This is a genomic window from Methylocystis sp. MJC1 (assembly GCF_026427715.1).
Classification (GTDB): domain Bacteria; phylum Pseudomonadota; class Alphaproteobacteria; order Rhizobiales; family Beijerinckiaceae; genus Methylocystis.
On sequence record NZ_CP107558.1, the window covers coordinates 3,055,692 to 3,113,362 of the forward strand.

Genomic DNA, 57,671 nt, shown 5'->3' on the forward strand with positions numbered 1-57,671 from the left:
AATGCGACCGGGAATCGACGATGATGGTGCCGACCGGCTCATTCGTCTTGTAATCCACGAGATAGCGATCGAACTCGGCGCTGATTTCGGCCTTGGGCGCGAGCGCCATGAATTCAGCATCTCGGCCGGAAAGCTTGGGCTCGGGCAGCCGCGTCCCGCTGTAACAGCCGGCGAGCGCGAGCGCGGAAAGCGCCGTCGCAACCAAAAGCCTCGAATTCATGCCAACACTCCTTTCCGCCGCCAATGGTTGAAAGCCTTAGCACGAACTTGCCCGAGACAATCCGCCTCACCGCCATACTAGGGCCAATATTCCCCCGGTGTTGCCAGGGCGCCACGTTGCAATGCGAAGAAATTGCCCCAAGCGACGCCCCCAGAGGGGTTGACGTCTTTCATTTTTCACAGACATGGGCCAAAAACGTAGGAATCCGGGCGCGAATCGTCCGCCCCGATAGCGGCGATCTTGTGAAAACGCTTCTCGTCACGCATGCGAGCGGTCTCGATCACGAAATGGGTCCGGGGCATCCCGAGCGCCCTGACCGGTTGCGCGCCATCGAGCGGGAGCTGGATGCGGAGCGCTTCCAATCGCTTGCGCGCGTGAACGCGCCGCGCGCGCCGCTCGAGGCCGTTCTGCGCGTGCATCCGCAAAGCTATCTCTCGGCGCTGGAAGAGGCGGAGCCACGCGAAGGCTATGCGGCGCTGGACAGCGACACGCTGATGTGCGCCAAGACGATCGAGGCGGTGTGGCATTCCGCGGGCGGCGCCGTGGCCGCAGTGGACGCCGTGATGAGCGGCGCGGCGGATACTGCTTTCGTCGCCACGCGCCCGCCCGGCCATCACGCCGGCGCACAGACTCCCATGGGCTTCTGCTTCGTGAACAATATTGCGATCGCGGCGCGCCACGCCCAGGCGGCGCATGGCGCGGAGCGAGTCGCTATCGTCGATTTCGACGTGCACCACGGTAATGGCACGCAGGATATTTTCTGGGCCGACGGCAGCGTGCTTTACTGTTCGCTTCATCAGGCGCCGTTTTATCCCGGCACAGGCGGGCGCAACGAAACCGGCGAGCGCGGCACCATCGTCAATGCGCCGCTGTTCGCCGCCTCCTCTGGCCACGCCTTCGAGGAGGCGCTGGTCGACCGCGTCCTGCCGCGGCTGCGAGACTTTGGCCCGGACATACTGCTCATCTCGGCCGGCTTCGACGCCCATGAGCGGGACCCGCTCGGCGGGCTTCTCCTTACCGAGCGGGATTTCAGCGAGACGACGAAGCGCCTGATGGACGTTGCCGACAAGAAATGCGGCGGACGGGTGGTGTCTCTTCTCGAAGGCGGCTACGACCTCGAAGGCTTGAGCCGCAGCGTCGCCGCCCATGTTCAGGCTTTGATGGGCGCCTGAGCGGCGGCTTCCGCCTCGAGATGGGCTCTTTCCGCCCGCGCCAGAATATCGGCGAGGATCAGATCGTCGCGCGACGGCTCCTCCTCGCGGGATTGCTGCAAACGTTGCTGCCGCGCGGCCTCCAGGGCGCCCGCCGTCACCTTGCCCGAGGCGCGCTCCCTTTCGAGCTGCTCGACGAGGTCGCGGTTGGCCTGTTCGAGATGCGCCGTCTGATCGGCGAATCGGCTGCGTTCCGCATTCAGCCGCTCGCCGGAAAGCGCCGCTTTCTGCTCGGATTTTTCAAGCCGGGCGGAAAGGTCGCGCATCGCCCGGATCAGCGAGCGGGCGCGTCTGCTGAGCCGCGCATGCGCACGCTCGCGCGCGTCCAGCTTTTCCTTGAGCGCCAACATATCGGCGGCGGCGGCTTCGGAGTGCTCGGAAAGACGCAGGAGCTTCTGCTCCAGGTCCTGAACCAGACGCTCGCCGACGCGGCACTGGTCGCTTTTCTCCTGCAGCTCGGACCGCGCCTCGACAAGGAGCCGCTCGGCCGCCTGTGCGCGGGAGATCTGCTCATCCAGCTTGGCTTCGAGCTCCGCGATCTGGCGGCGATGCTCTTCGAGCTCCAGGCGCGACGCGGCCTGCGCCCTTTGATGCTCCATATGGGTCGAGGCGATCAGCTCCTCGAGCTTGCCGATCTGGCGCCGCTCGGTTTCGAGGGCGATCTCCAATTCGCGGATGCGCTCGACGAGGCCCCCGGCGTAGACCTTCCCCTCCGCCAGCTCGTTCTGCAGCGCGCCGGCGTGCGTCTGAACTTCGACGAGATTCGCTTGCAGGACGTCGGCGTGCTGGCGTGCGAAGGCGGCTTCGTCCCGCGCCGCGGAAAGATCGAGCTGCAGCTGGGTGATGAGCCTGTCGTTCTTGGCCACGGCGTCCTGCAGATCGTCGAGGTCGCCCTTGAGATGATAGACCTCGGCGCGCTCGGCTTCGTAGGCCTCCTGATACTGCGCGCCGACGCCCTGCGCCTGGCGCAGATCGGCCTCCAGCGTCTCGATCCGCGCTTCATGGGCTTGCGTCGCCTCGCGCAGCCGCTGAGCTTCCAAGGATAGCAAGCTGTTCTCGGTCCGCGCCTCGTCCCTCTCCTCATAGAGCGCGCGGTTTTCTTCTTTCATGTCGGCGAGCGCGCCCTCGGTCAGGGCGATCATCATGCCGCGCTCGACCAGCGCGGCGTTGGTCTCCTCGCGCGCCGCGAGGATATGGCCGATCCAATTCGAGATCTCGACGAAGTGGGCCTTGACCGCGCAAAGCTCCTCGACCTTCTGAACGAGGTCGATGCAGCGGTTCTTGATCTCCTCATCCTCCGCGCCAATTTGATCCAGCGTCCACTCCGGAAAGGATGACGGGTTTTGGGCGCTAGCATCCGCATGGGCGGCGCCTGCGTCCGGAATGGCGTATTGCGCAGGGATATGGAGAAGATCGTTCATGTCGAGCCTTCCTGTTGTGCCTTATGCGCCGCCAGGAGGGACGCATTCAGCCGACCTCAAGGATTTGTCTCGAGCTGAAGATATTCAGGAAAGCATAGCCTGCGAAATTCGGCCTTTTGGTCACGGCCGATACTGGGAAACTACTTAGGCCTTTAGGAATAAGCAAAAGCCGCGAGCCTGTCGGCGTCGCGGCTTTTAAAAAAGGCGTTATTTGCGGGGAAAGCCCCGGACGCTCAGCCCTGGCGGGCCTTGTAGCGCTTCTGCACCTTGTTGATAACGTAAACGCGGCCCTTGCGGCGCACGATCTGGTTGGCGCGATGACGCGAACGCAGGGATTTCAGAGAGTTGCGGACTTTCATCGGTCTATCCTCGGCAATACAACACTGGCCGGGATAACGCCCAGCGCCTCGTTACGGCCGGATATGCCAAATTTTACGCCGTCGATCAAGTCGAAACTGCCAAATTGGTCGTGCGATCGGGAGAATTACGATCTGGCGTCGTTAGCCCAATACCTCTCCTTTACGGGGAGGTCGGCGGCCAAAGGGCGCCGGGTGGGGCTCACGCCGCAGCGATGCATTTGGAACCCGAGCGGTTCCCTCACAGCGTCGCAGCAAATTTCTCCCAGCCCGCCGCGCGCAGCTTGCAGGAGGGACACTCTCCGCAGCCATAGCCCCACTCGAAGCGCTTGCCGCGTTCGCCCAGATAGCAGGTGTGCGATTCCTCCACGATGAGCTCGACGAGCCCCTCGCCGCCGAGGTCGTGCGCCATGCGCCAGGTCGCCGCCTTGTCGATCCACATCAAAGGCGTATGGATTTCGACATCGGTGGCCATGCCGAGGCTCAGTGCCCGGTTCACGGCGCGAATCGTATCGTAGCGGCAGTCCGGATAGCCGGAGTAATCGGTCTCGCACATGCCGCCGACAAGGTCGGCGACGGAGCGCCGGTAGGCGAGCGCGGCCGCGAAAGTCAGAAAGATAATATTGCGGCCGGGAACGAAGGTATTCGGCAGGCCGCCTTCCCCGAGCGAGATTTCCGCTTCTCGCGTCAGCGCCGTTTCGGAGACGGCCCCGAGCGCCTCGAGCGAAATCGTATGATCCTCGCCGAGCCGCGAGCGCCATAGCGGCGAGAGCGCGGCGAGGCCCTCACGCAAGACCGCGCGCTGCGCAAGCTCGATGCGATGGCGTTGGCCGTAATCGAAGCCCACAGTCTCGACGCGGGCGAAATGCGCCAGCGCCCAGGCGAGGCAGGTGGTCGAATCCTGTCCGCCAGAAAAAAGCACCAGCGCGGCGGTGTCGGCGGCGGGATTTGCGTCATGGGTGGTCATGCGACGAAACTAGCGCGCTTTCCACGCCCATGGAATTGCCGATGGAGCGCTCTTGGCCATGATGGTCATTCCCGACGGGCCGAAGGCCCGATCGAAAATCCAGAGCAAAAGCCGCTGATGCTGATTAGGCCGTCACGCCGCTGAACGGCGCTCGGCGCTCTGGGCCGCCGGAGTCTCGAATTTCGGCAGAGCGTTCATCACGCGCTGCGGCGGAAAGATCACGATCGCCTCCGTGCCCTCGCGCGCTTTGGACTTTAGCATGAATTGGCCGCCATGCAGCTCGACGAGCCCCTTGACGATCGGCAGGCCGAGTCCGGTGCCCTCGTCGGCGTTCTTTTGCGCGAGGGTGCCGCGCCCGAAGGACGACATGACGACGGCGATTTCCGCCTCCGGGATGCCGGGTCCGGTGTCTTTGATGGCGACATATTGCCCGCCGGCGCTGGTCCAGCCCACCTTCAGCGTCACCTGCCCGCCCTGCGGCGTGAATTTGATGGCGTTGGTGAGAAGGTTGAGAACAACCTGGCGCACCGCGCGTTCATCCGCCCAGATCCGCGGCAGGCTCGGCTCCAGCGCCTCGATCAATTTGATGTCGCGCTTCTGGGCGCGGATCGTCAACAAATAGCGGCACTCCTGCGCGAGGTTTACCAGCGAGACGCTCTCCTCCTTCAACTCGTAGCGACCCGCCTCCACGCGCGAGAGATCCAGAATTTCATTGATCAGCATCAGAAGATGCTGGCCGCTCGAATGAATATCGCTGGAATATTCCTTATAGGCAGGATTGGAATGCGGGCCGAAAAGCTCGTTTTTGAGCACCTCGGAAAAGCCCAGGATCGCGTTGAGCGGCGTGCGCAGCTCATGGCTCATGGTCGCCAGGAAACGCGATTTCGCTAGATTGGCCTCTTCCGCCCGGCGGCGCGCTTCGTCGGAATTTGCCTTGGCCTGTTCCAGCTCGGCGATGAGCTCGTTCTTTTCGGCGCGGAAGAACAAGCTTTCGGAGGCGAGCTGGTGAAAGCGTTTGGCCAGAACATAGAAAAAGACCTGGCTCGCAGCCACCATTGCGACAAGAGGAGCGATGGTCTGGGCGCCGCGCGCGGCAATGGCGATATAGACGACGCTCGCCAACGAGGCCGGCAGAATCGCCGCGTAAACGGCCGCCGGAATCGTCGCCGTCACCATTGTGTTGAAGGCGGAGGAGAGCAGCATCATGCAGATGACGAGCGTGCGGGCGTTGGGGTCGCCTACGCTCAGGAGGGTCGCCGCGACGCCGGCCCAGACGAAGCCATGAACTAGCTCCGTGACGACGAATTTGGTGCGCCACTCCTTGACCGTGATCTTGGAATCCTCCCGGCCGAGCAAGCTCTTGGCCGTGCCGTAGCAGAGGATGAGGCTCGAAAAGGCGAGAACGAGCCAGATGATGATCCGTTGGCTCGGGACCCAATAAAGGGCCAGAAAGGACATCATCAGAATGAGCGCCACCGCCGACACGGCGGAACTGACGCGCGTTTCGGCATAGGCCCGCAGCAGCTCGAGATCGGCCCCGCGATATCCGGTGTCGGAGGTCGTGAGACGTTCTCTCGCCTGGCGCACGCGGGCGCCGAGCCGACGCTTTTGCGTCGCAGTTTGTGGATCGAGCCCGCGGCCGCGCTCGATCATTTCCGCGGTGACTTCACTCATTTTACACACGCACGAAGTTACTGCGTCGGAAGCCGACGAATGTGATAATCCCCAGTAAATGTTAACAGCCTCCTCACAAGCCGCCACGCTTTCGACGAAATTCTGAATTGCAGGTAAACAAAGAGGTCCGCGATGCTTCTTTACGATACGGCGCTCGCCCCCAACTCCAAGAGGGTTCGGATTTTCCTCGCGGAGAAGGGGATTTCCATACCCATGCGCAGCGTCGATCTGCTCGCGCTCGAACAAAAAGGCGAGGATTTCAGGCGCATCAACCCGATGGGCGCCGTCCCGGCCCTCGCCCTCGACGACGGGGAAGTCCTTACTGAATCCGTCGCCATCTGCCGCTACATCGAGTGGCTCCATCCTGAGCCGCCGCTCCTCGGGCGCGACGGGCGCGAGCAGGCTTTCGTGGAGATGTGGCAAAGGCGCATGGAGTTTTCCCTCTTCCTGCCGGTGGCCATGGTTTTCCGCCATACCCACCCGAAGCTCGCGGCGATGCAGCAGCCCCAGCTCCCGGACTACGCCGCGTCACTGCGGCCGCGTGCGATCGAGGTCATGCGCTTCCTCGACGGCGAGCTGTCGGGGCGCCCCTATGTCGCAGGAGACGCGTTTACCGTCGCCGACATCACCGCCTTCGTCGCGATGGGGCTTACGAAGCTTGCGGGAATCGAGGTCCCGGACGACCTGCTCCACCTCGCCCGCTGGCGGCAAGACGTCTCGGCGCGTCCGAGCGCAGCGGCCTGATGGCCTCAGGCAAGCGACAGCGGCTGGAGGCGCTTGCCGAGCGGATTCGCGCCTGCCGCCATTGCGCCGAGGCGCCGGCCCCCCTGCCCCATGCGCCCCGACCGGTCCTGCGGGTTTCGCCCACCGCGCGCCTGCTCGTCGCAAGCCAGGCGCCCGGCAATCTGGTCAATCAGACCGGCATTCCTTTCAACGACCCGTCCGGCGAGCGGCTGCGCGATTGGATGGGCGTCGACCGCGACGCTTTCTACGACGTCTCGCGCATCGCCATCGTCCCCATGGGGTTCTGCTTTCCCGGCAATGACGCCGCCGGCGGCGATCTGCCGCCGCGCCCCGAATGCCGCAAGCTGTGGCACGACGCGCTTTTCGAGGTGATGCCGCAGATCGAAACGGTGCTCGCCATCGGCCGCTATGCGCAGACCTACCACTTCGCCCGGCTCGGCCATGTGCTGCCGAAATCGGCCGGCGTCTCTCAGACCGTCGCCGGTTGGCGCGCGTTTCAGGGCGGAAAGCCGCTGATCTTCCCCCTGCCCCACCCCTCCTGGCGCAACACCGGCTGGCTCAAGAAAAATCCATGGTTCGAGGCGGAGGTCCTGCCGGCTCTGCGCGCCGAGGTCGCGCGGCTGGTCGGCATACCGGGAAAAGAGCCATGAGCATCGTTGCTGTGGGAGAGGGCGCGCGCCAAGTCTCGTTCGGCAACGACCGGCCCTTGGCGCTGATCGCCGGGCCCTGCGCGCTGGAGAGCCGGGAAATGGCGCTCGAGGTCGCGGCGGAATTGGCGCTTCTGTCGGACCGGCTCGGGATCGGCGTGGTCTTCAAGGCCTCCTTCGACAAGGCCAATCGCACCAGCTCAGACGCCCCGCGCGGCCTGGGTCTCGAGGCCTCTCTGCCGATCCTCGCAGAGGTGAAGGAAAAGACCGGCCTTCCCGTCACCACCGACGTGCATGAAAGCTGGCAATGCGCCCGCGTCGCCGAGGTCGTCGATCTCCTGCAGATTCCGGCCTTCCTGTGCCGGCAGACCGATCTCATCGTCGCGGCGGCGCGGACCGGGCGACCGGTGAATATCAAGAAGGGCCAGTTTCTCGCGCCCTGGGATATGGAATATCCCGCGGAAAAGGCCCGCGCGGCGGGCGCCGCCGGCGTTCTCCTCACCGAGCGCGGAACGAGCTTCGGCTATAACGCGCTCGTCGCCGACATGCGCGCCCTTCCGATCATGCAGGAGACCGGCGCGCAGGTGATTTTCGACGCGACGCATAGCGTCCAGCAGCCTGGCGGGCGCGGCGGCTCCTCGGGGGGAGACAGGCGCTTCGTGGCCGCGCTGGCGCGGGCGGCGGTCGCCGTGGGCGTCGCAGGGCTGTTCGTGGAAACCCATCCAAATCCCGACGCCGCCCTCTCCGACAGCGCCACGCAGCTTCCGCTGCGCGACCTTGGGCCCTTGGTCGAAACGCTCATGGGCTTCGACCGCCTGGCCAAATCGTTCACGGCAAGTTCATGAGATATCGGCGACAATCTTCGCCGGTTCTTGAAAGCGCTTTGGAGAACGACATTTCCCAAGCGTCCCCGCCCGAAAGGAAACGCACGATGGACAAAAAGACAGCCGGCCTCGTCGGCGCCATATCGGCTCTGACCCCCCTGGCGGCGACGGCCGCCCCGGCGGTCAAGACGCTGGCGGAAGTCATGACGCCGACCTCATACGCCGAACTCCTCCAGCCGATTCCCAATGCGGCCGAACTCCTGAAGGAAGCCGCCGCCGCGGCGCCCCAGTCCGAGGCCAGGGTTGAGCAGGCTCAATATTACTACCCGAACTACAATTATTATTATCCGCCGCGCCGGCGCTATTATCACCATCACCATCATCACCATCATCATAACAACTATTGGGGCGGCTACGGCGGTTGGGGGCCCTATTACCACCATCACCATCACCACCACCATCATCACAATAGTTACTGGGGCGGCTACTGAAGAACTCGCTTTGGGGCTTTGCCATTTCCGGCGGGCTGACAGCCTGGCCGGGAATCCAGAGCTACAAGAGCGTTGGTTTTGCGCCGGATTCCCGATCGCTCGCTTCGCGAGCGTCGGGAATGACAATGAAAAGGCTTCAGCCTTCCGACAATTTCCGCGCCGCCCCATGCATGCGGCGATAGGTCCCGTCGAACACCGTGTCGGTCGTCGAGAGCCATTGCGAATCGGCGCCGAGCGTCTGGCGGCTTGCATAGATGCGCCGCGACTGTAGCTCCCGCTCCGCCGCCTCTTCCTCGCTCATCGCAACCAGCTCGATGTCGCATTCGGCCGGGACCATGGTGAATTGCGCCATGGGCGCATTCGGCCGGAAGATGTGCGTCTGCCCCTCTGGCGGCGACTTGAAGACGATGAAATAGAGCATCGGCCACCATTCGCGGATCAGCGCCGGCACGGCGATCGGCGCCGTTCCCGTGGTGTCCGTATAGAAGCTTGGATGCGTCTCGACCTTCATCGCATAACCCGGCTCGGCCTTGAGATCGAGCAGGATCTGATAGGTGTAAAAGGACTCACCGAAGTTCCTGAAAGGCGGCCAGTTGCGGCCGGGCGTCGGCGGCGGGCCGAAATCGCCCTCCATTAAAAGCTTGCCGCCTCTGGTCGAGACGTGAAGCTCATTGTCATAGGGGTAGAAGACCTCCACCCCATATTTCGCGGCCTCGGTGAAAGGCACGCAGTGCCAGGCGTATTCATGCGATCCGTCGGTCCGCCGCTCCGGCTCGCCCGCCCAGCCCGGAATTTCGAGCTTGGTGCGCCGCGGGCGTAAATCCTCGCCGCTCATCCGGTATTTGATCTTTTGCATCTTGCGCCTCCGGGCGGTGGAACGCGTTCAAGCGCTCTCCAAAAGCGGCAAATTTGGGAGCCGGTCGGCTAGCGCGCTTTCCGTTCGCATGGAATCATGCGAGCGATGAGAAAGCGCGCAGACACAAAAAGCTAGAGCCCATTCTTTCCGCAAAAGTCTATTAACTTTTGCGAATGCGCTCTAGCCGCGCCCGCGATAGGGCGGCACGCCCTGATCCGGCAGCCACAGCCCCTCCGGGGGCGCGCCGGTCTGCCAGAAGACGTCGATCGGAATGCCGCCACGCGGATACCAATAGCCGCCGATGCGCAGCCATTTTGGCGTCATCGCCCCGACGAGATCGCGCGCGATGCGCAGCGTGCAATCCTCGTGAAACGCGCCGTGATTACGGAAGCTCCCAAGATAGAGCTTAAGCGACTTCGATTCGACCAGCCAGTCGCCCGGAACATAATCGATCACGACATGGGCGAAGTCGGGCTGGCCAGTCACCGGGCAGAGGGAGGTGAACTCCGGCGCGGTGAAGCGCACGAGATAGGCCGCGTCCTTGTGCGGATTGGGCACGAGGTCGAGCTCGGCCTCATCGGGCGAAGCGGGCAGCGGCGCTTTCTCACCGAGGAGGAGCGCACCTTCATGGGTCTTGGTCATGGGGGTTAAAGATAACGCGGGGCCGGCCCCGTCAAGCGATCTCTATCCTTGCACAGGGGAAGGCCGTCAAAAGACGCTAAACCTAATTCCCCCTGAAATATAGTTCGAAGACTGGTCTTTTATGATGACTCCGTAGATCCCCGAGCGATGATGCACGCGAATGAAGACCTCGAAAGGCGAATCCTTGCTCGGCGAAAAAGTAAACTCGGGAACAAGGAAGCTCAAAAAGCGACTCGTCCTGCCATTCTGACCGACCTGACGTTTTTCCCATTCGGGTATCGACGTATCGTAGCTGACCCCGAAGAGTCCAAGACGAAAATTGGTGTAGACATAGTCATTCCAGGGAAAATACTTCCAACGTACCATAGGCTCAAGATTAAATTCGGTTTGATGCGACCAGCCGAAGTGCTTCGCGATCCCTCCTTCTATTTCGAGGTCGATAGGGATGCTCTCGAAGCGGTATGCGGTGTAAATGGCGTGGACATCGACAAGTGAGTCCGACTGGATTTTCGGCTGCCAGGGCCGGAGAACGGTGACGCCAATCAGGGATTGTTCACTGAGCGCGCCAACATAGGCCCCGATTCGGAGCGTCGGCTGAGGGTTGGGGGCTAGAAATTGCCCGCTCACGGGCGATTGTCGCCAAAACGATGGGAGGACCCCGAGTTCCTCCGCCCTTGATGCGACTGACCCGACGCCAAAATACATAATTGAAACAGCTACGATAAAGATATAACTGGAGCTATGCCATAAGCGCATAAGGCAAAGCTGACGTTGTTTAAAACAGAGGATATCGTTCATTTTCCCTCGCACGAAAAAATAGACTAATGGCTACGCTTTTCGTGCGGAAGAATGACTTGATTGCGGTTTTAATACAAGACCTAATCAAGGATCTCTGTCATCGGCGCACTCGCCTGTGCGCAACGTGATGGGATGCGCAGTCATCCAGCCGGAAAGAAAGCGATTTCCGTCGCCCTTGAGCGCCGCCTGCATCTCGGCGCGGATGATTTCCAGCCATTTCTGGCGCCGGTCGGGCGTGTTCATCTCGGCCGGCACGCCAAGATCGATGGCCTTGATGGCGAATTGAAACGGCATCGCGTGCCAGAAGGCGACCGCGCCCCCGCCCTGCATGGCCTCGACGGCCGACTCGGGCGTCTTTGCGAGCTTTTCCTGCTCGGCGAGCGGCACGGGGTCGCTTTTGCCGTTTGCGGCCGCGGCGATGACGACGCCATTGCGGTAGAACATATTGGTCACGGCGCCCTTGCGCTCGGCCGCAAGATTGCCGCCGATGACGAAAGTGGCCTTGGACTTCTCGACCGCGCATTTCGCCATGCGGTCGAAACAAGCCGCCACGCCGGACATATGAGCGGCGCATCCGGTCTCGATCCATTTCGCCATTTTTTCAGGCGTCACATCGAGGATGTAGGCGACGTTCCCGCCATAGTCGCAGCGCTGCACCAGCGCCGCCGGCCAGCCCTGGAAATCCTCCGAGACGGGGGCGCATGTCCCCGCGCGAACGGGAGATTTGTCGAAAATGGCCTTGATGGCGGCGACATGCTCCGCCGTCTGCGCAACCGCGCCTTGCGCGCCAGATATCATCGCGACCGCCGCGAGAGCGATTTGTCTTTTGCCGAAAGCCATTTCCGATTTCCTCCCAACCAATTCTTTGCTTTTCAGGCGTTCTGAACGCCCGCCTTTATTTGATAAAACTCACGGTAATGGCCGCCCCACGCCAGTCAACCGGCTTGATGATCAGGCGGGCGGGTGGCCTTTTGGCTTGGCAGGGGCAGTCATTCGCGGCGGGCCGCAGGCCTGACCGAGAACCCAGGGGCAAAAATCCGAGTAATTTGCAGCCGCTCTCGGTTCCCGATCCCCCGCTTGCGCGAGCGTGGGGGAATGGCAGCTCGTCGAGGCGGGGTCCTTTACCCAATCACCCCGGCGCGCCCAATACTCACGCTTGCCATGCTAATCCGCCCAGCTAGGCTTCCCCGCGCCGACTAATGGGGCTAAAAGGCGGCGGCTCGCTTTGCGGCGCATCGAACAGAGGCCCATATATGACCGAAATCATCGACATCCACGCCCGTGAAATTCTCGACTCGCGCGGGAATCCGACCGTTGAGGTCGATGTGACGCTGGAAGATGGGTCTTCCGGCCGCGCCGCCGTGCCCTCGGGCGCCTCCACCGGCGCCCATGAGGCCGTAGAAAAGCGCGACGGCGACAAGTCGCGCTACCTCGGCAAGGGCGTGCTGCAGGCGGTCGATAATGTGAACGACGAGATCGCCGGCGCGCTCCTTGGCCTCGAGGCCGAGGATCAGATCGCCATCGACCAGGCGATGATCAAGCTCGACGGCACGCCGAACAAGAGCCGCCTCGGCGCCAACGCCATTCTCGGCGTCTCGCTCGCCGTCGCCAAGGCCGCCGCCGAGGCCACCGCTTTGCCGCTCTACCGCTATATCGGCGGCACGCAGGCGCGCGTTCTGCCGACGCCGATGATGAACATCGTCAATGGCGGCGTCCACGCCGACAACCCCATCGACTTCCAGGAATTCATGATCATGCCGACGGGCGCGGACAGCGTGCGCGAAGGCATCCGCTGGGGCGCCGAGATTTTCCACACGCTTAAAGCTGCGTTGAAGAAGGCCGGCCTCAGCACCTCGGTGGGCGACGAAGGCGGCTTCGCGCCGAACCTCCCCTCCGCCGAGGCGGCGCTCGATTTCATCATGAAGGCCATCGAGGACGCGGGCTTCAAGCCCGGCGTCGACGTGCATCTTGCCTCGGACTGCGCGGCGACCGAGTTCTTCAAGGACGGCAAATATGTCTATGAAGGCGAGGGCGTGACCCGCACGATCGACGAGCAGGTCGCCTATCTCAAGAAGCTCGCCGAAAGCTATCCCATCGTCTCCATCGAGGACGGCATGGCCGAGGACGATTGGGAGGGCTGGAAGAAGCTTACCGACGCCATCGGAAGCAAGGTACAGCTCGTCGGAGACGATCTCTTCGTGACCAACGTCACCCGCCTCTCGAAGGGCATCAAGAGCGGCACGGCCAATTCGATCCTGGTGAAGGTCAATCAGATCGGCTCGCTCACCGAGACGATCGCGGCCGTCGATATGGCGCATCGCGCCGGCTACACCAGCGTGATGTCGCATCGCTCGGGCGAGACCGAGGATTCGACGATCGCCGATCTCGCCGTCGCGCTGAACTGCGGCCAGATCAAAACCGGCTCGCTCGCCCGCTCCGACCGCACCGCCAAATACAACCAGCTCATCCGCATCGAGGAGGAGCTGGGCGAGGCGGCGATCTACGCCGGCAAGAGCGCGATCAAGCAGCTGGCCTGATCGCGCGCCGCGATCTCGGGGCTCCATCCCTCCCCTTTACGGGGAGGGTGGCGAGCGCAGCGAGCCGGGCGGGGTCCGGCCTTGCTGTCCGCATCGTCATTGCGAGCGAAGCGAAGCAATCCAGAGCCCGCGTGACGCCGCTGGATTGCTTCGGAGCTTCGCTCCTCGCAATGACGGAGGCGCTCGACGCTACCCCACCCGACCCCGCTTCGCGGGGCCACCCTCCCCGTACAAGGGGAGGGATTTTTGTAACAAACGCCCGGCTTACCCGATGACCATGGAAAAAACCTTCGATCCCCGCTCCATCGAGAGCCGCATCCGCACCACCTGGGAAGACGCGCAGGTCTTCCGCGCCGGGCGGCCCGAGCGCGCCGCCGCCAAGCCCTATTCCATCGTCATTCCGCCGCCCAACGTCACCGGCAGCCTGCATATGGGCCATGCGCTCAACAATACGCTGCAGGACATTCTCGTGCGCTATCACCGCATGAAGGGCCTCGACGTGCTGTGGCAGCCGGGCACGGATCACGCCGGCATCGCCACGCAAATGGTGGTCGAGCGCCAGCTCATGGAGCGCCAGGAGCCCGGCCGCCGCGAGATGGGCCGCGAGAAATTCCTCGAGCGCGTCTGGGAGTGGAAGGCGGAATCCGGCGGCAAGATCGTCGAGCAGTTGAAGCGCATTGGCGCCTCCTGCGACTGGTCGCGCGAGCGCTTCACGCTCGATGAGGGCCTATCGCGCGCGGTGGCGAAGGTTTTCGTGCAGCTCTTTCGCGACGGGCTGCTTTATAAGGACAAGCGCCTCGTCAATTGGGACCCGGTGCTGCACACCGCGATCTCCGATCTCGAAGTGTTGCAGCAGGAAGTGAAGGGTCACCTGTGGCGCTTCAAATATCCGGTCGTGGACGACGCCGGCAAAGAGACCGGCGATTACATCGTCGTCGCGACGACGCGCCCTGAGACCATGCTCGGCGACACGGCGGTGGCCGTGCATCCAGAGGACGAACGCTACAAGGCGCTCGTCGGCAAGAGGTTGCGCCTGCCGCTCGTCGGCCGCTTCATCCCGGTTGTTGCGGACGAATATTCCGACCCCGAAAAGGGCACGGGCGCGGTGAAGATCACCCCTGCGCATGACTTCAACGACTTCGAAGTCGGCAAGCGGCATGGGCTGCGGCTCATCAATGTGCTCGATGCGCAAGCGCGCATGACGCTCGCCGCCAACGCCGAATTCCACGAAGGCGTCGAACCCTCCGAGGAACTCGCGGCGACCGTCGCCGCGCTCGACGGCCATGACCGTTTCGATGCGCGCAAGCGCGTCGTGGAGATGATAGAGGAGCGCGGCCTTCTCGACGGCATCGACGACCACAAGCATATGGTTCCGCATGGCGACCGCTCCAACGCCGTGCTGGAGCCGCGCCTCACCGACCAATGGTACGTCGACGCGAAAACGCTGGCGCAGCCGGCGCTCGCCGCCGTGCGCGACGGCCGCACGAGCTTCGTACCGAAGAATTGGGAAAAGACCTATTTCGATTGGCTCGAAAACATCCAGCCATGGTGCGTGTCGCGCCAGCTCTGGTGGGGCCATCGCATCCCCGCGTGGTACGACGCCGACGGCAATGTCTATGTCGAGGAGAGCGAAGAAGCGGCCCATGCCGCCGCCCGCGCGCGCACCGGCGAGAATGTGGCCCTCACGCGCGACGAGGACGTGCTCGACACCTGGTTCTCCTCCGCGCTCTGGCCCTTCTCGACGCTCGGCTGGCCGGATGAGACGCCGGAGCTCGCCCGCTTTTATCCGACGAATGTGCTGGTCACGGGCTTCGACATCATCTTCTTCTGGGTCGCCCGCATGATGATGATGGGCCTGCACTTCAAAAAGGAGATTCCCTTCCACGACGTCTATATCCACGCCCTCGTCCGCGACGAGAAGGGCGCGAAGATGTCGAAATCGAAGGGCAATGTCATCGATCCGCTGCAGCTCATCGACGAATATGGCGCCGACGCCTTGCGCTTCACGCTCGCCGCCATGGCGGCGCAGGGGCGCGACATCAAGCTCTCGACGCAGCGCGTCGAAGGCTACCGCAATTTCGCGACCAAGCTCTGGAACGCCTCGCGCTTCGCCGAGATGAACGGCTGCGCGCGCGTCTCGGGCTATGACCCGCGCGCCAATAAGGTGACGCTCAACCGCTGGATCGTCACGGAAGCGGCGCGCACGGTGCGCGATGTCTCGGCCGCGATCGACGCCTATCGCTTCAACGACGCGGCGGGCGCGGCCTATCGCTTTGTCTGGAACGTCTTCTGCGACTGGTATGTGGAGCTGACGAAGCCGCTCCTCACCGGCCCCGACGGCGCCGAGAAAGATGAAACGCGGGCGACCACCGCCTTCGTGCTCGACCAGATTTACGCCCTGCTGCATCCCTTCATGCCCTTCATCACCGAGGAGCTGTGGGCGATCAAGGGCGCGGAAGGCCCCGCGCGCGACAGCCTGCTCGTTCTCGCGCAATGGCCGTCGCTCGAAGGCCTGGAGGACGCCGAGGCCGAGAGCGAAATCGGCTGGGTGGTGGACCTGATCTCGGAAGTCCGCTCGCTGCGCGCCGAGATGAACCTGAACGTTGAAACCGAGCTTCTGCTCATCGGCGCCGACGCCGGCCTTCAGGCGCGCGCGACGCGTTGGGAGGAGACGATCCGCAAGCTGGCGCGCCAGTCGAAGATCGGCTTTGCCGACGCCGCGCCGAAGTCGTCGGCGCAGATCATCGTGCGCGGGGGCGTCGTCGCCATTCCGCTCGAAGGCGTGATCGACCTCGGCGCGGAGAAGGCGCGCCTCGCCAAGGAAATCGGCAAGCTCGAAGGCGAGGTGAAGAAGGTCGACGCCAAGCTCGCCAACCCGGGCTTCCTCGCCAAGGCGGACGAAGACGTGATCGAGGAGCACAAGGAGCGCCGCGACGAGGCGCAGGCGCGCATCGAGAAGCTGTCGGCGGCGATGGGGCGGTTGGGGTAAGGGCCCCCTCCCCGGCCCTCCCCCGCCAAAGCCCGTCGAAAGACGGGCGTCTTTCGACGCCCTATGGCGGGAGAGGGAGCAGATTGGCGCCTTCATCAGACACCACAACCGTCATTGCGAGCGCAGCGAAGCAATCCAGAGCCGCAATGACCGCCTTTGGCGCTCACCTCGCAATGACGGGAGACGGCAGGGAAAGTCGGCGCTAAAATGCCCCCATGACTCTCACGCACAAGCCCGTCGGCCCAGGCTCTCACGTCTTCCTCGTCGACGGCTCCTCCTTCGTCTTTCGCGCCTATTTCCAGTCGATCCGGCAGGACGCGAAATACAACTACCGCTCCGACCGGCTGCCGACCGGCGCGGTGCGGCTCTTTTGCACCAAGCTCCTGCAATTCGTGCGCGAGGGAGCGGCGGGCGCGACACCCACCCATCTCGCCATCATCTTCGACAAGAGCGAGAACAGCTTCCGCAAGGAAATCTATCCAGAATACAAAGCGCATCGCAGCGAGCCGCCGGAAGACCTCGTCCCACAGTTTCCCCTGATGCGCGCAGCCGTGCGCGCTTTCGGCCTCACGCCGATCGAGCAGGACGTCTACGAGGCCGACGATCTCATCGCCACCTACGCCGCGCAGGCGCGCAAAAAGGGCGCGGATGTGCTCATCGTCTCCGCCGACAAGGACCTCATGCAGCTCATCGGGCCGGGCGTGACCATGTACGACCCGGCCTCCGGGGCGGCGGGGGCCAAAGGCTCGCGTGAAGAACGGCTGATCAATGAGGCGGAGGTCATCGACTATTTTGGCGTGACGCCGGACAAGGTGGTCGACGTGCAGGCGCTCGCCGGCGATTCGACGGATAATGTGCCCGGCGCCAAGGGCATCGGCATCAAAACCGCCGCCCAGCTCATCAATGAATATGGCGATCTCGACACGCTGCTGGAAAATGCGCCGGGCATCAAGCAGCCCAAGCGCCGCGAGGCGCTGACCGACCCCGATGCGGTCAATCTCATCCGTCTGTCCAAGAAGCTCGTCGAGCTCGTGCGCGACGCGCCGGTGGAAACGAAGCTCGACGATCTGGGTCTGCACCAACCCGATCCAAAGAAGCTCGTGGCCTTCCTGCAGGCGATGGAGTTCACGACCATTACGCGTCGGGTCGGCGAACTCTATGGCGTCGATATTCACGAGGTCGAACCCGATCCGCATTTTGTCGGCCCCGCGGGCTGGCGCGCCCGCAATGGCGAAGTCGATCATGCCGCGGCGCCGGCGGCGCCAAAGCCGAAGGAGGCGCGCACGCCCGCAGCTGAGAAAGGCACGGAAGGTTTTTCGCCTGCAACGCTCGTCGGCGCCCGCAAAGCGGCGGCGCTCGCCGAGAAGATCGACCGCTCGACCTATGAGACGGTGATGTCCGTCGAGCGGCTCGAACAATGGGTCACAGACGCCTTCGAGGCGGGGATCGTCGCGCTCGACACGGAGACCACCTCGCTCGATCCGTTGAGCTGCGACCTCGTGGGCGTGTCGCTCGCGCTCGGGCCGGGTCGCGCCTGCTATATTCCGCTGCAGCACCGCGAGGGCGGAAATGGCGATCTCTTTGGCGGCGCCGACCTCGTCGCCGGCCAGATTCCGCTTGAGACCGCAATCGAAAAACTCAAGCCGCTCTTTGAGGACGACGCCGTGCTCAAAGTCGCGCAGAATATGAAATATGATCTGCTCGTGCTCTCGCGCTACGGCATCGACGTCGCGCCGATGGACGACACGATGCTGATCTCCTACGCGCTGGATACGGGCCGCAACAATCACGGGCTCGATGAGCTCGCGCAAAAACATCTTGGACACGAGAACATCACTTTCGCACAGGTTGCGGGCTCAGGCCGTAATTTCATCGGCTTCGCGCGCGTTCCCCTCGATAAAGCGATGGAATATGCAGCCGAGGACGCCGATGTCTCGCTGCGCCTGTGGCGCGCGCTGAAACCGCGTCTCGCCGCCGAAGGAAAGGCCGCCGTCTATGAGACGCTGGAGCGCCCCATGGTCACGACGCTGGCGCATATGGAGCGGCGCGGCATCACCATCGACCGGCATATGCTCTCGCGCCTCTCGGGCGAATTTGCGCAGGACATGGCGCGGCTGGAGGCGGATATTTTCGATCTCGCCGGCGAGAGCTTCAATCTCGGCTCTCCCAAGCAATTGGGGGACATTCTCTTCGGCAAGATGGGCCTGCCCGGCGCCAAGAAGACAGCGACGGGCGCCTGGTCGACCTCCGCCAGCGTGCTCGAAGATCTCGCAGTGGAAGGCAACGAATTCTGCCGCCGCATTCTCGACTGGCGCCAGCTCTCCAAGCTCAAAAGCACTTACGCCGACGCGCTGCCGGGCTTCGTGAACAAGGAAACCGGCCGCGTCCATACTTGCTATTCGCTCGCCTCGACGACGACGGGGCGGCTTTCGTCGTCCGAGCCCAATCTGCAAAACATTCCCGTGCGCAACGAGGCCGGCCGCAAGATCCGCAAAGCCTTCGTCGCCTCGCCGGGCCATGTGCTGATTTCGGCCGACTATTCGCAGATCGAGCTGAGGCTGCTCGCGCATATCGCCGACATTCCCCAACTGAAAAAGGCCTTCGCCGACGGCGTCGACATCCACGCCATGACGGCCTCGGAAATGTTCGGCGTGCCGGTGAAGGATATGCCGCCGGAAGTGCGCCGCCGCGCCAAGGCGATCAATTTCGGCATCATCTACGGCATTTCGGCCTTCGGCCTGGCCAATCAGCTCTCCATCCCGCGCGAGGAAGCGGGGGCCTATATCAAGCGCTATTTCGAACGCTTCCCCGGCATCCGCGACTATATGGACGCCACCAAAAAGACCGTGCGCGAGAAGATGTGCGTGACGACCATTTTCGGCCGCGCGCTGCATTTCCCCCGCATTGCTTCGGCCAATGCGTCCGACCGCGCCTTTTACGAACGCGCCGCGATCAACGCGCCGATACAGGGCGCCGCCGCCGACATTATCCGCCGCGCCATGGTGCGCATGGACGCCGCGCTGGTCGAAGCGGATTTGTCGGCGCAGATGCTGTTGCAGGTGCACGACGAGCTCGTCTTCGAGGCGCCGCAGGCCGAGGCTGAGGCGACAATCGCACTCGCCCGTCGCGTGATGGAGGAAGCGCCCCTCCCTGCCGTCGCGCTTACCGTTCCGCTACAGGTCGACGCTCGTGCGGCCAAGAACTGGGACGAGGCCCATTAGGCTTCCTCATCCTTCCTGAAAGGCTGGATCGGCGCGCAAGAGATGCGCGAGGCCGCCCCGCGCCTCTCAAGGAGCTGCTGCGGCGCCTATCTCCTCCAGGCTCTCAAGGAGGCGGAAGGCAGGCTGGGCGAAAGCCAGACGAGCGCAGGGGCCCGTCTGCGCCCCCCGCCATCGTAATGGCGCAAACGTCGGTTTTTCATGGGCTACGCTGAAGGCGCCGCCTCGCCCGAGGCGAATCATTCGCAATCCAAAAAAGGTCTTCCAATGCAAAACATCGCTCTTCGCCGCCCAGCCAAGAAGGCATTTATCGTCGCCGCCGTCCTCATGGGCGCCCTGCCGCTCTATGGCTGCTATACGCCTGGCGAACGCGCCCTCGGCGGCGGCCTGATCGGCGGCCTGGGCGGCGCGGGCATTGGCGCGCTCGCGTCAGGCGGCATGGCGGGCCCGACGCTCGCAGGCGCGGCCATCGGCGCCGCTGGCGGCGCGCTCGTCGGCGCCGCTACGGCCCCGCAGCCGCGTTACTACCGCCGTCGCCACTACTACTGAGCCCAACTCGCGGCCCGGCCTGATCGCCGGGCCGCATCAAAAGCCCCCCAGCCTATCGGTAGCTTGCCGCTGCCGCCAGCTTAAGCTCAGCAAAGAGGCGCGCGCCCTCGGCGGTGGCCCCGCCCAAGCAGTCATAACGCCTCGTCCGACGAGAGTTATCCCGCCCCAGCGCCGGGCGCTGCGCCGAAGAGACTGGCGTCCACATGTCTTATCGCTCTGTCTCATATTGAAATCAGCGCAGGCTTGCTCAGGTACCTTCTGTTGGAACGCGCACGATCCCGCGTTCATGTGGAGGGGCCCCACCTATGGCGAACACCGACGTCTTCGCAGATTTCGTTCACTTCTATAAAGAGCGGCAGGCGGCAGAGATGTCGCTCGAGTCATATCTGCAACTTTGCCGAGAGAATCCAAAAACCTACGCCAGCGCTGCAGAGCGTATCCTCGCCGCGATCGGCGAGCCCGAGCTTCTCGATACGTCGAAAGACACGCGGCTCGGCCGCATTTTCATGAACCGCACGATCCGCGTCTATCCGGCCTTCGCCGAATTCTACGGCATGGAAGAGACGATCGAACGCATCGTGAGCTTCTTCCGCCATGCGGCGCAAGGACTGGAGGAGCGCAAGCAGATCCTCTATCTGCTCGGACCGGTCGGCGGCGGCAAGTCGTCGCTCGCCGAACGCCTCAAGGCGCTGATGGAAGCCAATCCCATCTATGTGCTGAAGGCCGGCTCCGAGCTCAGCCCCGTGTTCGAAAGCCCGCTGTCGCTATTCGATCCAGCGGAAGCGGGACCTATCCTTGAAGAGCGTTACGGCATTCCGCGGCGCCGGCTCGGCACGATCATGAGCCCCTGGTGCCTGAAGCGGCTCGATGAATTCAAGGGCGACATCTCCCGCTTTACGGTCGCCAAGATCTCGCCCTCGCGCCTGCGCCAGATCGCCATTGCAAAGACAGAGCCCGGCGATGAAAACAATCAGGATATCTCCTCCCTCGTCGGCAAGGTCGATATTCGCAAGCTCGAGGCGCATGCGCAGGCCGATCCGGACGCCTATAATTATTCCGGCGGCCTGAACCGCGCCAATCAGGGCCTTCTCGAATTTGTCGAGATGTTCAAGGCGCCCATCAAGATGCTGCACCCCCTGCTCACCGCAACGCAGGAGGGCAATTACATCGGGACGGAGAATATCGGCGCCATTCCCTTCTCGGGGATCGTTCTTGCCCATTCGAACGAGGCCGAGTGGCAAAGCTTCAAGTCCAACCGCAACAATGAAGCGTTCATCGACCGCATCTATGTGATCAAGGTGCCCTATTGCCTCCGCGTGACGGAGGAGCAGCGCATCTACGAAAAACTGCTGCGCGAATCCGAACTGGCGAACGCCTCCTGCGCGCCCAACACGCTGGAAATGCTTGCGCGCTTCATCGTCCTGTCTCGCCTGAGCCCGCACGAGAACTCGAACCTCTTCTCGAAGATGCGCGTCTACGACGGCGAAAGCCTGCGCGAGGTGGACCCCCGCGCGCGCAGCATTCTCGAATATCGGGAGGCGGCCGGCGTCGACGAAGGCATGACCGGTCTTTCGACGCGCTTCGCCTTCAAAGTACTCGCCGCGACGTTCAATCATGATACTGTCGAGGTCGCGGCTGACCCCGTCCATCTCATCTATGTGCTCGAGCAGGCGCTGCGGCGCGAACAGCTTCCCGCGGAGACGGAGAAGCGATATATTGAGTTCATCAAAGGGGAACTTGCCCCGCGCTACGCGGAATTTATCGGCAAGGAAATTCAAAAAGCCTATCTTGAGTCTTATCAGGACTATGGCCAGAATCTTTTCGACCGCTACATCGATTATGCAGACGCATGGATTGAGGACCTGGATTTCAAGGATCCCGACACCGGACAGATGCTCGACCGCGAGCTGCTGAATCAGGAACTAACAAAAATCGAAAAGCCGGCCGGCATCGCCAATCCCAAGGACTTCCGCAACGAGGTGGTCAAATTCGCGCTGCGTTGGCGCGCCTCGAACAAGGGGCGCAACCCTTCCTGGGCAAGCTACGAAAAGATCCGGGACGTGATCGAAAAGAGAATGTTCTCGCAGGTGGAAGACCTTTTACCGGTCATCAGTTTCGGAACGAAGAAAGACAACGAAACAGAAAGCAAGCATACGGAGTTCGTTAACCGCATGGTCGCTCGCGGCTACACGGAGCGGCAGGTGCGGCGCCTGGTCGAATGGTACATGCGCGTGAAGCAGGCGGGCTGATAAGGTTTCGCCGGCGACGCGCTTGCAAGGATCGTGAAGGAAGAGATGCGCATCGTCGATCGCCGGCTCAATCCAGGGGGCAAAAGCTTCTCCAATCGTCAGCGTTTTCTCCGCCGTGTCCGAGACACGGTGGAGCGCGCCGTTCGTGAAGCGAGCCGCGAGCGCGCCATCGAAGATCTGGAGAACGCCCAGGAAGTCACCGTGCCCGCAGACGGCGCGCGCGAGCCCATGTTTCGGCATACGCGCGGCGAACGTCGGGACTATATCCTGCCAGGGAATCGCGATTACATCGAAGGCGATCTGATCGACCGGCCGACGGACGAGAGCGGCGGCGGCGGGACGGAGCCGGGGCGCGGCAACGGCCAGGAAGACGCCTTCAGATTCGTTCTTACGCGCGAGGAATTCCTCAGCATCTTTCTCGACGATCTGGAGCTGCCCGATTTCGCCAAGCGCGGTCTTGTCGACGCTCAGAAGCTCGGCTCGCGCCGCGCCGGCTATTCGACGAGCGGCACGCCGGCCAATCTCGCGCTTGGCCGCACCATGCGAATGTCGCTCGCAAGGCGCATCGCCATGGGCCGGCCCCCGCGCGCGGCAGTCGAGCAGCTCGAAGAGGAGATTGCCGGCGCAAAGGAAAGCGACTCGCTCGAGATCATCGACGAAAGACTGCGCGCCGCGCGGGCGCGACGGATGCGGATTCCCTTTCTCGACCCCGTCGATCTGCGCTACCGCCATTTTGAGCGCTTCCCCAAGCCCGTGGCGCAGGCGGTGATGTTCTGCCTCATGGACGTCTCCGGCTCGATGACGGAACATATGAAGGATCTCGCCAAGCGCTTCTTCATGCTGCTGCATGTGTTTCTCACGCGCCGCTATGAGCGCGTCGAGATCGTCTTCATCAGACATACCGACGAAGCGCAGGAGGTCGACGAGGAGACCTTCTTCCGATCGGCGGAAACCGGCGGCACGATCGTCTCGTCGGCGCTTGCCGAGATGGATCGCATTATCGTCGATCGCTTCGATCCGGCGAATTGGAACATTTACGGTGCCCAGGCGTCCGACGGCGACAATATGATGAGCGACAATCAGCGCACGCGGGAGCTGCTGCAGGACAAGATTTTACCGCTCTGCCAATATTTCGCCTATCTCGAAGTCGCGAACTCACATGAGGGCTCTCCCCTCTCCTATGTGGGCGGCAGCTCGCTGTGGAACGCCTATGCGCCGCTTGCGGCGAGCGAGCGAAATTTCCAGATGCGACGCGTCTCACGCCGCGAGCATATCTACCCCGTGTTTCGCGAGCTGTTTCAGCGCCGCGAAGGCGCGCGCGCGGAGCCCGCGACATGAGCGATGCGCTTCTCTTCACAGGCAAGGACTGGAGCTTCGAGACGCTCCAGCACATTCACGACGCCGTCGAAGTCGTCGGCAAGCAAGAGCTCGGCCTCGACACTTTCCCCAATCAGATCGAAGTCATCACCGCCGAGCAGATGCTCGACGCCTATTCGTCGACCGGCATGCCGCTGCTCTACCGGCATTGGTCGTTCGGCAAGCGCTTTGCTCAATATGAAGGGGTTTATCGCGCAGGCCTGCAAGGGCTCGCCTATGAGATCGTCATCAACGCCAACCCCTGCATCAGCTATGTAATGGAAGAAAACAGCGCCACCATGCAGGCGCTGGTGATCGCTCACGCGGCCTTCGGCCACAATCACTTTTTCAAGAACAACTACCAGTTCCGCCAATGGACGGACGCCTCCGGCATCCTCGATTATCTCGCCTATGCCAAGAACTACATAGCCGCCTGCGAGGAGCGCTACGGAGAGTTGGAAGTAGAGCGACTTCTCGACGCCGCTCATGCGCTTGCGCCTCAGGGCGTCGATCGCTACCCGCGCAAGCGGCCGATCAGTCTTTCAGACGAAGAAAGGCGCGACCGCGATCGGCGGGAGGAGCACGAGCGGCTCTACGACGATCTGTGGCGCACTGTGCCGCGCAGCGGCGAGAAGACGAAGAAAAACATCGATCACCAACGCGCGCTCCTGCGTCTCCCGCAGGAGAACGTCCTTTACTTCCTCGAGAAGACCGCCCCCAAGCTGCAACCCTGGCAACGCGAAGTGCTGCGCATCGTGCGTCTCATTGCTCAATATTTCTATCCGCAGCAGCAAACCAAGGTTATGAATGAAGGCTGCGCGACCTATTGCCATTACCGCATTATGAGCCGGCTGCATGAGAAAGGACAGATCAGCGACGGCAGCTTCCTCGAATTCCTGCATTCCCACAGCAACGCCATTCGACAACCGACGGCGCATGATCCCTCCTATGGCGGGGTCAATCCTTACGCGCTCGGCTTCGACATGATGTCCGATATTGCACGCATCGTTCGCGAGCCGACCGAAGAGGATCGGCTGTGGTTCCCTGAGATCGCGGGACGTAACGATGAGATGGCGGTGCTCAAAGAGGTCTGGGCCAATTACCGCGACGACAGTTTCATCGCGCAATTCCTCAGCCCGCATCTCATGCGCAAATGGCGGCTTTTCCATATTGTCGATGAGGAAGACGCGCCCAAGCTCAAAGTGGAAAAGATTCATAATGAGCGCGGCTATCATGATCTGAGGCGCAGCCTCGCCGCCGAATATGAGGTCGGCCGGCATGCGCCGGACATTCAGGTCGTCGACGTCGATCTGGCGGGCTCCCGCAAGCTCGTGCTGCAACACCGCGTTTTTTCCGGAAAGCTGCTCGACGTCGTCGACGCCGCGCTGGTCCTGCGCCATCTCACTTTGCTCTGGGGCTATGACGTCCTGCTCGAAGAGGTCGACGCGACGACGAATGAAGTGCTAAAGGCGCATCTGGCGTCGCCAGAGCAATAAGGGCGCGCCCTCACGAGGGAAAATGTCGACCTTTCGCGCTGAATTTCCGCCCGACCTTTGGGAGCGCTGGATTTCGCATTCCACGCATTTGCTCGACTCCTATCGCAAGGCGACGGGCCACGATCTCATGCCGCGCGGCGGCGACGCTGCCGCGGAGGCCGAGCGCCTGCTTGCCGCGCCTTTCGTCGTCGTCTCGCACGGGACCGAGACGGACCCAATCCTCAACTATGGCAATCGCGTCGCGCTGGCGCTGTGGGAGATGACGCCCGCGCAACTGATCGCGACGCCTTCGCGTCTGACCGCAGAGGCGCCGCTCAGGGAAGCGCGCGAGAGGTTCTTGGCGCAAGCCGCGCGCGACGGCTTTGTGCGCGGCTATGAGGGCGTGCGCATCAGTGCGACCGGTCGGCGCTTCCAGATCTCCAACGCCACGATTTGGAACGTGGCGGACGACGCCGGCCATCCCGTCGGGCAGGCGGCGACTTTCGCGCGATGGACTTTTCTCTGACCGCTGTCATTCCCGACGCTCGCGAACCGAGCGATGGGGAATCCGAAAGCGACTTCTTTTCGTCATTGCGAGCGTAGCGAAGCAATCCAGAGCGGCGACTACGGCCCAGGATTGCTTCGTCGCTTGGCTCCTCGCAATGACGGAAATATTTGGCTCTGGATTTTCCGGCCGGCTTTCAGCCCGCCGTTAATGACAAACCCCGAGCTGTGTTTTAGCGGAGGGATCAGAGCGAACCCAGCAGTTCCTGCAGGGCGTCGAGCCCCGCAGGCTTGGTGAGCTGCCGATCAAAGCCGGCTTCCCGCGCGCGGTCCCGTATCTGATCCTGCCCCCATCCCGTTAGCGCGACGAGCTTCACGCCTGCGCCATTCGGCAGCCCCCGAATTCGCCGCGCCGTCTCATATCCATCCATGCCCGGCATGCCGAGATCGAGGAAGACCAGCTCCGGCTCGAAAGCCTTCACAGCGTCGACGCCGTCCGGGCCGCTGTAGGCGACGCGCACGTCGGCGCCGAATGTTTCCAGAAACATCACGAGGCTGTCTGCGACGTCGTGGTCGTCGTCGATGACAAGAATGCGCCGTGCACCGCTCTCTTCAATTCCGGTCGTCGCCGGCATGAGGGCCTCCGAATTGTGTTGGGTGTCGATGGGTAGACGCACGAGGAAGACGCTGCCGCGGCCCAAGCCGTCGCTATGCGCCTCCACGGTTCCCCCATGCAATCCGAGCAGGCTTTTCACCAGGGCAAGCCCGATGCCAAGACCGCCTTGCGCGCGGCCCAGAGAGCGATCGACCTGCGTGAAAAGATCGAAAACGCGCGGCAGCATTTCCGGCGGTATGCCGACGCCGCTGTCACGCACGGCGATCACCGCCTCTCTCCCGCGTTGCTCGGCGACGAGCTCGACGACGCCGCCGTGCTCCGTGTATTTCGCGGCATTATTGAGGAGATTGGTGAAAACCTGAGCCAGGCGCACCGGATCGGCGTCGAGCTCCATCGGCTCGCTGGGCAGCTCGACCTTGAGCTCATGACCGCCGGCGTCGATCATCGGCTGCGCCGTCTCCAGCGCATGCCGCAACACCTCGCTAAGATCCACGCGTCGCTTCTTGAGGTCGATCTTGCCGCGCGTGATGCGAGACACCTCGAGCAGATCATCGACCAGGCGGATCAGATGCTCGATCTGCCGATCCATCATCGACAAGAGAGCAAGATCGCGTTTTCCCTTCGTCTTCTCGACGACGTCATGGCGCAGAATATGGACAGCGTTGCGAATGGGCGCGAGCGGATTACGCAGCTCATGAGCGAGCGTCGCCAGGAATTCGTCCTTTCGACGGTCTGCCGCCTTGAGCGCTTCCTCGGCTCGCTTGCGCGCCGTTATGTCACGGCTCACCGTCGCCAAGCCGATCGGCGCGCCGCTAGCATCTCGAAGAACGAAGACGTTGTAAAGCATCCATAAGGCTTCGCCCGTCTTGAAGTGGCGGAAGCGAATTTCGACATTGGCGTGGCCATCGCGCCTGACACAAGAGTGAAACTCGTTGAACACGAAGGCGCGATCTTCCGGAAAGAAGTAATCCTGAATGGGCGTGCCCGGCGCCTTCTCTCTGTCCAAACCGACCAGCCTCGCGCCGGCGGGGTTTATGTAAAGCGGCACGAATTCCGTACTGCAGATGCCGATGAATTCCATGCTCTGCTCTGCGAGCGACACAAATTTCTGTCGCTCCGCTTCTGCGCGCTTTCGCTCCGTCACGTCTTGAGCAGTGCCAACCATGCGAATCGGCCGGCCATTCTCGAAAAACACGGCGCCTGTCGTTGCGATCCAACACTCCGCTCGATCGGGTCTCGAGAGGCGATATTCGAGAGAGAAGCTCCCGCCGCCTTGGGGATCGAGAGCGCGATCCACCGCGTCCTGCACATGTTTTCGATCAGCGGCGTGAACGCCTTGCATGAACAGCGCGTAGCTCGTCGCCAGACCGGCGGGCAAGCCCCATTTCTTGCGCAGCCAATCGTCCCAAATCAGCTCCTCGCTTTCGATACGCCATTCGTAAATGCCAATGTTGCCTGAATTTAGAGCAAGCTGCAGGCGGAACTCGCTTTCGCGCAAGGTCTCCTGCGCGCGGGCGCGTTCAGAAGCGGCCCAGACGCGTTCCCCGACTTCCTGTATCAATGCGGTCTCAAAAGGCGCCCATGCGCGCGGCGCGCCATGCTGCGCGCAGAGGACGCTCACCCAACGCCCCTGCTTCGTGAGCATGGCGCTGAGCGACGCCGTGACGCCTGCCGATCTCAGACGCTCCCTCTCGGCGGCGCTGAAACGTTCATCCCTTGATATGTCCTCGACGGCGAAGGCGTCTCCGCCTCGGAAAGCCGCAAGCGCGGCCTCGCCCAACGACTCTATTGGCGTCCTGCCGGCGAAAGGCCGCCCGCCCGTTGCGCAATCGCCGCGGATGACAAGCTCCTCGCCTTCGATATCGGCGCAGAACACGCGATCGATCCGCAGATGTTCGGCAAGAAGCCTGCAGGCCGTCTCCTGGATCTTTTCCGGATCGGCGATCTGGCGCAACGCATCCGCGCATTTCAGCAGGAAGGCCTGGCGTTCCTCTCCTTTCCGGAGAGCGCCTTCGACCTGTCTTTGAAGGGTGATGTCCTGAACCACGGCGACCGCGCTCGGCCTTTCCTTGCCGGGCTCCCGTATCAAGGTTGCCGTGACGCGCGCCCAAAAATGGGAGCCGTCCTTGCGCAGGCAACGCTTCTCGGCGTCGTATATGGCAGCTTCGCCATGTTTCATCCGAGAGAACCGTTCCCAATCCCCCGCGCGGTCGTCCGGATATGTGAAGTCGCCGAAGGCCCGTCCGACAAGTTCGGATGTTTCATAACCGAGCATATTGGCTAAGGTTTCATTTACGCGCAGCAACCGGCCTGTTTCTGCGTCGCCCTGGGCCATGCCGACTCCGGCTAGGTCGAACATCGCGCGGAACTGCGCCTCGCTTTCGTGCAGATCAGCTTCAGATGTCAGCGAAGCCGTGATCTTGCTTCGCGTCAGGATCGCTCCGCCCTGGGCAGGCGGCAGCCGCCTCGTCTCGATGACGAAAGCTTGTCCTTCCTCCGCGAGAGAGCCCGCATATGCGGTGTGAAACTCTTCGACGGCGCCGCTGGCGACGGCCTCCAATCCTTCGAGTAATCTGCGGTCATCTGAACCTTGCGGCGATGCGCTGAAAACCTCGAAGAGATTGAGGCCAATCTCCAAGGGTACGCCGAAAAGGGTGGGCGCCGCATTGCGGGCCCACTTTTTGTTTATCGCAGTGACAGCGCCCAACTGATCAAAGATCAGGCACTCCTGCGGCAACACGTCGAGAAAAGGGATCATAAAGGTTTCAACTTCCACGCCCTTATCGACAGCGTCATTCTGGAATATCAAATTGAGAGCTCCGGCTTCCCGCATCCGTGCCTTCTGAAATTGATAGCGCTCGAATATGCCTAACTGAGATTCAAAGGAAAGCGCTACCTAGACTTTCGGTCATTCCCAGTGCACTACTGCATCTAAGTGTTTTCCCTTAATTTTTAGAGCAAAGAGCTTCGTGTAGAACCGTTAGCGTTACACAGAAATTTCGACGTCGCGCCCCTGCGACGGGCCGACCCGGACGACCACTTCAAGGCTCTTGCGCATTCTATTTTCGAGGAAGAAGCTTGCGCGTACCAGAAGGTTTCTTCCTGACAGCGCACACTCAATTTTATGTGCAATTCACCCCGGTTACCAATTCCCAGACGGCGTACAAAAGAGCCAAACGGAGCGTCGCCTGAGCCGCTGCTATGCCCTTTGCAGAAACTCTGAAGGCGGGAAGTGCGAAGGCCGCAACCATCGGAGACGTCGTCCCTTGCGCAACCTGTTAAAACGAAGCTTCAGCTTTGCTCGATATCCCAGCCTCCCCGCAGTGTTCGCGAGCGCGCGGTCTGACGGCCAAACTGGCGAGCGTGTTGAGCCGACCGCCATGGACGCCGCGCAAGACGCCGTTCTGACGATGGATGGTCGAGGACGTATCCTTTCGGCGAACCGAGCGGGCGCCGCCATGTTCGACTATCCCGCCGATGAGATAATCGACATGATGGCGGAGCCCCTCTTCGATCTGCTCGCTGACCTTAAGTCACCTTTGATCGGGCGCGCCGAGGCCCTATGCATGGAGGAACGAAAGCAATCCAGAAGCGGCGCAAGAATGGATCACCCTTGCAGCTAAGCTAACGTCCAAGACGGATTAAAAAGAACGCAGGCTCTTTGTCGTCATTGTTAAAGACTTGATGGATCACAGCAATATGGCGCGAAAAATCGACGAGCCGCACTCCAAGCGCCTTGATGCGATCAGGCGTCGCGACGAACCGGATAAGACACTACTAAGCATGCACGAACTTCTCTGCGACGCCCGCAACGCATTCCTTCCGGACGCCGCGCCAGCTGGATTTGCCATCAGGCGCTCCTGCGCCGCCGAGAAATGCAGGGCCCTGGCCGAGTCGGCGCCGTTCAGGCAGGCGCTCGCCAACTTGATCCACGACGCCGATCAGGCGATGCCCGTAAATGTGGCTGGTCAACTCCTGATTGCAACAAACAACCCAAATGATAAGACCATCAGCGTGGATGTCGCTGACAGAGGTGTGGACTGCCGGACTCCTTGGATGAAGGCTGTTTCCAATTATTCATCCCGACCAAGGTGAAAGGGGATAAGCGTGGGCTTGTCTATTTCTGAAATTGACCCGCCACGGGCGAATGACGCCAAATGTCCGGGTCGCCGTCTTCAGCTTCACGCTGCTCTGCAAGACTCGGATCTTGATTCATGAACAGTCACAAGGTGGTTCACGTCATCGACGACGACGCGGCCGTTCGTGATGCGGTCGGGCTGTTATTGAGCACGGAAGGCTACAAAGTCCACGCCTATCCATCTGCGCCGGCCTTTCTCAAAACGGCCGCCGCCCAGGGTGAGGGCTGCGTGGTCACCGACGTTCGAATGCCCGAGATGAACGGGATCGAGCTTATTGCCAAGATGAGGGAAGAGAGGATCTCGATTCCTGTCATCGTCCTGACCGCCCATGCGGACGTGCCCCTGGCGGTCGAAGCGATGAAGCTCGGAGCCGTCGATCTCCTGGAAAAGCCCTTTGAGGATGAAGCATTGCTCGCGGCCGTCGACGCCGCGCTGGAACGCCGCAACGCCGAGGAAACGCGCTCGCGCGAGTCGATCGCCATCAAGAACCGGCTCGCGACGCTGACCCGGCGCGAAAACGAAATTTTGGCCGGTCTGCTGAAGGGGCTCTCGAACAAGGTCATCGCCCACGATCTCGGCATCAGCATACGCACCGCCGAGGTCCACCGCGCCAATATAATGGCCAAGATGCGCGCCGGAAATCTCGCCGAGCTCGTCAAGATGGCGCTCGCAGCCGAACCCCCGAAGTCCGACTCCGAATAAGCAAGGCTCGCTTTACCCCCGCCCGCTCGTCCGTCTTCGCGTTATCCCCCGGAACATTCATTCTCGCTTTCCGGTTCATTCTCCGCCCCGGGCTCGATCCATTCGGGCGCGCGCCGGACCGGCGCGCAAGCGCGCCCAAAGCTGGAGGAGCGCGAGATGAATGTCAGCTCCGAACGCAGCAAATCGATCTGGGAAGGCGTTGCAGCCAACGCCTCGCGCTTGCAGGGCGAGACACAAGCCGATGTGGCGGTGATCGGCTCCGGCATCGCAGGCATGTCGGTCGCCTACGAGCTGGCCAAAGCCGGTAAAAAGGTCGCCGTGATCGACCGCGGCCCCATCGGCGGCGGCATGACCGCGCGAACCACGGCGCATCTTTCGTCTTATAGCGACGATGGCTTTCGCGCGCTCATTGATACGCGCGGGCTCGACGTCGCCAAGGGCTGGCAGGAAAGTCAGGCAGCCGCTATTTCCCGCATCGAAGCGATCCAGGCCGAACTCGGTGCGGCATGCGACTTCCGACGCCTGGATGGGTTCCTGTTTTTGGCTCCAGAAACCGACCCAGGCGTCATCGAGTCGGAGCTTGTGGCAAGCGCACAGGTCGGCATGATCGCGCTGCGGCAAGAGGGCGTTCCCTTTGCTGGGCAGGAGGCGACTCCAGCGCTGCGCTTTCCCAACCAGGCGACCTTTCACCCAACGAAATATCTCGGCGCGCTCGCCGAAGCCGTCTCTCGAAGCGGGGGTCGCTTTTTTTCCGAGAGCCCGGTTTCGTCGGTGGAAGAAGACGAGAATGGCGTTGTTCTTACGACGCTCGACGGCGCCCGCGTGCTGGCCGATGTTGCGGTTGTCGCCACCAATGCGCCGATCAACGACAGATTAGCGATCAGCGCCAAACAGGCTCCGTACCGCACCTACGTCGTCGCTTTCGAGATTCCGCGCGCAAGCCTTCCGGACGCGCTCTATTGGGACACGCTCGATCCCTATCATTATGTGAGGCTTCAGCCAGGCGACGGCGCATTCGACATTCTCATCGTCGGCGGAGAGGACCATAAGACCGGCGAGAGCAATGACGGCGCCGAACGCATCCGATCACTGACGAGCTGGACGCGGGGCCTTATTCCGGCTCTCGGCCGCGAGACGGCGCGCTGGTCGGGGCAAGTCTTGGAGCCGATGGACTACGTGGGCTTCATCGGACGCTCGCCGGGCGAAAAGCGCGTCTATGTCGCGACCGGCGACTCGGGCCAGGGCATGACCCATGGCGCGGTTGCTGGCCTATTGATCTGCGATCTCATCCTGCGCGGCGAAAGCCCCTGGCAGAGCGTCTATGATCCTTCGCGCAAGCCGGTGAAAGCCGCGGGCGAGTTCATCAAAGAGAATGTGTCTGCAGCCAAACATTTCGTCGACTATCTGAAAGGCGGGGAAGTCGCTTCGACCCAAGAGATCGCGCCAGGACATGGCGCGATCGTCAGGAACGGCCTGGAAAAGGTCGCCGCATATCGCGAAGCGGACGGAACGCTTTACCCGCGTTCGGCCTCCTGCACGCATGTGGGTTGCCATGTTCATTGGAACGACTTCGAAAAATGCTGGGATTGCCCCTGCCACGGCTCTCAATTCGCGCCGGATGGCGAGGCGCTCAACGCGCCGGCTTTCTCGCCGCTGCGAAAAATCGAGAGCTGACGCCGGAGCGCCCGATGGCCCAAGACCCGACGGCGCTGATCCTGATGTATTTCATTGTCCCGGTCTGGTTTCTCGCCGGCGTGGTCGATTGGATGTGTCACAGAGCGACCGATATCGAAACGACGTCCGGCCCCAAAGAGTCGCTCCTCCATCTTCTCATGTTCGCGGAACTCGGCCTGCCCTTGCTGGCGGCGATCTTTCTCGATGTGAACGCGCTGGTGATCGCTTTCATGATCGCCATGTTTCTTCTGCATGAGGCGACCGCCTTCTGGGATGTCTCCTATGCTGTCTCGACGCGGCGCGTGACGCCTTTCGAGCAGCATGTGCACAGCTTTCTAGAAATGATCCCGCTCATGGCGCTGCTTCTCATCATCGCGCGCAACTGGCCGCAGTTTCTCGCCCTTTTCGGCGCGGGGGACGAAGTCCCCCGGATGGCGCTCGCGTGGAAGCCAGAACCGCTGCCCCAACGCTACGTCGTCGCCGTTCTTTCCGGGGCGACCTTGCTGGGCCTCATGCCCTATCTCGAAGAATTATGGCGTGGGCTCGCGGCGCGTCATCGCGCGCCGCGCAAGGCGTTCTGACGCGGAGATCACGCTCTCCCGGATTGCCCAAGCTCCGCGCCCGTCGTCGGGTCGGTCGCGGGGTTCGACATGGTCCGCGCCGCAAAGCTCGACAAGTCGCTGCGCTCTGAGCTCGTCAGGCCGACGCTCGCATCGCCCTCGCCGCCGTCGACCGGAATGGCGCCGATGACGTCATCCATGCGCCGCCAATGCTCGCCCGAGTTCCACGGGCCTGTCGTATCGCCCTCGCCTTGCGAGGTATTGACGTAAAGGTCGGCGTATTCGGGAATGCCCTGCAGCTTGCCGGGCGGGAAATTTCCTTCGATCGAATAGAGCGCCTTCTCGAAAGATTTCTGATGGGAGATTTCGCGCGTCATCAGAAAGCCGAGCGCCTCCTTCACCCCAGCGTCATCGGTAACATTGATCAGCCGCTCATAGACGATCTTGGCGCGCGCCTCGGCCGCTATATTCGAGCGCAGATCGCAGGCGGGGTCGCCGACCGTGTCGATATAGGCGGCCGTCCATGGGACGCCGGAAGAATTGGTCAAGCCGGGTCCACCGCCGTAAAGAATCGCCTGGGTATGGCTATCCCCTCCCTGGGTCAGCGAGCGATAGAGATCCGCCTCCGACTGCGTCGCCTCCGCAAGCTCGCCTTTTACCCCCTTGTTCAGCATGGCGACGATGCTGCCGATAACCTCGAGGTGGCTCATTTCTTCCGTGGCGATGTCAAGCAGCATGTCCTTGCGGCCGGCATCGTCCTCCGCAAGCGCCTGCGTGAAATAGCGCATGGCCGCGGCAAGCTCCCCCTGCGGGCCGCCGAACTGCTCGAGAATGAGGCTCGCCAGCACAGGATTAGGCTCCGAGACCCGAACCGTATATTGCAGCTTCTTATTGTGGGTGAACATGGCCGTCTCCTGTTACAGGCGCTCCCGGCGAAACGCTTGTCGGCCAACCCGGTTCCCAATTCGAGGCGCGCGCGAGCGCGCCGGCGCGTCTCGCACGAGACGTCATTCCGCCGCGACGACGGTTGCCAGCGCGCGGCTTTTCGGCGGCGCAATCTCCACGCAAATTCGACGAAAAGTAGCGAGCGCCTGTCCGACAACCTGATCCATATTGTAGTAGCGGTATGTCGCGAGCCGCCCTACGAACCAGACATCCTTCTGCGCCAGCGCGAGTTTCTCGTATCTCTTGTAAAGCTCCATATTCTCCGCTCGCGGCACCGGATAATAGGGATCGCCGCCGTCGCACGGATATTCAAAGGTCACACTCGTCTTCTCGTGGCGCTGCCCCGTCAGATGCTTGTATTCGGTGATGCGCGTATAGGCTTCCGTTTGCGGATAGTTCACGACGGCCACCGGCTGGAGCCACGGCTGATCGAGCGTCACATGCTTGAACTGCAAGGATCGATAGGGCAGCTTGCCGAAACGGAACTTGAAAAACTCGTCGATCGGTCCCGTGAAGACGAGACGCCGGTAATTCACTTCGTTGCGTATCTCCTCGAAATCGGTCTGCAGCATCACCTTGATGTTCGGATGATCGAGCATGCTTTCGAACATGCGGGTGTATCCATCGGCAGGCATGTATTGGAACGTGTCGGCGAAATAGCGATCGTCCCTGTTGACGCGGGTCGGAACGCGGGCGGTCACGGATTTGTCGAGCTGCGAGGGCTCCACGCCCCACTGCTTCTTTGTGTAGCCCCTGAAGAATTTCTCATAGAGTTCGCGTCCGACGGTGGCGACGACCACATCCTCGGACGTCTTGATTTGTTCCCTTTTCTCGGCGCGCGCTGCAAACCACGCCGCAAGTCCCTCGGAGTCGAGCGCGAGGCCGAAGAGCTTGTTGACCGTGTCCAGATTGATAGGAATGGGCAGAAGCATCCCATCGACTTTCGCCAGCACGCGGTGCTCATAAGGACGCCACCGCGTAAATTGGGAAAGGTAGCCAAAAATCGCTTCGGAGTTCGTGTGAAAAATATGCGGTCCATATTGATGGATCAGAACGCCCGCTTCATCATGCCGATCATAGGCGTTTCCGCCGATGTGCGCCCGTTTGTCGATGATGAGAACCCTCTCTCCGCGTTGAGAGGCGATGCGTTCGGCAAGAACGCTTCCGGCGAAGCCCGCGCCAACGATCAACCAATCAAACACGGCGCGCCTCCATGCCTCTGTGCGAGATCGAATTGAGATGCCGCGTCATCCCCGCCCATGTGCTGTCCCACGACATGCCGGAAAGTTGCGCGTCGACCGCTCTGAGCCAGGGCCCTTTCGGCCTGCGAAGCAAATATTCGGCGCGTTCGACAAACTGCTCGGCAGTCCGCGCAATTTCGACGAGACCTGCTCTCCCATAGGGTTCGACGACATCGGCGATCGGCGTCGACACGAGCGGGACGCCGGCTGCGAGAAACTCGGGAGTCTTGGTGGGGCTGATGAAACGCGTCGCCTCATTGATCGCGAAAGGCATGAAGCCAATGTCCCAACCCGCCAGGTAACGCGGCAGCGACTCGTAGCTTTTGCACCCGAGCCAATGGATGTTGGGCGCAAGTGGAAGCCGCAACGGATCGATCTTCGCCGTCGGCCCGACCATCACCAATTGCCACTGTGGACGAAGCGCCGCAATGCGCGCGACGATATCGAGATCCATTCGCTCATCTATGACGCCGAAGAACCCCAGGCGCGGATGCGGAATAAGCGCCTGATCCTCGGGCGCGTCGCGCAGGGTTCTGGCCACGCGAAAATGCGCGACGTCGACGCTGCTGGGATAGACGTGGATGTTGGGATGCCTGTTGCGTTTCGCCTCGTAAAGAGAACGGCCGCCGACATAGACGACATCGCATTTTGCAAGCAGGCGACGCTCCCAATCGGCGATATCTCCCGGCGCGCCCGCAAAGGCGGAGAGTTCGTCCATATTGTCGTAAACGCAGCCGTCCGGTTCGAGTTCATCGGTAAAGCGAAGCGCCATGGGCGTGTAATACCAGGCGATCAAACGCTTCGGCTGGATCCGCGACAAGAGCCGCGCAAGGAGCAATTTCAATGTCTCGTTGGTCTCCGGCTCCGTCAGCCCGCGCGGCACGAGCGGCGTGACGACCGAGACGTCGCAAGCTTCATCCGTCTCAATTCGCAAGACCGGCGGCCCGTCGAAAAACTCGGGCTCCTCGAAATACCAGGTACTGAATTCTTTCGCGGCGCGGCTCATGAGATGTTGAGGACGTTGGAAGACGAAACGCCAACGCAAATGGGAAAAACATAAAAGATGGGATGAAGCGCTCGAAGTCTCAGGTACCGCACGCGCCATTGGTGACTCCTTGTCAGCTTAGCTCCCGCCAGCATTGGCTTTGCACGGGCGTTGCTCTGCCGCCCTTGTCGAAACAGCTGGAAAACGCTTTTGTTCCAAGGGGCCGCATTGCTGCCAGGCAGCGCTGCGCGACTGCGCGGCGAGACAATGGGTTACTCAATGTCGCGATTGGAAATATCGCATATCGCCTGTTGTGATGACGCGGTCGTCGGAGAGAATTTCGTACGGTTCTACATCGCGCGCCGCCTGCAGCCGATCGTAAAGCGCGCCGAAATCCTGGTAGCATTGGTCGAGAAGCTGCTCGAAGCTCTCGATGACGAAATAGCTCTGCTGGTAATCGCTGATCACATATTTCGTCCGCATGATGCGGATGAGGTCGAAAGCAATGCGATTGGGCGACGTGTCGGTGAGCGAGAAGATGGTCTCGCCCGGCGATGACAATATGCCGGCCCCGAAAATGCGCAGGCCGTCGCGAGAGCGAATGAGGCCAAACTCCACCGTATACCAATAGAGCCTTGCGAGATTATGCAATTGGCCTCTTTGCATCGCGCGCTGGCCGCCCTTGCCATAGGCTTCGAGAAAACGCGCATAGACAGGGTCGGCAAGCAGCGGGACATGGCCGAAGACATCATGAAAGACGTCGGGCTCGGAAAGGTAATCGAGTTCGCGCTCGGAACGGATGAAGGCGCCGGCGGGAAAGCGCCGATTGGCGAGGCAATCGAAAAAGACGTCGTCGGGGATAAGTCCCGCGACGGGCGCAATGCGCCAGCCTGTCAGGCGCGAGAGCCTGTCGCTCAGCATCTCGAAATCCGGAATGCTATGTGACGGGAGCTTCAGTGTCTCTTTTGCTTCGAGGAAAGCGTCGCAGGCGCGGCCCGGCAGCAGCTTTTCCTGCCGCGCGACAAGACGGCTCCAGCGGTCGTGTTCTTCCCGTGTGTAAGAGCGCCATTCCTGTGGGATCGTCCAGCCGGTCTTTAACCCCGCCTCGGCGTAGCGATTATGTGACTGTGACGCTTCGGCCATGGAAGACCTCGCCACCCCGGCGGACTTCTATCTATTATCTGGATATCTATGTCGGCGGCCGGCGGCGTGTAGCGACGCGACAAGCCGTCGCGCGCGGCTCGAGCCGCTCAACAGCAAATGCTTAAAATAAAGAGAGAGGCAAAATGCGGAAGGCGCGGAAAAACAGTCCCGCGCCTTCCACTCGGTCAACGCTTGCGCTTCTTGCCGCCAGCAGAAGCTTCGTGCTCCGACGCCGGCGCGACGAGGCCCAGTTCGGTTCGGCAAGCGGGGCTGATGCTCGCCGCGCTGGCGCGCAGGCATTTTTCGATCGCGATGGCATCCGGCACTTGGGCCTGGCAGAAACGGTAAGCGTCATCCTCACAGGCGGCGCGCTGGGCGGCGGTGCCGTCAGCCAGGGCCGGCGCGGCCACGAAGATCGCCAGCAAAGCCGAGAGCCGGATAAAAATGCGCATTCACACGTCCCTTCTCGATTGATTTGAGATTCCTGCGGAACTCAGCGCAGGCTGAGCGGATCATACGCGACCGGAAGCCCAGACGAAACCGCCTGGCGGCCATGATCGCCCGCGCCGGGCCGGAAAAACGTCCGTCCGGCAAAAAAAGAGCCGCTGGTCGGCCAGCGGCCCAAGTTCAGGGAGGAAATGCCCAAGGAGAGCACGCCTACGATTGCACGCGCAGGCTATGGCAAAACTGTGTTCGGCAGGACGCGGGAGCCAAAAAAGCTGTGCTGTTGCCGACTTACCACAACGGTCAGCGGGGCTTGCTGCCCTCGAAGGTGCGCAGCTCGGCCGTAGAGGGCGCCTTGATGCTGGAGTTGAGCTTGCGCAGCATCGTCAAGCACAGTTCCTTCACCGCTTCGTCCTGTACCGTGTCGGTCAAACGCGCAACATGGTAGAAGGCCATCGCCCGCTGGGACACGAGATCCTCATAGCTGAAGGGGTCGGACAGGCCGTCCATATCGTCGTGGGTATTGTCAGTCATTGAACCCTTCCGATTGTTTGCCACCATATTGGGATCGGCAGCGACAAATTAAAGGGGATTTGCCGCCTTGGGGCTGTCCAGCGCCCCGTACTCTGCCTGACGCGCCTCCTGATGTGGACTCAGGGCATAAAGAACATATGACCCCAGCGAGACCACGGTCGCGGCGACAATCACTCCGGCAAGGCTTTGCCTGGCGCGAATCGAGGTCCGCCCCGCCTGACTGGCCAGGGCGAATAGGCCGACAAGGCCAATAAAGGCGCTGAGCACGGCAGTAAGATACAGCGTCTCGACTGCGACGACCATTGCTTTCCTCCGCCTGATCATGGGCCAAGCTGGCCGAAATGGCGCGGGCGCCAACAGGCTCCTAACGCCGGCTTCCATCAGAAGGTTCGAGCGGCGAATCATCAAGAATGCCCACGCCGCTCGGCAGCGTCCTTGGACGGCGTTTTTTCGGCCGGCCTCGCCAGATTGGCCGGCAGAAGCGCGTTGAGGAAGCTGGCGTAAAGGTCATGCGCCTTGATCGCCTGATCGAAGAAGCTCCGGTATGGGAGCAGGGAAGCCTGCGTCTCGGACGCCAATTTAGCCTTTTCCTCGAGCCGCCTGCGCAGCGACGTCCAGAGGCGGCGCATCTCGCGCGCGGGGGCGCCATCGGGATTGAGCTCGCCGACCCCGAGGCCGAGGCGGATGGCGTCCTGATAATCGACGCGGGTGGAGACAAGCGGCGCCAGCAGGGCGCCGAGCTCCTGCAAGGCCTGCACGCCGCGCTCGACGCGGACCCCTTGCTGGGCGGGCGGACACTGGTTGAGAAGGAAAGCGTAGTCCTTGCCGCAGGATCGCACCTTGCCGAGGGTGGCTTCGCTCGCCCATATGTCGAGCGTGTTCGGCCGCGCGGGGATCAGGCAAAGATCCGCGGCTCGAATCGCCTCTTCGGAAGCCGCCAGATCGGACCCCGGCGTGTCGATAACCGCCAGCGTGACGCCCCGACTTTCGAGCGCCGCCAAGGCGGGCGCGAGCTTGCCCGGCGGGATATGCTCGACGGGAATATCGAGCGCCTTGCGCGCTTTCGACCATTTCACGAGCGACTGCAGGGGGTCGAGATCGCAGATGAAAACACGCTCGCCGGCAAGATGGCCGGCGACAGCGACGTTGCTCGCCAGCGTGCTTTTCCCGGCCCCGCCCTTCTGCGTGACGAATGCGATAATATGCATGCTCTCGCCTGGTTTAGGGTCAAAACGCCGGGAACTGACGCGCCACGCATGGAGTCGCCGGAATCAAAAAATGGCGGCCCAAAGCTCCCATGCCGGGGAAGCATAGCAAAAGATACAATCGGAGATGGCTTTGTTGAAAGCAAATTTGCTGGTCAAGCCGCCAAAATAGAGAGCGAGCGTAACCTATGGCGAAAGAGCGATATGCCCGATTTAGCCCGCGTGAGAACGCGCGCCAAAGCCGCCGCCAGCGTCTTTTGTCTTCGAGCAGTAACATTCCTATGTTTTTTCCGGGGCCGCTATCCGATCGCATTTGCCTGTGAGACAGGAGCGCTGCAATGGCGGATTTCGTTTTCGAGATCATCGAACGCGGTAAAGTCCGGCCCGAGACCACGCTTCTCTCGCTCCCGGACGAACGCGCTTTATGGGGCGCGGTCGAGGCCCTGGCGCTCAAATTGGCGGGCTGGCAAGGCGCTTTCATCCGCGTCAAGAACGCGCGCGGCGAGCCGCTGATCCGCGCGGGCGTCTCGACCGCACTTTCCTCCATCGAGAACTGCTGCGCCGAAGACTGCCCGCTAAAAAGAGAGCTAAAACATTTCCGCGCCTCGGGCCGTCACAGCGCCGCGGAACCCGATCTCCTGGTCGATTGCAGCATGGCGCGTCCAAGGCTCGCGGCCTGAGGGGCGGCTTCACTCCAGAACCCCCAGCCAATCGCGCCGCTTTTGCGCTGGGTTCCCGTTCGCATCGCTGACGCGGCGCTGCCCCCTCTCGTGCACCGTGGGCCGGCGCGCCATTAATCGTCGATAAACCCTCCCTCGTCAGGATCGCCGCAGGCTTGATGCTAACTGCGCTGCTGGTTCCTTAAGGTCCGAGGATGTTTATGACCGGTCTGATTGCGATCTCGGGGGATTGTTCTCGCGGGCCCGACGTTTCCATTGTGATGCCCTGCCTCGACGAAGCCAAGTCGCTTCCAACCTGCATCGTGAACGCCCGCCAAACGCTGGAGCGTATGCGCGCCGAGCTCGGCCTTTCCGGCGAGATCGTTGTCGCAGACAATGGCAGCACGGATGGCAGCCAGCTGATCGCGCGGGCGCTGGGCGCGCGCGTTGTCGATGTCGAGCGTCGCGGCTATGGCGCCGCCTTGATCGGCGGCATGCAGACGGCCAGCGGAACCTATCTCGTGATGGGCGATGCGGATGGATCGTATGATTTCACCGAATCGGTCGCCATGGTGCGCGCCCTTGTGCAAGGCGCAGATCTCTGCATGGGTTCGCGCTTCAAGGGCGGCATCGAAACCGGGGCCATGCCCTGGAAAAATCGCTACATCGGCAATCCCGCCCTTACCTTCATCCTCAATCTTTTCTTCGGCGCGAGAGTGGATGACGCGCACTGCGGCCTGCGCGCCTTGACGAAAGACTGTTTCGAGCGACTGGCGCTCGGCGGCTCGGGCATGGAGTTCGCCAGCGAGATGATCATCAAAGCGGCGCTCAAGCGGCAGAAGATAGCCGAAACGCCGGTGACCTTGCGATGCGATCTGCGCGAGCGCGCGCCGCATCTGCGTCCCTGGCGGGACGGCTGGCGGCATCTTCGCTTTCTGCTGATGCTGAGCCCGGCATGGGTCTTCGCCGCGCCAGCGGCCGTTGCGGCGGCACTGTCACTCGTCATCCTCGGCGTCGCCGGCTCGAACGCGCTTCTGGGATCGGCCAAAGAGTCGTTCTTCGGCAATTACTGGATCATCCTGGCTGGCGCGCTTCTCGGCCTCTCGCACGTCGCCACGCTTCTCGCGACCGCAGGCCACCTCTATGGGCGCCGACAAGGCTATCGCCGGCCCGCCCTCTGGGAGGCGCGCCTCGCCAAATGGGCGACGCTCGAAGCCATGCTTGTCTCGGGGGCCGGGGCGGTCGCCGCGGGTCTCGCCATTCTCCTCGGCGTGATCGGCTATTGGTCCGGGCATCACTTCGCGGCGATAGGCAATGTGTTACCCGCGGTCCTCGGAACAACGCTGATCGTTCTCGGGGCGCAAAACGCTTTGGGCGGGTTTCTGCTCGCGATCATTAACGGCAATGAAGCGAAATTTATCGATCTTTCGCAGCCTGGGCGGCGGCCGGAACAAGCGGGCCAGGAGCCGAACCAACCAAGACGCCTGGATCGCAAGGCGGGCTGAGCCGCGCACCTTTTCAGATTTGGTTTCCACCATGAATATTGCATTCCGTAGGAAAGACATTTCTTGTGAGGGCGGCGCAGAAAGCCGCGCGCCTTTGGCGCTGCGTCACGCTCTGATCCTCTGCGCCGCGTCCACACTTGCCGCCATCGCCGGCGCCTATGTCGCGCTCACGCTCTATCCGCTTCGACCGGCGGCGTGGCTGACGGAGTATTTTTTCCGCACGCAGGATAGTTTCTGGCTTATTGCGACTGCCGCTCTCCTGGTCGCTTGCACCTTTTTGCGTTTCCCCACAGTCTTTTCCGCGGCGCTTCCCCGCGTCCCCACCCGCCTTGTCGCCTTCGGACTCGCTGCACTAGCCTTTCTTTGCGGCGCGATCGGTTCGAGCCTCGTGTTTGACGGGCTCCATCTTTCCCGAGATGAAATTCTCGCCGAATTCGATGCCGTGGTCCTGCGGACGGGTCAATTGATTGCCCCCGTCGAGCCGGAGTGGCGCCCGTTCTCGCAAGCGCTTGCCCCGCGTTTCATGCTTCCCATCGCGGATCAGATGGGCTTTGCTTCCCAATATCTCCCCGGCAACGCCCTGCTTCGCGCTTTCGTCGGCTTATGGGCCGATTCCAGTCTCACGAGCCCGATATTGTTGGCGATCGCCGTCCTCGCAGCCTATAGCGTGGCACGGCGGCTTTGGCCCGACCGCCGCGACGTCGCCATTATCGCGCCACTGCTGATCGCCACCTCCCCGCAGGCGCTCGTCACCGCGATGACGAGCTATGCGATGACCGCCCATTTGGCGCTCAACCTCTTGTGGCTCGCGCTGTTTCTCCGCAACGACAAAGCCGGACATGCGGGCGCCATTCTCATCGGCGCGCTCGCGTGCGGCTTACATCAGGTTGTTTTTCATCCTCTCTTTGTCGCGCCCTTCATCCTTCGCCTGTGGTGGGAGAAGCGCCGCGTTCTGGCGCTTGTCTATAGCGTCAGCTATGCGCTGATCTGCCTGTTCTGGATGCGCTACTTCCAGATCGCCCTGGAGCTTCAAGGCATGGCGTCGGATAGTGCGCGAGGCGCGGGACTTCTCGATTTCATCAGTCGCGCAGTGGAGCAGATCCTCACCGGCGAGAGGAACGGCTTCGCCATCATGCTGATGAACATTTTGCGCTTCGTCAGCTGGCAGAACCCGCTTCTTCTGCCTTTGGCGCTCCTCGCCTATGGCCAGATACGTCAGGGATCGGGCATTGCGCGCGAGCTGGCCGCCGGCGTCGCGCTGACGCTTTACGCGATGACGATCGTCATGACCTATCAAGGCCATGGCTGGGGTTACCGTTATTTGCACGGGCTGATCGGCAATCTGGCGCTGCTCGCGGCCTATGGCTGGATCAGCGTTACAGCGCAGGCAAGCGCCGTGCAGACGGCGGCTTGCCGATCGACTGTCGCCGTTTCGAGCCTCTTTGCTGCACTCCTCCTTTTCCCAGCGCATGCAAAGCAGGCGCACGACTTTGCGGCCCCCTACGCCAGAGCCAGCGCCGCCATCGCGCGCGCCCCAACGGACGTCGTCATTCTCGACGAGAGCGACATGATCTTCAGCGAGGACCTCGTCCGCAACGATCCGTTTCTGCGCGACAGGCCGATCGTGCTCGAGCTCACCCCAATAGAAGAAAACGATCTCGTAGGTCTGTGCCAAAAACATAGCGTCTCCCTCTTCGACGCTTCGCAAGGGCGCAGATATGGGATACGGCCAGACCCCGGCAGGCAAGGGGTCGCCGAGGAAGACCTTCGCGCGAAACTGCAGGCGGCAGAGGAGCGCCGTGTTAAATTGCGTGCGGCAATGGCAAGGGCGTCCTGCGGGGCGCCGCTTTCCATAACGCCGTAAAGTCTTCGCTGTCGGAAAACTAAAGCTTACGTCCGCTCAGCAAGGCGGCGCGGAGCGAAAAACAGCCGCCCTCGACACTTTATGTGCATGGCGTAGCTTGAAATTCCGGCCTGCACCTGCTTGGGGAGCATAGCCGAAACGGCTCCCGATGCAGGTACTTGCATCAACGGAGTCTTAGCAGTTTCTCGGCCTCGGGAGTTGCGGCACATGTTATCCGCGTTGAGTGACTGGCTGTTTGGCGCGTCCGGCCTCGCGCCCCATGGATACTGCCTGCTTTGGGAGCCCGAGCTGATTTGGCTTTACGCGATTTCCGATACCGCGATCGCGGTCGCCTATTTTTCCATTCCGATGGCGCTCGGCATTATCGGTAGACGGCGGGGCGATCTCGTCTTTCGACCCATGCTCTGGCTGTTCGCGGCTTTCATCATGCTTTGCGGCACCACCCATTGGCTCGATTTGGCCACGCTGTGGACGCCGCTCTACGGCATTCAGGGAGTCGTCAAAGCGGCGACGGCGTTAGCCTCGATTTCCACGGCGGTCGCGCTGTGGTGGAAGCTGCCGTGTTTTCTCTCGCTTCCGTCGATCGCGCAATTGCAGCAGGCCAACGCCGCGCTTCGCGAGAGCGAAGAACGTTTGGCTCAATCGCAAAAAATGGAGGCGATCGGGCAACTGACGGGCGGTGTCGCGCATGACTTCAACAATTTGCTCCAGGTGATCGTGGGATCGATCAGCGTCATCGAGCACCAGATCGAGCGTGGGCGCGGCAATGAGATAAAGCCGTCGGTAGCCGCCATACAAAAAGCCGCGAATAGCGCGTCGAGCCTCATCAACAGATTGCTCGCCTTCTCTCTGCGCCAGGCTTTGGCGCCGCGCGTGATCGAGCCCGATAAGCTCGTCGCCGGAATGGAAGAGATGCTGCGGCGGACTCTGGGGCCTGAAATCGAGCTGCAGCTGCGCTTGGGCCAGGCGCACTGGAACGTCACCTGCGACCCCTCGCAGCTCGAGAGCGCTCTACTGAATCTCGCCATCAACGCGCGCGACGCCATGCCCGAAGGCGGCGCGCTTCAAATCGCCACGGCGGATCGGGAGCTGATCGCCGACCCCGACACCCCCGGCGCACGGCCGGGAAACTACGTCGAGATCGAGGTCACCGACAGCGGCGAGGGCATGACCCGGGAGGTCCTCAGCCGGGTTTTCGAACCTTTCTTCACGACAAAGCCGACCGGCAGAGGGACGGGCCTGGGCTTGTCCCAAATATATGGTTTCGTGAAGCAATCCGGTGGGTTCGTGCGGATTGACAGCCGCCCTGGCGGGGGAACCAGCGTGAGGATTTACCTACCCGGGCACGAGCTGCTACCAGATAGCGTCGCCGAAGCCCCCCCGACCGTCGAAGCGGCCGCTTCTCCCCATTCGACCCATCGAGGAAAAGCCCTCGTCGTCGAGGATCAGGCAGAGGTGCGCGCGCAAATTGCCGAGGCGATCGCTCAACTGGGCTTCACCGTCGTCGAAGCCAGCGAGGGCCTCGCCGGCCTGAAGGAACTGGAGTCCGGCGCGCCGCTGGATCTGCTGATTACCGATATCTGCCTGCCGGGTTTGAACGGGCGACAACTAGCCGAGACCGCTCAGTCCAAGCAGCCGGAACTGCCCGTGCTGTTGATCACCGGCTATGCGGGAAATTCGCTGGAAACGATGCAGCTCGCGCCAAATATCCAAATTCTGCGCAAGCCGTTCCTTTTGGACGAATTGACCGCCAGGGTCCGCGCGCTGGCGGGAAACGCCGTTCCGTAAATGTGACGGGCGCGCAGACGGAGAGGGGACGATCCTTCAGAATTCCACCCTCAGCGACCCGAGGAAGGTGCGCGGCACGCCGGTTTGGACGGTGAACCTGTCCATCGACGATGGATAATAGATCGCGTTATTGAGGTTTTTGACGTTCAGCTGCGCGGTGACGGTCAGCCCCTCGATGTTTGTCGAATATGCAATCATTCCGTTGATCAGCGCATATCCGGGCAACACGAATGAATTCGCATTGTCGCCAAAGAAATTGCCCGACGCATTGACGCCACCCGCCAGGCTCAGCCCCTTGAACATGCCGTCGGCGTCGTATTTCAACCAAATATTGCCGTAGTTGCGCGGACTTCCGGCCAATACAAAACCGGCGACGGGCCTCTGCGTCGTGATCTCCGTCAGCGGGTTGAGCGGGGAACCCGAAACTGTCCGGACATCATCATGCGTATAATTCGCAATGACGCTCCATTGGTCATTGATTTGTCCGGTGAGGTCGACTTCCAGACCCGTGCTTCGCGCTTTGCCGATCAGAAGTGTATTCCTGGCGTTGGTAGGATCCGGCGTCGGCACATTGGTTTTGGTCAGGTCGAAATAGACGACGCTCAACATAAGCCGTTTGTCGAAGAACTCCGCCTTGACGCCGCCTTCGAATTGCTCGGCGCGTTGGGGCGCGAGAGGAGTCCCCTGGTTCAAGCCATTATTCGTACCGAAGGATCGGCTGAAATTGCCATAGGCCGTAATCCAAGGTAGCGGTTGGACCGATATGCCAATCCGGGGGCTGAACGCGTTGGCGCTTTGAGTTGCATAGGTCGCCTGGGCCAGGAAGGCTGTACTCGAATTCGAATTGATGCTGTATTTAGCCCAATCGTACCGCCCTCCGAGCAATAGGTGCACCTTGTCGTCTAGGAAAGAAATCATGTCCTGACCATAGACGCCCGTCCACTGCTGCCCGAGCATAAGGTAGGACGGACCCCTGTATGGGTTCGCGAGCTGCCAATAAGTCGGGTTGTAGATGTTGATCGTATTTATTGGAGCAAAGTATGATAGATACGGCGGCGTAAATGTATTGAAATAATCGAATCCAAGCAGCATTGCATGGTTGAAGACGCCGGTCGTCAGCTTTCCTTTTAGGTCGAGATTTGTTGCGAAGTTCTTATCCGTTCCTCGTATAAAACTTACAGTGCGATTCAGTATTCCAGTAATAGGATTAAATCCACTACTTGACGTGTCATTTACGCTATATCCAATATTTGTATAGCTCAAGCGATTCGTCAGACTCCAGTCCTTTGTTAGATCAAATGTCCAATCATAGGCGATGCGCTTCTTATCCATCTTATCGGGATATTTGGTCGTAAGATTTGGTTCTTGGAGGTACCGACTCAGCGGAATATTCGCGACCGATCCGCCGGAAGCCGGCAGCAGGGCGTAATCGTCGACATAATCCCGGCGCTGGTATTCGAAATCTATGTTCATCCGAAATTGCTCGATCGGATGAAATGAAACCGTTGGCGCGATGAAGACGTTTCTGTCGGAAACGAAGTTTCGGTAAGAGTCCGTGCGGTAAAATTCGCCGTTGAATCGATAGAGAATGGACTTATCGGTCGTCACCGGTCCGGTGGCGTCGAGCGTCGTTCGCACATTGCCAAACGACCCAACCTGCTGTTCGACAGAATAATAGGGCGTGTCGAGCGGGCGTTTGACGACGAGGTCGATGATGCCGCCAGGCTCCACACGCCCGTAAAGCATCGCCGCAGGCCCCTTCAACACCTCGATCGACTGCAGATTAGTCGTGTCGAGGCCACGCATTCTGTATTCGATAAGACCGTTTTTATAAGTGTTCGCAGAATTTGAGAAACCGCGAATCTTCAACATTTCGAGAAAACTGGGCTGCAAGGTCACGCCGCTGACATTTGAAACGACGGCATCCTTGACGCTGATTGCCTGCTGATCGTCCATGGTCTGGCGCGTGACGACCTGCACCGATACAGGAATCTGCATTATCGGCGCATCCATTTTCAGCGCCGAAGTCGCGGTGGCGGCGTTATAGCCCGTCAGCCGCCCGCCCAAAGCCCCCTTCCCGTTCGAGGCGCCAGCGCCATACCGGCCGCTCCCTCCCCCCCGTGACGCCGGCTGAGCTGGCTGCGCCTGCGCCGCCCCCACGTCGATTGTCGGCAAGGAATGCGCGCCGCGCGGGCTTGCGTCATTGACCACATCGCCGGCTTGCGCCAACACCACCGAAACAGACTCGCCACTCTCGCTGAGCCGGTAATGGAGTCCGGTTCCAAGCAGCAAGGCGTCGAGCGCGCCGGTGAGCGTATAATTGCCGGTCAAACCTGACGTTTTCAGCTTTTCAGTGAGCTGCGAGCGGTAAATCATCCGCACGCCGCTCTCATCCGCCAGCCTGTTCAAAGCGAGGTCCATCGAACCCTGGGGGATTTGATAATTCCTGACCGCCTCGGCGAGCTCTTTCTGAGTCATGGACGCATGAGCGACGGCAGGAGTGCCGAAGCCGGCCGCCTTCATTCCGATCCCTATGGCAATTACCGTCGTCCCCGCTAACTTTTTCCGCAGCCCGAATTTGGTCGTCATAGCCACCCCAAAGGAAACCAAGGGGACTTTTCGTCCCTCTGTTTCCTCTGACGAGCGGGCGGCTGGTTTGGAAACGTTTGACGCTTAAAATTTTTATCGGGGTCGACCGCCCCCATCCCCCAGAAAGGCGGGCGATTTTGCTTTCCGAAAAAAGTCGGCTCGTCATTGCGAGCGAAACGAAGCAATCTAGGGCCGCCGTAGCTACCTTGGATTGCTTCGTCGCTTACGCTCCTCGCAATGACGGAGAGAACCCGAAAGCTGCGACAGGAAATTCGTGGATTAACGGCTCGTCTCTTTCCTGTAACTATCCGTGCAGAATCACGAAATAATTGGTGAGACGCGTCGCCCTTATATTCAGCGACTGTTCGATTGTTTCGAGCGCTCCGAGAGGATCGTCGACATCGAAGACGCCGCTCACCCGCAGCTGACGCACCGCCTCGTTCGGCGTCAGAAGATATCCCTGATGATAGCGTGCAAGAGTCGCTACGACTTCGCCCAGTGGCCGGTTTCTGAAAATCAGCTTCCCCCACCGCCAGGCCGTTTCGTCGTTTACATCGACGGCGGTGGGCTTCGAAATTGACACGCCTGGTCCAAAAACGCTTTGCTGCCCTTCCGAAACGATCTCTGCGTCCCCCCGATTGGAAATGGCGACGCGATTCGCTGCAACTGTAACGCGCGCTTTATCTCCGATCAGGGCGATGTCGAAAGTCGTGCCCAACGCCGTCACCGACCCCGACGCCGCCGCGACGACAAAGGGACGAGATGCGTCCGGCGTCGCTTCGAACCAGCCCTCGCCTTCAATCAGCGTCACCTTGCGCTCCGCCTCGCGATAATTCACCGCGATGGCTGATTTGGCGCCCAGATGGACGCGGGATCCGTCATTCAGCGTGACGGTCCGCGTCTCTCCCGTCGCCGTTCGGAAGTCGGCGCGCAAGAGGAGAGAGAGCTCGCCCCATAAAAGCACAAACGCCAATGACGCCGCGAGCATCGCAGACGCAAAGAAGGCGGTTCGGCGACGGGACGCCGCTGCCTTGGCGCGCGCCTTTTCCGGTCGCAGGGCGCTCACCTGGGAGCAAAGAAGCTCGACCTCTTCGAAGGCCTGTCTGTGCTCCGGCTCGGTGAGCCATACTTCAAGGGCGCGGCGATCCGCTCGAGACATGCCGCCGGCGTCGCGCTTCACCCACCAGTCGACCGCGACGTCGTGAATGCCGTCGCCCTTGGACCGATCATGTTCGTGGTTCATGCGGGCGAAGCCATGCCCCCTTCTGCGGTTCCAACAATAGGCGCGCTGCTTGCTTATATTGCCTTGCCCAGCAGAAAAGGCAAAAGCCTCGCTCGGGAAAAGCTTACTGCACCGCCGTGCGACACCGCTGGATGGCGATCCTCATATGTCGCTCCACCATTTTCCTCGAGATGCCCAAGCGCCTGGCGATCTCGTCGTGGCCGATGCCCTCATGCATGCGCATCGTGAAGACCTCCCGACATTTCGGGGGAAGCATCCTGATCGCGGCGTCGAGCTGTCGCGACGCATCGCGGGCCTCCATGTTCTCTTCGGGGGTCGCTTCGGGCGATAGCGCCTCGGGCGCATCGTCGTGGAAAACCAGCACCTTGAAATCGTTCCGGCGACGGCGGGCGAAATCGGTCGCCAGATTGGCGGCGGTTCGGCGCAGATAAGCCGACGGATCGACGATATCCTTTCCGTCGCCGATCGCCAGCATCCTGGCGTAAGTTTCCTGAAGAAGATCGGGCGCGGCTTCCCTGCCCACGCGGCGCGTGAGGAATTTCAGAAGCTGTATCTTGTTGTTCTCGAAAAGATGGCGGATGAGCTGCATTTTGCCCTCGGACATTTCCTGTCCGTCAGCCGAGGCGAACCACTTCAGGAGGTTCGGGCGGCGTCAGAAAAAGGCGCCATAAGCGTCGAAAATCCCCTTGCGCCTCAGGGCAAGAGAAAATGGATGGGCGCCACGCGCTCGCGCATGGCTGAATTTTTCAGGAAACGGGCGGCGCGCGCGACGACCAGCTTATCAACCAACCCGCGGCGGGCCTGGAATGATCGGCATGCCGGTCGAGCGAAACGCCCTGCGTCTCGGCCGGCAGGTAGATAATGGCGTCGTAAATGACCGCGAAGGCGAGCAAGGAAGCGGCCCGGCCACTCGCCAAGCAATAGGCGCAGCATTTGCTCTGATTATGATCATGCCCCTGTGCCGGCCCATGGCCGCCATCGGGGCTGCACAAAGCGCCTGCGGCCTCAGCGGTCGGAGAAAAGCCAGGAGCATCCGCCCATTTGAGGAGGCCGAAGAGCGGCGCGAATTGGAGAGCGAGCAAGCAGACTAAGGCGCATGCGACAATCGCGCGCCGAAAAAGATCGTGCTTGGTCCGCCCCCAATACATAGGGTGCGAAGATGCCACGGGCCTCGAAAGTGTCAAGAGCTAGCTGCTGAGAAAAGCACGCCTAGCAGAGTGATTACGAAATTGGCAGTTTGGTCGAGAGCGAGTGGTTGGTGGAGCAGTTCGTTTACGCGGGGTCGATCGGCGACGGCGCTGGGCCTTTTGCGTTGACCGACGCCTATCGCGTCGCGCAAATGCAGGTGGCGTTGGCCGGGCGCGATTGGCGCGGTTGCTGAGCTCGGCGCTACGCTAGACGTCACAGCAAGTCTTTTCCTTGAGTGGGTTATTCGCCACTGGAACCAACGCTTTATCCAGCGCCGAAAGTAGACCTGCCTCGCTATCGGCCAAGCTTGTGAAAGGTAGATGCTTGGCTATGCTCCCGCTATGCCAAGCGTGAGCGAGAAAGCATGACCTTGTCGAGTATTTGGGCCTTCGTCGCCGGCCGTGACATCAGTGCGTTAAAGCAGACAGAAAAAAAACTGTGCGATAAAGACGCGCTGCTGCAGACGGTCATAGACAGCAGCCCCGATGCGATTTTCGTAAAAGATCGCGGAGGCAGGATGCTGCTCGCCAATCCCGCAACCTTGGCCGCGATCGGCAAGCCGGCGGAATTCTGCATCGGCAAGACCGACGAGGAGTTTCTGCTCAACCCCGACGACGCTCGCGCCATCATGGCCCACGACCGGCGCATCATCGAGTCGGGACAAGCCGAAAATTTCGATGAAAGCCTGCTTACGCCTATCGGGATGCGCTGCTATCGCAACAGCAAAGCGCCTTTGCGCGATTGTTCGGGCAACGTCATCGGCCTCATCGGCGTCGCCCGCGACATTACCGAGCTCAAAGAGGCCGAGGCGGCATTGCGCGCGAGCGAGGAGCGGTTCCGCGCTTTAACGCAGGCTGTCCCAGCTATCATTTGGGAAACTGACGCCGCAGGCGAGAACACTTTCGTCACCGATCTTTGGCGCTCCTACACCGGATTGGGGGCTTCCCAATCAGTGGGCTGCGGCTGGATGGAGGCCCTCCACTCCGACGATCTAGAACGGTTTTCAGGCGACTGGGCGGAGGCGATCGCTTCGGGTGAGCGCTTTGATTGCCGCTACCGCCTGCGCGCAACCGACGGCTCCTATCGCTGGTTTCTTGGGCGCGCGTTGCCGCAGCTCGATGCCGAGGGGCGGATTCTCCGTTGGGTAGGAAGCTGCTCCGACATTGACGACATTGTGTGCGCGCAATCCGCGCTAGCGGACGCTGATCGCCGCAAGGAGCAGTTTTTGGCGACGCTCGCGCATGAGTTACGCAACCCGCTCGCGCCGATCAGCAGCGCTGTGCATGTCCTGAAAAGAAAATGCGTCTCCGAAAACGCTTGCGGCCCGATACTCGACCTGGCGCAGCGCCAGGTCGATCATCTCACGCGCCTCGTCGACCAGCTTCTCGAAATATCGCGCATTAGCCGTGGCAAGGTCGAGCTTCGCAAGGAGAATGTTCTGTTGGCGGATTTTCTGCGCCCCGCCCTGGAGACCTGTCAGCCGCTCATTGACAAAAAGAAACATCACTTGATTGTGAAGGTGCCGGAGGACCCGTTATGGTTGTTCGGCGATCCGGTCCGCCTCGCGCAGATTGCAGCCAACCTCATCAACAATGCGGCGAAATACACGCTGCCGGGCGGCCTCATCGAAGTCGCAGCCGCGCGCGAGGGGGACGAGGTTGCGCTGCGCGTTCGTGACAATGGCGTCGGCATCGACCCCGACATGCTGCCGCACGTCTTCGATTTATTCGCGCAATCGGACAGCCAAATCCGGCTTTCCGAAGGGGGACTCGGCATCGGCCTCGCGCTCGCGCGCGATCTCGTTGAGCTGCATGGCGGGCGCGTCATGGCTTATAGCGATGGCGTCGGGCGCGGCGCAGAGTTCGTTGCCTGGCTGCCGCTGAGCACGGAGCCCGCGGCTGTCGCCTCGCCTGCGAAAAAGGCGGCCGCCGAAGCCGTGGGAACGCCGCGCGCGCTCGTCATTGACGATAACCGTGACGGCGCCAACAGCTTCAGCCTGTTGCTGGAGGCTTTGGGGGCGACGGTTTGCACGGTCTACGACGGCCACGCCGGAGTAGCCGCGATCGACCAATTCGAGCCGGACATGGTTTTCCTCGATCTGGGCATGCCTGACATTGACGGTTATGAGGCCGCGCGGCGCATTCGCGCCGCAAGCCGCGGGCGTCCGCTCCTTCTCGTCGCCCTGACCGGCTGGGGACAGGAGGAGGATCACCGCCGCACCCGTGAAGCGGGCTTTGATCTGCATCTCACGAAGCCTGCTTCCCTCGAGGCCGTGGAAGACTTATTGGAACGCGCCCGGTCGGCCGGCGCGGTTGGAGAAACGGCGCTGCGAAGCTGTGGGGCAGCCGCATCCCCTTCCGGCAAAGAATGAGCCGTTGCCTGGCAGACGGAGCGCAATTGAGACTGAAGAAGCCCCTCTTGCCAAGGTCAAGACGTTCTTTTGGAGATTTATCGAGAATTTCTGTTGTTGTTCGCCTGCTTTGTACTAGCAGATGATTGTGGACGAGATGCAAAGTGAATTTGACTGATTGATGATGCCTCCCCCAGATTGAGGTGCGGCTTAACAACTGGGCATTTTGGGGTGGGTTACTCATGCGAAGGATTATTTTAGTTGGGGGAATTTCTCTCTCACTCGCGGGTTGCGCCGGCGTTAGTCCTGCTCCGGAGAGCGAACTGGTTGCGGTACCCAGCATCATTGGCTCTCTGAAATGCGCGTTTGCGAAAGCGCTCGTAAGCGAGCGCGAACCGGGGCGGATTGAGCGCCTTAAGGATCGAATTGCGAAAGTAACTCTGGACCTGAAGGTTGTAGACGATCAGAAAACAAGCTTCGGGTTAAAGGGGAAGGCCACAGCTGGGGGGCCGTTCGTATTTGCGCTTGGCAGTGGAGTGGCAAGTATTTCCCCTTCATTTTCCACATCGGTGCAAATAACTGATACGATAGACACAACAATTACACTGCATTACCTGCTCAAGGCCGATAACGCTAAGAGGCTTTTTGGAAAATCGGCTCGAGAAGGTTTCGCCGTAGCTTGAGCTGTGATTCAAGCTTTGAATATGGACGAATCATAGCCGCGGCCGGATGGCCTCCATTGCCCGAAAGACGCAACGCTATCCGTCTGATCTGGCGGACGAAGAGTGGGCTGTGATCGCGCACCGTTGATGCCGCCGGCGAAGAGGCGCGGGCGACCGCGCGAGGTGGATTTCCGCGAGGTTATCAACGTGCTTCGCTATCTTGTTCGCTCGGGCTGCGGCTGGGAAATGCTGCCGGTTCACTTCGGCCCCTGGCAGACGACCTACTGGTGGTTTCGGCGCTTGATGCGCCCGTTTTCTCTTTCAGACGATCCACGATCTCTGCCTGACGTGCGACCGGGAGGAGGCTGGCCGCGAAGCCTCGCCTACCGCAGCGGTGGTCGACAGCCAGAGCGTGAAAGCGCCGCATGCCGAGACGCGCGGCTATGACGCCGGAAAAAAGATCGTCGGCCGCAAGCGGCATATCGCCGTGGACGCCGACGGGCGACTCTTGATGGTCAATCTCTCCACCGCCGACATCTCCGACAGCGCTGGCGCGCTGCCCATCCTCGAGGCGATCCGAAAGCGCTGGCCATGGGTGAAACATCTGTTCGCCGACGGCGCCTATGACAGGACAACGCTCATGGATAAGGCCGCCTATCTCGACTTTGCGGTCGAAATCATCCGCCGCAACGACTGCCAAAAAGGCTTCGAGGTTTTGCCCAGACGCTGGGTCGTCGAGAGAACGCTCGGCTGGATGGTCCGTTGGCGCCGCCTCGTGCGAGACTACGAGCAAAGGATCGACGTGTCAGAGGCCATGATCTTCATCGCCATGGGCGGGCTGATGCTCCGACGCATCTCTCATCCATGATTTCCAAAAGGACTCTAAGGCATGCAACGATTCGGCTGATCAAGCAAAATACCGATTCTCTGAATGGCTTTCGCGCGTTATCGCGGGGCTCGACGAAAAGGCAAAACTCCAGCCGATCGGCTCTGTGGATAAAATCGATTACAGCGCAACGTTTGGAGTAGTAGCCGCCGACAACGCCGGTCTGGACTTCGATGTAGTGTTCCTCAGCGCCAGCGCCGCTCAAAATGAGTCCAGAAACGACGTGCAATCGATAAAATTCACCATTGCACCTCCGGAAGCTAAGAAAAATAAGCACCCACATCCGGGAGAAAAATCGCCGCCAAAAGACGTTGGTCCCGCCCTCCATTTTTAGCCGGGTCCGACGGACGATCTATTGGCTTGACGCTGTCACCCAAATCGTACCTCGAATAGGCATCGCTGCGCCCGGAGCCTGAAAGAGGCTGCCGGGCGTTGTCGTCTCTACCCCCGAAAAAACTTCAAAATCCAGTTCTCCAGCCCTGAAAAAAGGGCGAGAGCCGGGGCGCGCCAACGCCCCAAGCCGCGAGTCTTGACCTCGCATGGTGTGCAGTTCGCGACGCAGGCGCTTCAGAACGCGGTTGTTTTTCATCAGGATAATGGTGGGCGATGCAGGGATTGAACCTGCGACCCCTCCCGTGTGAAGGAAGAAATGGGGAAAAGTGCCCCCTTTAATTTCAAGTGCTTAGCAGATGAAGTGGGGACGGTCCCCAGTCCGTCCCCACTGAGTGTCAGAGAAGCCATCCAACTTTCACGCCTTTTGTTAAAAAACCTAGCGCCACCACACCAGAATTATAGAATTACCGACATGAGATAATGTCAATATCCTCAACACTTTCCGCAATACATGTTATTTTTTCATCATTTATTGAATGTTTACTTTCGCGAAAACACGTGGTATTCATGCGCTATGTCCGATACCGATCACGACGAGCACCAATACCGCCGGAGGACGGCCCTCTACACAATGGAGGAGGCGGCCGCCAAGTTGATGATATCAAGGAGAACGCTTCAAAAGCTGATTAAAAAAGCGCCTTATTACAGAATTGCTGGAAAAAGAAAGGTCTTCAATGATGATGACATATGGCGTCTAATCGAAGCCCTGCCTTCACCTGACAAGATATGCTCGCAGACCTGATGAAGAAGCTTCAGCACCGAAGGGTTCGGAGAAATTACCGGTGGCCTAAACAAGAGCGCTACCTTGGGTAAGCCGTTCTGCTCAGGCCCCAGCACAGCGCAAGAAGGCGCAGTTCAAGCGGCGGGCTGAAGCTTGGCTCCTGCGCCAATGAGGGCTCAAGACGGTGCCAGCGGACCGCTTTTGACCCAAAGCGGACGTTCGTTGATACCGACCTTCCGTTTGTCTCCGACGTTCACTAATTCTCTCAGCGAATGCTTGTGGCGAGATGCGGGAAGTTTGACTTCGAGCCGCCGAGCTAATCTCGATTGAGCCGCCAAGGTACGACATATCCACTCGCGCCCACGCGCCCGCACTGCTCTCCAGCTAATGCTCTAGCCAGCCCTTTGGTTTTCGCGGCTACGCACTACGTAGCTCGATGTGCACCATCGTGCACGCAAGAACGCCAATTGGCGGTTTGACCGCAATTTATTCACTATGGAGCGGAATATGCTAAGACGTGGATTCCTACGCGCTTCGGTTGGTCTCGCGCTGACAACACTTGTCGCCCCTGGGATCGGGCTCGCCGCCGAGAATCATATCGCCCAAGCGATAGCCCAGATTAACAAGGCCATCCCATACGGCGAGGAGCCCCAACACAGCTCTTCTTTCGTCCAGCACATCGACAACGCGATCGATCACGCTGTGATGGCGCAAAGGGCACACGCTAATTCGCATGTCAAGAAAGCGATCCGCTATCTGCGCCGCGCACGCAGGATCGCCTACGGGACGCATTTGCTGAGCTATTCTCGCAGGGGTGCCGCTTTAGCGAAGAAAGCACAGGCTCAGCTTCAGGCCGCAGGCTGAGCGTTGCGCGCTTGTGCAAAAAAAAACTCGATGAATTTGGAAGCAGCAACGAATACCCTAAAGCCAAAATAGCGCCGCGCCCGTCAATCCGAGGTCGTGGCGCTTTCCTGCGGGACCTGGAGTCCGCCGACAGGCTAAGATGGCCGGCCCCTAACTAACGGAAGCCGCTCTTCCTCGTGATGCCCAAATAATCGTGCGAAAGCCCGATGTCCTTTGTCTCCATTTGCGATCGAGATGACGCGCAAGCGCCGCTCGCGAGCTGACGGGTTTGTCGGAACTCGCAATACCGGGCGTGTCACGAGCCCCCTGGGAGATGGTTGCCGTGCCTTCCGGGCAGGGTTCGCATCAATTACCCGGGGCTTTTGGAGCGAGGCTTTCTGGATCAGCCAACGACCGCTTCTGGCGCATCTTTCTCCTTCAGGACCGATTCCAGCGATCGCCGATTATTCGAACAATCTCCATTAGTCGGTGGTGCTGACCATTCCATTGCGTCACATGTCGCTCAGGAGCTCTACAACGTCCGCCATTGATGGGCGGCTCGCCGTGTGTGGTTGCACACAGGCGTTGACCACCTCTTGCAGTTTAATTAGCTCTGTAGGCGCAGCCGTACACCGCGCTAGCAATTCGCCAAGAAGCAGCCCCCATGCGCGGACTTCGGTTCGTTGCCAAAGACTCCCTTCTTCACCGACCGGAAGCACACACGCCGCGCCGAAATCGCTAAGCGCCGCGTCGCCGTTTTGCCCGTCCCAAAGAACATTATGAGCGTAAAGATCGCCATGCAGTAACCCCCTCGCATGCAGATGAGCAGTGGCCGAAGCTACGCCACGCGCTAGCTGAAGGGCAGTCGTCCGTGTTAGACGCAATTCGGAGGAATACACATCACGGCTACAGGTCGTGAGGTTTGGGGGGGCCGCGAGCGGGCGCCAATGAGCCGGTAGCAGCGGCATCAATAGCCCATCTCTCCCCTCGGGGTGATCCACCAAACGACCCAAAGCCGCCGTAAGGTTAGGATGTTCCCCCGCAGCCAGGCATGTCGTTATTTC

The 57,671-nt window shown here is 61.2% G+C and carries 49 protein-coding genes and 1 pseudogene (2 of these 50 cut by a window edge); 28 read left to right on the forward strand and 22 right to left on the reverse strand.

Annotation, left to right across the window (positions count from 1 at the left end):
* Window positions 1–220: the start of a L,D-transpeptidase gene (locus OGR47_RS14765; RefSeq protein ID WP_165053126.1), read on the reverse strand. The gene continues 389 nt to the left of window position 1, outside the view; the window shows 220 of its 609 coding nt (coding positions 1–220); the start codon lies at window positions 218–220; its stop codon lies beyond the left edge, outside the window.
* A gap of 242 nt (window positions 221–462) precedes the next feature.
* Here OGR47_RS14765 and OGR47_RS14770 point away from each other — a divergent pair, with 242 nt between their 5' ends.
* Window positions 463–1,392 carry a histone deacetylase family protein gene (locus OGR47_RS14770; protein ID WP_165053131.1) on the forward strand — a complete coding sequence of 310 codons (930 nt, stop codon included), beginning with the start codon at window positions 463–465 and terminating at the stop codon, window positions 1,390–1,392.
* Here OGR47_RS14770 and OGR47_RS14775 read toward each other — a convergent pair.
* The 4 genes from OGR47_RS14775 to OGR47_RS14790 form a co-directional block, all read right to left on the reverse strand.
* Complete coding sequence (locus OGR47_RS14775; protein ID WP_165053134.1) at window positions 1,371–2,852, reverse strand: hypothetical protein; 1,482 nt, start codon at window positions 2,850–2,852, stop codon at window positions 1,371–1,373. The two genes, OGR47_RS14770 and OGR47_RS14775, sit on opposite strands and share 22 nt — an antisense overlap.
* A 233-nt stretch (window positions 2,853–3,085) precedes the next feature.
* A complete protein-coding gene (gene ykgO, locus OGR47_RS14780; protein ID WP_036283477.1) occupies window positions 3,086–3,211 on the reverse strand; it encodes a type B 50S ribosomal protein L36 in 126 nt (41 codons plus the stop codon).
* Window positions 3,212–3,449: 238 nt separating this feature from the next.
* On the reverse strand, window positions 3,450–4,175 hold the full coding sequence (gene queC / locus OGR47_RS14785; RefSeq protein WP_165053137.1) for a 7-cyano-7-deazaguanine synthase QueC: 726 nt from the start codon (window positions 4,173–4,175) through the stop codon (window positions 3,450–3,452).
* Between the two features lie 132 nt (window positions 4,176–4,307).
* A complete protein-coding gene (locus OGR47_RS14790) occupies window positions 4,308–5,849 on the reverse strand; it encodes a sensor histidine kinase (protein WP_165053141.1) in 1,542 nt (513 codons plus the stop codon).
* A gap of 132 nt (window positions 5,850–5,981) precedes the next feature.
* On the opposite strand from OGR47_RS14790, the gene OGR47_RS14795 reads away from it, so the two are divergent.
* The 4 genes from OGR47_RS14795 to OGR47_RS14810 all read left to right on the forward strand — a co-directional run bounded on the left by OGR47_RS14795 (window position 5,982) and on the right by OGR47_RS14810 (window position 8,555).
* Window positions 5,982–6,593, forward strand: coding sequence for a glutathione S-transferase family protein (locus OGR47_RS14795; RefSeq protein WP_165053144.1), 612 nt, complete (start codon window positions 5,982–5,984; stop codon window positions 6,591–6,593).
* Window positions 6,593–7,243 (forward strand): uracil-DNA glycosylase family protein, encoded by a 651-nt coding sequence (locus OGR47_RS14800; protein WP_165053147.1) that lies wholly within the window; start codon window positions 6,593–6,595, stop codon window positions 7,241–7,243. Before OGR47_RS14795 ends, OGR47_RS14800 begins: the two co-directional genes overlap by 1 nt.
* Entirely contained in the window at window positions 7,240–8,085 is an 846-nt protein-coding gene (gene kdsA, locus OGR47_RS14805; RefSeq protein WP_165053150.1) for a 3-deoxy-8-phosphooctulonate synthase, read from the forward strand. Before OGR47_RS14800 ends, kdsA begins: the two co-directional genes overlap by 4 nt.
* Window positions 8,086–8,171: 86 nt before the next feature.
* Window positions 8,172–8,555, forward strand: coding sequence for a hypothetical protein (locus tag OGR47_RS14810; protein ID WP_165053153.1), 384 nt, complete (start codon window positions 8,172–8,174; stop codon window positions 8,553–8,555).
* Window positions 8,556–8,691: 136 nt separating this feature from the next.
* Here the strand turns inward: OGR47_RS14810 and OGR47_RS14815 are convergent, their stop codons facing one another.
* From OGR47_RS14815 to OGR47_RS14830, 4 genes are all read right to left on the reverse strand, one after another.
* Window positions 8,692–9,411 (reverse strand): hypothetical protein, encoded by a 720-nt coding sequence (locus tag OGR47_RS14815; RefSeq protein ID WP_165053156.1) that lies wholly within the window; start codon window positions 9,409–9,411, stop codon window positions 8,692–8,694.
* A gap of 180 nt (window positions 9,412–9,591) precedes the next feature.
* Window positions 9,592–10,053: a preQ(1) synthase gene (gene queF / locus OGR47_RS14820; protein WP_165053159.1), complete on the reverse strand. Its 462-nt coding sequence runs from the start codon at window positions 10,051–10,053 to the stop codon at window positions 9,592–9,594.
* A 66-nt stretch (window positions 10,054–10,119) separates the two neighbouring features.
* Complete coding sequence (locus OGR47_RS14825) at window positions 10,120–10,851, reverse strand: hypothetical protein (RefSeq protein WP_165053162.1); 732 nt, start codon at window positions 10,849–10,851, stop codon at window positions 10,120–10,122.
* Window positions 10,852–10,935: 84 nt separating this feature from the next.
* On the reverse strand, window positions 10,936–11,691 hold the full coding sequence (locus OGR47_RS14830) for a hypothetical protein (RefSeq protein ID WP_165053165.1): 756 nt from the start codon (window positions 11,689–11,691) through the stop codon (window positions 10,936–10,938).
* A 413-nt stretch (window positions 11,692–12,104) separates the two neighbouring features.
* Here OGR47_RS14830 and eno point away from each other — a divergent pair, with 413 nt between their 5' ends.
* From eno to OGR47_RS14870, 8 genes are all read left to right on the forward strand, one after another.
* On the forward strand, window positions 12,105–13,388 hold the full coding sequence (gene eno, locus OGR47_RS14835) for a phosphopyruvate hydratase (RefSeq protein ID WP_165053168.1): 1,284 nt from the start codon (window positions 12,105–12,107) through the stop codon (window positions 13,386–13,388).
* A 277-nt stretch (window positions 13,389–13,665) separates the two neighbouring features.
* A complete protein-coding gene (locus tag OGR47_RS14840) occupies window positions 13,666–16,377 on the forward strand; it encodes a valine--tRNA ligase (RefSeq protein WP_165053302.1) in 2,712 nt (903 codons plus the stop codon).
* Window positions 16,378–16,592: 215 nt separating this feature from the next.
* Complete coding sequence (gene polA, locus OGR47_RS14845) at window positions 16,593–19,598, forward strand: DNA polymerase I (protein WP_165053172.1); 3,006 nt, start codon at window positions 16,593–16,595, stop codon at window positions 19,596–19,598.
* 264 nt (window positions 19,599–19,862) lie between these two features.
* Window positions 19,863–20,144 (forward strand): hypothetical protein, encoded by a 282-nt coding sequence (locus OGR47_RS14850; RefSeq protein ID WP_165053175.1) that lies wholly within the window; start codon window positions 19,863–19,865, stop codon window positions 20,142–20,144.
* A 305-nt stretch (window positions 20,145–20,449) separates the two neighbouring features.
* Complete coding sequence (locus OGR47_RS14855; RefSeq protein WP_165053178.1) at window positions 20,450–22,393, forward strand: PrkA family serine protein kinase; 1,944 nt, start codon at window positions 20,450–20,452, stop codon at window positions 22,391–22,393.
* A gap of 45 nt (window positions 22,394–22,438) precedes the next feature.
* Window positions 22,439–23,731 (forward strand): YeaH/YhbH family protein, encoded by a 1,293-nt coding sequence (locus OGR47_RS14860; protein WP_165053305.1) that lies wholly within the window; start codon window positions 22,439–22,441, stop codon window positions 23,729–23,731.
* Window positions 23,728–25,245, forward strand: coding sequence for a SpoVR family protein (locus tag OGR47_RS14865; protein ID WP_165053180.1), 1,518 nt, complete (start codon window positions 23,728–23,730; stop codon window positions 25,243–25,245). Before OGR47_RS14860 ends, OGR47_RS14865 begins: the two co-directional genes overlap by 4 nt.
* A gap of 22 nt (window positions 25,246–25,267) precedes the next feature.
* Window positions 25,268–25,750 carry an MEKHLA domain-containing protein gene (locus tag OGR47_RS14870; protein ID WP_165053182.1) on the forward strand — a complete coding sequence of 161 codons (483 nt, stop codon included), beginning with the start codon at window positions 25,268–25,270 and terminating at the stop codon, window positions 25,748–25,750.
* A 223-nt stretch (window positions 25,751–25,973) separates the two neighbouring features.
* Here the strand turns inward: OGR47_RS14870 and OGR47_RS14875 are convergent, their stop codons facing one another.
* Entirely contained in the window at window positions 25,974–29,153 is a 3,180-nt protein-coding gene (locus OGR47_RS14875) for a PAS domain S-box protein (RefSeq protein WP_165053184.1), read from the reverse strand.
* Between the two features lie 571 nt (window positions 29,154–29,724).
* Between OGR47_RS14875 and OGR47_RS14880 the strand changes: the two genes are divergently transcribed.
* The 5 genes from OGR47_RS14880 to OGR47_RS14900 all read left to right on the forward strand — a co-directional run bounded on the left by OGR47_RS14880 (window position 29,725) and on the right by OGR47_RS14900 (window position 33,440).
* Window positions 29,725–29,967: a PAS domain-containing protein gene (locus tag OGR47_RS14880; protein WP_165053186.1), complete on the forward strand. Its 243-nt coding sequence runs from the start codon at window positions 29,725–29,727 to the stop codon at window positions 29,965–29,967.
* Window positions 29,968–30,028: 61 nt separating this feature from the next.
* Window positions 30,029–30,439 carry a hypothetical protein gene (locus OGR47_RS14885; RefSeq protein WP_165053188.1) on the forward strand — a complete coding sequence of 137 codons (411 nt, stop codon included), beginning with the start codon at window positions 30,029–30,031 and terminating at the stop codon, window positions 30,437–30,439.
* A gap of 119 nt (window positions 30,440–30,558) precedes the next feature.
* Window positions 30,559–31,185: a response regulator FixJ gene (fixJ, locus tag OGR47_RS14890; RefSeq protein ID WP_165053190.1), complete on the forward strand. Its 627-nt coding sequence runs from the start codon at window positions 30,559–30,561 to the stop codon at window positions 31,183–31,185.
* 156 nt (window positions 31,186–31,341) lie between these two features.
* Entirely contained in the window at window positions 31,342–32,859 is a 1,518-nt protein-coding gene (locus OGR47_RS14895) for an FAD-dependent oxidoreductase (RefSeq protein WP_165053192.1), read from the forward strand.
* Between the two features lie 14 nt (window positions 32,860–32,873).
* Window positions 32,874–33,440, forward strand: coding sequence for a diguanylate cyclase (locus tag OGR47_RS14900; protein ID WP_165053196.1), 567 nt, complete (start codon window positions 32,874–32,876; stop codon window positions 33,438–33,440).
* 8 nt (window positions 33,441–33,448) lie between these two features.
* Here OGR47_RS14900 and OGR47_RS14905 read toward each other — a convergent pair whose 3' ends face one another.
* The 8 genes from OGR47_RS14905 to OGR47_RS14940 all read right to left on the reverse strand — a co-directional run bounded on the left by OGR47_RS14905 (window position 33,449) and on the right by OGR47_RS14940 (window position 39,919).
* On the reverse strand, window positions 33,449–34,324 hold the full coding sequence (locus tag OGR47_RS14905; RefSeq protein WP_165053199.1) for a manganese catalase family protein: 876 nt from the start codon (window positions 34,322–34,324) through the stop codon (window positions 33,449–33,451).
* 102 nt (window positions 34,325–34,426) lie between these two features.
* Entirely contained in the window at window positions 34,427–35,566 is a 1,140-nt protein-coding gene (gene glf / locus OGR47_RS14910; protein WP_165053202.1) for a UDP-galactopyranose mutase, read from the reverse strand.
* Complete coding sequence (locus OGR47_RS14915) at window positions 35,559–36,611, reverse strand: glycosyltransferase (protein ID WP_165053205.1); 1,053 nt, start codon at window positions 36,609–36,611, stop codon at window positions 35,559–35,561. The genes glf and OGR47_RS14915 overlap by 8 nt, the downstream gene beginning before the upstream one ends.
* Before the next feature lie 255 nt (window positions 36,612–36,866).
* A complete protein-coding gene (phhA, locus tag OGR47_RS14920; RefSeq protein ID WP_165053208.1) occupies window positions 36,867–37,733 on the reverse strand; it encodes a phenylalanine 4-monooxygenase in 867 nt (288 codons plus the stop codon).
* 185 nt (window positions 37,734–37,918) lie between these two features.
* Window positions 37,919–38,185 (reverse strand): hypothetical protein, encoded by a 267-nt coding sequence (locus tag OGR47_RS14925; protein ID WP_165053211.1) that lies wholly within the window; start codon window positions 38,183–38,185, stop codon window positions 37,919–37,921.
* Window positions 38,186–38,480: 295 nt separating this feature from the next.
* Window positions 38,481–38,711 carry a hypothetical protein gene (locus tag OGR47_RS14930; protein WP_246729719.1) on the reverse strand — a complete coding sequence of 77 codons (231 nt, stop codon included), beginning with the start codon at window positions 38,709–38,711 and terminating at the stop codon, window positions 38,481–38,483.
* A 48-nt stretch (window positions 38,712–38,759) separates the two neighbouring features.
* Window positions 38,760–39,014 (reverse strand): hypothetical protein, encoded by a 255-nt coding sequence (locus OGR47_RS14935; RefSeq protein ID WP_165053217.1) that lies wholly within the window; start codon window positions 39,012–39,014, stop codon window positions 38,760–38,762.
* Between the two features lie 101 nt (window positions 39,015–39,115).
* Window positions 39,116–39,919: a ParA family protein gene (locus OGR47_RS14940; RefSeq protein WP_165053220.1), complete on the reverse strand. Its 804-nt coding sequence runs from the start codon at window positions 39,917–39,919 to the stop codon at window positions 39,116–39,118.
* 335 nt (window positions 39,920–40,254) lie between these two features.
* On the opposite strand from OGR47_RS14940, the gene OGR47_RS14945 reads away from it, so the two are divergent.
* The 4 genes from OGR47_RS14945 (at window position 40,255) to OGR47_RS14960 (ending at window position 45,732) form a co-directional block, all read left to right on the forward strand.
* A complete protein-coding gene (locus tag OGR47_RS14945) occupies window positions 40,255–40,596 on the forward strand; it encodes a hypothetical protein (RefSeq protein WP_165053223.1) in 342 nt (113 codons plus the stop codon).
* A gap of 200 nt (window positions 40,597–40,796) precedes the next feature.
* Window positions 40,797–42,080, forward strand: coding sequence for a glycosyltransferase family 2 protein (locus OGR47_RS14950; RefSeq protein ID WP_165053226.1), 1,284 nt, complete (start codon window positions 40,797–40,799; stop codon window positions 42,078–42,080).
* Between the two features lie 31 nt (window positions 42,081–42,111).
* Window positions 42,112–43,944 (forward strand): hypothetical protein, encoded by a 1,833-nt coding sequence (locus OGR47_RS14955; protein WP_165053229.1) that lies wholly within the window; start codon window positions 42,112–42,114, stop codon window positions 43,942–43,944.
* Between the two features lie 207 nt (window positions 43,945–44,151).
* A complete protein-coding gene (locus OGR47_RS14960) occupies window positions 44,152–45,732 on the forward strand; it encodes an ATP-binding protein (RefSeq protein WP_165053233.1) in 1,581 nt (526 codons plus the stop codon).
* A 36-nt stretch (window positions 45,733–45,768) separates the two neighbouring features.
* Here the strand turns inward: OGR47_RS14960 and OGR47_RS14965 are convergent, their stop codons facing one another.
* The 3 genes from OGR47_RS14965 to OGR47_RS14975 all read right to left on the reverse strand — a co-directional run bounded on the left by OGR47_RS14965 (window position 45,769) and on the right by OGR47_RS14975 (window position 50,168).
* Window positions 45,769–48,321 (reverse strand): TonB-dependent siderophore receptor, encoded by a 2,553-nt coding sequence (locus OGR47_RS14965; protein ID WP_165053236.1) that lies wholly within the window; start codon window positions 48,319–48,321, stop codon window positions 45,769–45,771.
* Between the two features lie 304 nt (window positions 48,322–48,625).
* Window positions 48,626–49,564, reverse strand: coding sequence for a FecR family protein (locus tag OGR47_RS14970; RefSeq protein ID WP_165053239.1), 939 nt, complete (start codon window positions 49,562–49,564; stop codon window positions 48,626–48,628).
* A gap of 103 nt (window positions 49,565–49,667) precedes the next feature.
* A complete protein-coding gene (locus OGR47_RS14975; protein WP_246729720.1) occupies window positions 49,668–50,168 on the reverse strand; it encodes an RNA polymerase sigma factor in 501 nt (166 codons plus the stop codon).
* 202 nt (window positions 50,169–50,370) lie between these two features.
* On the opposite strand from OGR47_RS14975, the gene OGR47_RS14980 reads away from it, so the two are divergent.
* The 6 genes and pseudogenes from OGR47_RS14980 to smbP all read left to right on the forward strand — a co-directional run bounded on the left by OGR47_RS14980 (window position 50,371) and on the right by smbP (window position 56,628).
* Complete coding sequence (locus OGR47_RS14980; protein WP_246729721.1) at window positions 50,371–50,655, forward strand: hypothetical protein; 285 nt, start codon at window positions 50,371–50,373, stop codon at window positions 50,653–50,655.
* Between the two features lie 167 nt (window positions 50,656–50,822).
* A complete protein-coding gene (locus OGR47_RS14985; protein WP_256445931.1) occupies window positions 50,823–50,945 on the forward strand; it encodes a hypothetical protein in 123 nt (40 codons plus the stop codon).
* 171 nt (window positions 50,946–51,116) lie between these two features.
* Window positions 51,117–53,123 (forward strand): PAS domain-containing protein, encoded by a 2,007-nt coding sequence (locus OGR47_RS14990; protein ID WP_165053247.1) that lies wholly within the window; start codon window positions 51,117–51,119, stop codon window positions 53,121–53,123.
* 681 nt (window positions 53,124–53,804) lie between these two features.
* Window positions 53,805–54,632: pseudogene (locus tag OGR47_RS14995) on the forward strand (IS5 family transposase).
* A gap of 124 nt (window positions 54,633–54,756) precedes the next feature.
* Entirely contained in the window at window positions 54,757–54,984 is a 228-nt protein-coding gene (locus OGR47_RS15000; RefSeq protein ID WP_165053253.1) for a hypothetical protein, read from the forward strand.
* A gap of 1,218 nt (window positions 54,985–56,202) precedes the next feature.
* On the forward strand, window positions 56,203–56,628 hold the full coding sequence (gene smbP / locus OGR47_RS15005) for a small metal-binding protein SmbP (protein ID WP_165053256.1): 426 nt from the start codon (window positions 56,203–56,205) through the stop codon (window positions 56,626–56,628).
* 491 nt (window positions 56,629–57,119) lie between these two features.
* On the opposite strand, the gene OGR47_RS15010 is transcribed toward smbP, so the two are convergent.
* A protein-coding gene (locus tag OGR47_RS15010; RefSeq protein WP_165053259.1) for a leucine-rich repeat-containing protein kinase family protein crosses the window boundary here: on the reverse strand, window positions 57,120–57,671 show its end. It continues 759 nt past the right edge of the window; the window shows 552 of its 1,311 coding nt (coding positions 760–1,311); the start codon falls outside the window, past its right edge — the gene reads right to left on this strand; the stop codon is at window positions 57,120–57,122.

Bases quoted from the DNA above. Each gene is read 5' to 3' on its own strand.
- queF (WP_165053159.1), bottom strand. From the start codon at position 10,053: ATGACCAAGACCCATGAAGGTGCGCTCCTCCTCGGTGAGAAAGCGCCG.
- OGR47_RS14980 (WP_246729721.1), top strand. From the start codon at position 50,371: ATGATCGGCATGCCGGTCGAGCGAAACGCCCTGCGTCTCGGCCGGCAG.
- OGR47_RS14810 (WP_165053153.1), top strand. From the start codon at position 8,172: ATGGACAAAAAGACAGCCGGCCTCGTCGGCGCCATATCGGCTCTGACC.
- OGR47_RS14940 (WP_165053220.1), bottom strand. From the start codon at position 39,919: ATGCATATTATCGCATTCGTCACGCAGAAGGGCGGGGCCGGGAAAAGC.
- OGR47_RS14860 (WP_165053305.1), top strand. From the start codon at position 22,439: ATGCGCATCGTCGATCGCCGGCTCAATCCAGGGGGCAAAAGCTTCTCC.
- fixJ (WP_165053190.1), top strand. From the start codon at position 30,559: ATGAACAGTCACAAGGTGGTTCACGTCATCGACGACGACGCGGCCGTT.
- OGR47_RS14960 (WP_165053233.1), top strand. From the start codon at position 44,152: ATGTTATCCGCGTTGAGTGACTGGCTGTTTGGCGCGTCCGGCCTCGCG.
- OGR47_RS14925 (WP_165053211.1), bottom strand. From the start codon at position 38,185: ATGCGCATTTTTATCCGGCTCTCGGCTTTGCTGGCGATCTTCGTGGCC.
- OGR47_RS14905 (WP_165053199.1), bottom strand. From the start codon at position 34,324: ATGTTCACCCACAATAAGAAGCTGCAATATACGGTTCGGGTCTCGGAG.
- polA (WP_165053172.1), top strand. From the start codon at position 16,593: ATGACTCTCACGCACAAGCCCGTCGGCCCAGGCTCTCACGTCTTCCTC.
- ykgO (WP_036283477.1), bottom strand. From the start codon at position 3,211: ATGAAAGTCCGCAACTCTCTGAAATCCCTGCGTTCGCGTCATCGCGCC.
- OGR47_RS14850 (WP_165053175.1), top strand. From the start codon at position 19,863: ATGCAAAACATCGCTCTTCGCCGCCCAGCCAAGAAGGCATTTATCGTC.
- OGR47_RS14795 (WP_165053144.1), top strand. From the start codon at position 5,982: ATGCTTCTTTACGATACGGCGCTCGCCCCCAACTCCAAGAGGGTTCGG.
- OGR47_RS14935 (WP_165053217.1), bottom strand. From the start codon at position 39,014: ATGGTCGTCGCAGTCGAGACGCTGTATCTTACTGCCGTGCTCAGCGCC.
- OGR47_RS14955 (WP_165053229.1), top strand. From the start codon at position 42,112: ATGAATATTGCATTCCGTAGGAAAGACATTTCTTGTGAGGGCGGCGCA.
- OGR47_RS14915 (WP_165053205.1), bottom strand. From the start codon at position 36,611: ATGAGCCGCGCCGCGAAAGAATTCAGTACCTGGTATTTCGAGGAGCCC.
- OGR47_RS14945 (WP_165053223.1), top strand. From the start codon at position 40,255: ATGGCGGATTTCGTTTTCGAGATCATCGAACGCGGTAAAGTCCGGCCC.
- OGR47_RS14975 (WP_246729720.1), bottom strand. From the start codon at position 50,168: ATGTCCGAGGGCAAAATGCAGCTCATCCGCCATCTTTTCGAGAACAAC.
- OGR47_RS14800 (WP_165053147.1), top strand. From the start codon at position 6,593: ATGGCCTCAGGCAAGCGACAGCGGCTGGAGGCGCTTGCCGAGCGGATT.
- OGR47_RS14990 (WP_165053247.1), top strand. From the start codon at position 51,117: ATGACCTTGTCGAGTATTTGGGCCTTCGTCGCCGGCCGTGACATCAGT.
- OGR47_RS14870 (WP_165053182.1), top strand. From the start codon at position 25,268: ATGTCGACCTTTCGCGCTGAATTTCCGCCCGACCTTTGGGAGCGCTGG.
- OGR47_RS14900 (WP_165053196.1), top strand. From the start codon at position 32,874: ATGGCCCAAGACCCGACGGCGCTGATCCTGATGTATTTCATTGTCCCG.
- OGR47_RS14950 (WP_165053226.1), top strand. From the start codon at position 40,797: ATGACCGGTCTGATTGCGATCTCGGGGGATTGTTCTCGCGGGCCCGAC.
- OGR47_RS14880 (WP_165053186.1), top strand. From the start codon at position 29,725: ATGGACGCCGCGCAAGACGCCGTTCTGACGATGGATGGTCGAGGACGT.
- OGR47_RS14885 (WP_165053188.1), top strand. From the start codon at position 30,029: ATGGATCACAGCAATATGGCGCGAAAAATCGACGAGCCGCACTCCAAG.
- OGR47_RS14865 (WP_165053180.1), top strand. From the start codon at position 23,728: ATGAGCGATGCGCTTCTCTTCACAGGCAAGGACTGGAGCTTCGAGACG.
- OGR47_RS14930 (WP_246729719.1), bottom strand. From the start codon at position 38,711: ATGACTGACAATACCCACGACGATATGGACGGCCTGTCCGACCCCTTC.
- eno (WP_165053168.1), top strand. From the start codon at position 12,105: ATGACCGAAATCATCGACATCCACGCCCGTGAAATTCTCGACTCGCGC.
- OGR47_RS14965 (WP_165053236.1), bottom strand. From the start codon at position 48,321: ATGACGACCAAATTCGGGCTGCGGAAAAAGTTAGCGGGGACGACGGTA.
- OGR47_RS14970 (WP_165053239.1), bottom strand. From the start codon at position 49,564: ATGAACCACGAACATGATCGGTCCAAGGGCGACGGCATTCACGACGTC.
- OGR47_RS14830 (WP_165053165.1), bottom strand. From the start codon at position 11,691: ATGGCTTTCGGCAAAAGACAAATCGCTCTCGCGGCGGTCGCGATGATA.
- OGR47_RS14815 (WP_165053156.1), bottom strand. From the start codon at position 9,411: ATGCAAAAGATCAAATACCGGATGAGCGGCGAGGATTTACGCCCGCGG.
- OGR47_RS14840 (WP_165053302.1), top strand. From the start codon at position 13,666: ATGGAAAAAACCTTCGATCCCCGCTCCATCGAGAGCCGCATCCGCACC.
- queC (WP_165053137.1), bottom strand. From the start codon at position 4,175: ATGACCACCCATGACGCAAATCCCGCCGCCGACACCGCCGCGCTGGTG.
- kdsA (WP_165053150.1), top strand. From the start codon at position 7,240: ATGAGCATCGTTGCTGTGGGAGAGGGCGCGCGCCAAGTCTCGTTCGGC.
- OGR47_RS14895 (WP_165053192.1), top strand. From the start codon at position 31,342: ATGAATGTCAGCTCCGAACGCAGCAAATCGATCTGGGAAGGCGTTGCA.
- OGR47_RS14855 (WP_165053178.1), top strand. From the start codon at position 20,450: ATGGCGAACACCGACGTCTTCGCAGATTTCGTTCACTTCTATAAAGAG.
- OGR47_RS14825 (WP_165053162.1), bottom strand. From the start codon at position 10,851: ATGAACGATATCCTCTGTTTTAAACAACGTCAGCTTTGCCTTATGCGC.
- OGR47_RS14790 (WP_165053141.1), bottom strand. From the start codon at position 5,849: ATGAGTGAAGTCACCGCGGAAATGATCGAGCGCGGCCGCGGGCTCGAT.
- phhA (WP_165053208.1), bottom strand. From the start codon at position 37,733: ATGGCCGAAGCGTCACAGTCACATAATCGCTACGCCGAGGCGGGGTTA.
- OGR47_RS14775 (WP_165053134.1), bottom strand. From the start codon at position 2,852: ATGAACGATCTTCTCCATATCCCTGCGCAATACGCCATTCCGGACGCA.